The 46,352-nt window shown below is 37.4% G+C and carries 39 protein-coding genes and 1 tRNA gene (1 of these 40 only partly in view); 15 read left to right on the forward strand and 25 right to left on the reverse strand.

Features of this window, described 5'->3' with window-relative positions:
* Positions 1 to 452: the 3' portion of a GAF domain-containing protein gene (locus tag GNY06_RS07225; protein ID WP_166519446.1), read on the forward strand. 1,834 nt of this gene lie to the left of the window's left edge; 452 of the gene's 2,286 nt are visible here — the last part of the coding sequence; its start codon lies beyond the left edge, outside the window; it ends in the stop codon at positions 450 to 452.
* Between the two features lie 9 nt (positions 453 to 461).
* Here the strand turns inward: GNY06_RS07225 and GNY06_RS07230 are convergent, their stop codons facing one another.
* On the reverse strand, positions 462 to 1,637 hold the full coding sequence (locus tag GNY06_RS07230; protein WP_166519447.1) for a Pycsar system effector family protein: 1,176 nt from the start codon (positions 1,635 to 1,637) through the stop codon (positions 462 to 464).
* Positions 1,638 to 1,662: 25 nt separating this feature from the next.
* On the opposite strand from GNY06_RS07230, the gene GNY06_RS07235 reads away from it, so the two are divergent.
* The 5 genes from GNY06_RS07235 to GNY06_RS07255 all read left to right on the forward strand — a co-directional run bounded on the left by GNY06_RS07235 (position 1,663) and on the right by GNY06_RS07255 (position 7,291).
* Positions 1,663 to 5,376 (forward strand): metallophosphoesterase, encoded by a 3,714-nt coding sequence (locus GNY06_RS07235; protein WP_166519448.1) that lies wholly within the window; start codon positions 1,663 to 1,665, stop codon positions 5,374 to 5,376.
* A 143-nt stretch (positions 5,377 to 5,519) separates the two neighbouring features.
* Positions 5,520 to 6,035: a hypothetical protein gene (locus GNY06_RS07240; RefSeq protein ID WP_166519449.1), complete on the forward strand. Its 516-nt coding sequence runs from the start codon at positions 5,520 to 5,522 to the stop codon at positions 6,033 to 6,035.
* Between the two features lie 24 nt (positions 6,036 to 6,059).
* Positions 6,060 to 6,452 (forward strand): ERCC4 domain-containing protein, encoded by a 393-nt coding sequence (locus tag GNY06_RS07245; RefSeq protein ID WP_244614382.1) that lies wholly within the window; start codon positions 6,060 to 6,062, stop codon positions 6,450 to 6,452.
* A 75-nt stretch (positions 6,453 to 6,527) separates the two neighbouring features.
* A complete protein-coding gene (locus tag GNY06_RS07250) occupies positions 6,528 to 6,800 on the forward strand; it encodes a hypothetical protein (protein ID WP_166519450.1) in 273 nt (90 codons plus the stop codon).
* The gene (locus GNY06_RS07255; protein WP_166519451.1) at positions 6,797 to 7,291 is read left to right on the forward strand and encodes a SpvB/TcaC N-terminal domain-containing protein; all 495 of its coding nucleotides are present in this window, start codon (positions 6,797 to 6,799) and stop codon (positions 7,289 to 7,291) included. The genes GNY06_RS07250 and GNY06_RS07255 overlap by 4 nt, the downstream gene beginning before the upstream one ends.
* A gap of 443 nt (positions 7,292 to 7,734) precedes the next feature.
* Here GNY06_RS07255 and GNY06_RS07260 read toward each other — a convergent pair whose 3' ends face one another.
* The 8 genes from GNY06_RS07260 to ruvX all read right to left on the reverse strand — a co-directional run bounded on the left by GNY06_RS07260 (position 7,735) and on the right by ruvX (position 13,465).
* Positions 7,735 to 8,490: a hypothetical protein gene (locus GNY06_RS07260; protein WP_244614383.1), complete on the reverse strand. Its 756-nt coding sequence runs from the start codon at positions 8,488 to 8,490 to the stop codon at positions 7,735 to 7,737.
* 274 nt (positions 8,491 to 8,764) lie between these two features.
* Positions 8,765 to 9,385 (reverse strand): immunoglobulin-like domain-containing protein, encoded by a 621-nt coding sequence (locus GNY06_RS07265; protein ID WP_166519453.1) that lies wholly within the window; start codon positions 9,383 to 9,385, stop codon positions 8,765 to 8,767.
* Positions 9,386 to 9,417: 32 nt separating this feature from the next.
* On the reverse strand, positions 9,418 to 10,392 hold the full coding sequence (locus GNY06_RS07270; RefSeq protein WP_166519454.1) for a protein-glutamine glutaminase: 975 nt from the start codon (positions 10,390 to 10,392) through the stop codon (positions 9,418 to 9,420).
* 243 nt (positions 10,393 to 10,635) lie between these two features.
* On the reverse strand, positions 10,636 to 11,007 hold the full coding sequence (crcB, locus tag GNY06_RS07275) for a fluoride efflux transporter CrcB (RefSeq protein WP_166519455.1): 372 nt from the start codon (positions 11,005 to 11,007) through the stop codon (positions 10,636 to 10,638).
* A 24-nt stretch (positions 11,008 to 11,031) separates the two neighbouring features.
* Entirely contained in the window at positions 11,032 to 11,811 is a 780-nt protein-coding gene (gene mazG, locus GNY06_RS07280; RefSeq protein WP_166519456.1) for a nucleoside triphosphate pyrophosphohydrolase, read from the reverse strand.
* Positions 11,812 to 11,918: 107 nt separating this feature from the next.
* A complete protein-coding gene (locus tag GNY06_RS07285) occupies positions 11,919 to 12,446 on the reverse strand; it encodes a DUF5606 family protein (protein ID WP_166519457.1) in 528 nt (175 codons plus the stop codon).
* A 39-nt stretch (positions 12,447 to 12,485) separates the two neighbouring features.
* Entirely contained in the window at positions 12,486 to 13,058 is a 573-nt protein-coding gene (gene def / locus GNY06_RS07290) for a peptide deformylase (protein ID WP_166519458.1), read from the reverse strand.
* Entirely contained in the window at positions 13,055 to 13,465 is a 411-nt protein-coding gene (gene ruvX, locus GNY06_RS07295) for a Holliday junction resolvase RuvX (protein ID WP_166519459.1), read from the reverse strand. The genes def and ruvX overlap by 4 nt, the downstream gene beginning before the upstream one ends.
* Before the next feature lie 174 nt (positions 13,466 to 13,639).
* On the opposite strand from ruvX, the gene GNY06_RS07300 reads away from it, so the two are divergent.
* Entirely contained in the window at positions 13,640 to 14,131 is a 492-nt protein-coding gene (locus tag GNY06_RS07300) for a SixA phosphatase family protein (RefSeq protein ID WP_166519460.1), read from the forward strand.
* A 217-nt stretch (positions 14,132 to 14,348) separates the two neighbouring features.
* The gene (locus tag GNY06_RS07305; protein WP_166519461.1) at positions 14,349 to 15,710 is read left to right on the forward strand and encodes an orotate phosphoribosyltransferase; all 1,362 of its coding nucleotides are present in this window, start codon (positions 14,349 to 14,351) and stop codon (positions 15,708 to 15,710) included.
* Between the two features lie 490 nt (positions 15,711 to 16,200).
* On the opposite strand, the gene GNY06_RS07310 is transcribed toward GNY06_RS07305, so the two are convergent.
* Both GNY06_RS07310 and GNY06_RS07315 read right to left on the reverse strand, forming a co-directional pair.
* Complete coding sequence (locus GNY06_RS07310; RefSeq protein ID WP_166519462.1) at positions 16,201 to 17,127, reverse strand: malate dehydrogenase; 927 nt, start codon at positions 17,125 to 17,127, stop codon at positions 16,201 to 16,203.
* A 164-nt stretch (positions 17,128 to 17,291) separates the two neighbouring features.
* The gene (locus GNY06_RS07315) at positions 17,292 to 18,329 is read right to left on the reverse strand and encodes a nucleoid-associated protein (protein WP_166519463.1); all 1,038 of its coding nucleotides are present in this window, start codon (positions 18,327 to 18,329) and stop codon (positions 17,292 to 17,294) included.
* Positions 18,330 to 18,678: 349 nt separating this feature from the next.
* Here GNY06_RS07315 and GNY06_RS07320 point away from each other — a divergent pair, with 349 nt between their 5' ends.
* Entirely contained in the window at positions 18,679 to 19,137 is a 459-nt protein-coding gene (locus GNY06_RS07320) for an Hsp20/alpha crystallin family protein (RefSeq protein ID WP_166519464.1), read from the forward strand.
* 232 nt (positions 19,138 to 19,369) lie between these two features.
* Here the strand turns inward: GNY06_RS07320 and GNY06_RS07325 are convergent, their stop codons facing one another.
* From GNY06_RS07325 to dnaK, 6 genes are all read right to left on the reverse strand, one after another.
* Entirely contained in the window at positions 19,370 to 22,465 is a 3,096-nt protein-coding gene (locus GNY06_RS07325) for a type I restriction endonuclease subunit R (RefSeq protein ID WP_166519465.1), read from the reverse strand.
* A 79-nt stretch (positions 22,466 to 22,544) separates the two neighbouring features.
* The gene (locus tag GNY06_RS07330; RefSeq protein ID WP_176589995.1) at positions 22,545 to 22,892 is read right to left on the reverse strand and encodes a hypothetical protein; all 348 of its coding nucleotides are present in this window, start codon (positions 22,890 to 22,892) and stop codon (positions 22,545 to 22,547) included.
* Between the two features lies 1 nt (position 22,893).
* Positions 22,894 to 24,030: a restriction endonuclease subunit S gene (locus GNY06_RS07335; protein ID WP_166519466.1), complete on the reverse strand. Its 1,137-nt coding sequence runs from the start codon at positions 24,028 to 24,030 to the stop codon at positions 22,894 to 22,896.
* Positions 24,027 to 25,574: a type I restriction-modification system subunit M gene (locus GNY06_RS07340; protein ID WP_166519467.1), complete on the reverse strand. Its 1,548-nt coding sequence runs from the start codon at positions 25,572 to 25,574 to the stop codon at positions 24,027 to 24,029. Before GNY06_RS07340 ends, GNY06_RS07335 begins: the two co-directional genes overlap by 4 nt.
* Positions 25,575 to 26,070: 496 nt before the next feature.
* Positions 26,071 to 27,072, reverse strand: a complete 1,002-nt coding sequence (locus GNY06_RS07350; protein ID WP_166519469.1) for a type IV toxin-antitoxin system AbiEi family antitoxin — start codon at positions 27,070 to 27,072, stop codon at positions 26,071 to 26,073.
* A 529-nt stretch (positions 27,073 to 27,601) separates the two neighbouring features.
* Positions 27,602 to 29,488 carry a molecular chaperone DnaK gene (gene dnaK, locus GNY06_RS07355; RefSeq protein WP_166519470.1) on the reverse strand — a complete coding sequence of 629 codons (1,887 nt, stop codon included), beginning with the start codon at positions 29,486 to 29,488 and terminating at the stop codon, positions 27,602 to 27,604.
* Between the two features lie 197 nt (positions 29,489 to 29,685).
* On the opposite strand from dnaK, the gene ppk1 reads away from it, so the two are divergent.
* Positions 29,686 to 31,761 (forward strand): polyphosphate kinase 1, encoded by a 2,076-nt coding sequence (gene ppk1, locus GNY06_RS07360; RefSeq protein ID WP_166519471.1) that lies wholly within the window; start codon positions 29,686 to 29,688, stop codon positions 31,759 to 31,761.
* Positions 31,742 to 32,635, forward strand: coding sequence for a Ppx/GppA phosphatase family protein (locus GNY06_RS07365; protein ID WP_166519472.1), 894 nt, complete (start codon positions 31,742 to 31,744; stop codon positions 32,633 to 32,635). Before ppk1 ends, GNY06_RS07365 begins: the two co-directional genes overlap by 20 nt.
* A 44-nt stretch (positions 32,636 to 32,679) precedes the next feature.
* Here the strand turns inward: GNY06_RS07365 and GNY06_RS07370 are convergent, their stop codons facing one another.
* From GNY06_RS07370 to GNY06_RS07390, 5 genes are all read right to left on the reverse strand, one after another.
* Positions 32,680 to 34,908, reverse strand: a complete 2,229-nt coding sequence (locus GNY06_RS07370) for a TonB-dependent siderophore receptor (protein WP_166519473.1) — start codon at positions 34,906 to 34,908, stop codon at positions 32,680 to 32,682.
* 113 nt (positions 34,909 to 35,021) lie between these two features.
* Positions 35,022 to 35,267, reverse strand: coding sequence for a NifU family protein (locus GNY06_RS07375; protein WP_166519474.1), 246 nt, complete (start codon positions 35,265 to 35,267; stop codon positions 35,022 to 35,024).
* An 8-nt stretch (positions 35,268 to 35,275) separates the two neighbouring features.
* The gene (locus GNY06_RS07380; RefSeq protein ID WP_166519475.1) at positions 35,276 to 36,379 is read right to left on the reverse strand and encodes an Mrp/NBP35 family ATP-binding protein; all 1,104 of its coding nucleotides are present in this window, start codon (positions 36,377 to 36,379) and stop codon (positions 35,276 to 35,278) included.
* Between the two features lie 317 nt (positions 36,380 to 36,696).
* On the reverse strand, positions 36,697 to 39,213 hold the full coding sequence (locus GNY06_RS07385) for a M1 family metallopeptidase (protein ID WP_166519476.1): 2,517 nt from the start codon (positions 39,211 to 39,213) through the stop codon (positions 36,697 to 36,699).
* A 116-nt stretch (positions 39,214 to 39,329) separates the two neighbouring features.
* Positions 39,330 to 40,124 (reverse strand): thymidylate synthase, encoded by a 795-nt coding sequence (locus GNY06_RS07390; protein WP_166519477.1) that lies wholly within the window; start codon positions 40,122 to 40,124, stop codon positions 39,330 to 39,332.
* Between the two features lie 129 nt (positions 40,125 to 40,253).
* Between GNY06_RS07390 and dusB the strand changes: the two genes are divergently transcribed.
* A complete protein-coding gene (gene dusB / locus GNY06_RS07395; protein ID WP_166519478.1) occupies positions 40,254 to 41,243 on the forward strand; it encodes a tRNA dihydrouridine synthase DusB in 990 nt (329 codons plus the stop codon).
* Between the two features lie 43 nt (positions 41,244 to 41,286).
* Positions 41,287 to 42,051, forward strand: coding sequence for an exodeoxyribonuclease III (locus GNY06_RS07400; protein ID WP_166519479.1), 765 nt, complete (start codon positions 41,287 to 41,289; stop codon positions 42,049 to 42,051).
* Between the two features lie 145 nt (positions 42,052 to 42,196).
* Here GNY06_RS07400 and GNY06_RS07405 read toward each other — a convergent pair whose 3' ends face one another.
* On the reverse strand, positions 42,197 to 42,886 hold the full coding sequence (locus tag GNY06_RS07405; RefSeq protein WP_212995095.1) for an HAD family hydrolase: 690 nt from the start codon (positions 42,884 to 42,886) through the stop codon (positions 42,197 to 42,199).
* A 1,390-nt stretch (positions 42,887 to 44,276) separates the two neighbouring features.
* On the opposite strand from GNY06_RS07405, the gene GNY06_RS07410 reads away from it, so the two are divergent.
* Entirely contained in the window at positions 44,277 to 44,453 is a 177-nt protein-coding gene (locus tag GNY06_RS07410) for a hypothetical protein (protein WP_166519481.1), read from the forward strand.
* A gap of 93 nt (positions 44,454 to 44,546) precedes the next feature.
* Here GNY06_RS07410 and GNY06_RS13730 read toward each other — a convergent pair whose 3' ends face one another.
* Positions 44,547 to 44,705 carry a hypothetical protein gene (locus GNY06_RS13730; protein WP_212995096.1) on the reverse strand — a complete coding sequence of 53 codons (159 nt, stop codon included), beginning with the start codon at positions 44,703 to 44,705 and terminating at the stop codon, positions 44,547 to 44,549.
* A 669-nt stretch (positions 44,706 to 45,374) separates the two neighbouring features.
* Here GNY06_RS13730 and GNY06_RS07415 point away from each other — a divergent pair.
* Complete coding sequence (locus tag GNY06_RS07415; RefSeq protein WP_166519482.1) at positions 45,375 to 45,749, forward strand: hypothetical protein; 375 nt, start codon at positions 45,375 to 45,377, stop codon at positions 45,747 to 45,749.
* 530 nt (positions 45,750 to 46,279) lie between these two features.
* On the opposite strand, the gene GNY06_RS07420 is transcribed toward GNY06_RS07415, so the two are convergent.
* Positions 46,280 to 46,352 (reverse strand) — tRNA-Lys (locus GNY06_RS07420).

The following is a 46,352-nucleotide window of genomic DNA, read 5'->3' on the forward strand; positions in this document are numbered from 1 at the left end:
CGAAAAAATTTTCAAAAAAAAATCTAAAACACCTTAGATATTGGCAATTGGAAACCATATGTGAAATAGAACGCTCCCATCAATCTCTAAAACACAGCTTACCCTACCCTCTCAATATTCATTCCCTGGTACTGGTTTTTAATATGCCCTTATCCATACGTTTTCGCATGCACGAAAAACGCTTCGATGTAGATGGCGTTTATAATTCTCGCTATGAAGTCATAAAAAAACGCATCGATAAAGCCTATGTCAGCAATAGCACAGAAAGAATTACACAACCTGGAAAAATATGCATTGTATATTCTTCACAAGAGGATGAAAAAGAATACTATACCTACTTACAAAAACTCCAAAGAAAAGGCTATGTCGCTTCGCTGATTGAAATTTTAGAGATCGAAGAACTCCCCGGCGTAAACGGATTAAAAGCTCTAAGAGCAAGCTTTATATACTAAGGATCTTATCTAGATCGTCCAAAAAGCAATCACAAAGGCGATGACAGAAGTTATGATACCCAACATAAAAATTTTATAGGTGATGCTCAACAAACGGTATTTGCGATTAAGTACGACACCCAGGTAATATAAATCGCGGATCATAGCATCATAAAGATAATCCCGATCTTGCATCATCTCCTTTACCAAAAATTGATAATGCTCCAAAGGCATTTTATAGAAATTACCAAAGAATAATAAATTCACCTTGTGATCCTGTAGATCCTGTTGGGTAAAATCTCCGCTGGTGACCTTAGGTTTGGTAGATAATATCGCAAATACAATTGTAATGACGCTAAAAAAAAGCAAAATAAAGGTAGGCCATACCAAATGTGCATTTTTAGGGGCATCCAATTTGGGGAGTAAAGTAGATAAAGCTATCGAGATGATAATAGCGTTTACGGAAAGTAAAATATTGGCTTTACTATCTGCAATATCACTAAGTCTCGTATGATTATTAAGCGTAATGCGAAACATAGTATCTATACTACGATCGGATTTTACGCCTTTTTTCTTGAATTCTTTAGAACCTAGGTTCTTTTTTTCCTTTTCTGTTTCCTCTTGCTGTATCACGCGCTCAATTTTATAAAGGTTTTTTTCTTTTAGGGGATTCCAGTTTTTCTTAGCATAATCGGTATTAAACTGATGGCTTATAAAAAATTCCCTATTCTCCAATGCCCAATCTCTTTTACCCAAATCTTTGTTTTGGGTCATCTTCCATTCCTTTCTTAACCGCTCAGAATAAGTAAAGTAATCTTCACTGGCCAAATGACTACAATCCGCATCACAAATAATTTTCTCCAATATACCCTGTGGTGGCGTGCATAATTTTGTCACCATAATCAGCGCTTTCACCCGGGCAATAAAATCATCCTCCATACCTTCAGCGCTTAAAAAAGCCTCAGCGATCTCACAACTTTTCTCCTCATGTCTATGGGTGTCTTCCAGATAGCCACTATCGTGAAACCAACACGCCGTTAATAATATTTCAGTCTCTCTCTCATTTACATTTTCCATCTTTGCGAGCATTCGTGCGTGGTTTACAACCTCATAGGTATGCTGATAATTATGGTAAAGAAATGCAGAAGATAACTTATCTTTGAACAAGTCCAGAATAAAAGAACCTGCTTTTTGGATTAAAGTCATTTTGTTAGATTTGGTACGTAAAATTATGCATTTCAAAGTTTATATTCCAAAAAATACACACCTCTATTTTTTAAGCCTTTTCATGATGTGCATGGCCCTGCAGTCCTGTGCCTCCTATGGCATACAAAAAGGAAAAAATTTGTCCGAAACCTCTCCTATAGATTCCTCACATGTGCTCCACCAATTTTTTCTTATAGGTGGCACCGGCAATGCCGAGGAAGCTCGAAGTGAGCACAACCTAAACTTATTACAAAAGCGACTCAAGCATGCAGGTGACGCTTCCACCTTACTCTTCCTGGGAGATAATATCAACCCTCGAAGCCTTCCCTCTAAAAAGGAGATGACCTATGATGAGGCCAAAATGAAATTGGAAACCCCCTTAAAAATATCAAAAAATTTTAAGGGCAACACGATTTTCATTCCAGGAAATCATGACTGGAAATGGGGGATTAGCGGGCTACAGGCACAAGAAAAAGCCGTTAAAGACTATACCCAGGATAAAAAATCCTTCCTCCCTCGGAAAGGCTGCCCTATTGAGCAGCTCAAAATGGGAAACGACCTGGGCCTGATCGCTATCGACAGTGAATGGTATTTACAAAACTGGAATTTACACCCACACATCAATGCCGACTGCTCTGTTAAAAGCCGTGAAAATTTTTTCGAAACTTTAAAAGATATCCTCAATAAAAACCAACAAAAAACCCTTGTAGTGGCCCTGCATCATCCCCTGATCAGCAGAGGATCCCATGCGGGTTATTACGGATGGAAAAACCATCTATATCCCTTTGGCCATAAATTTCCCCTTCCACTGATGGGTTCTTTCATCAATATTTTGCGTTCTGCCTCTGGCTTCAGTGCACAGGACCTGAATAACAAAGCTTATACCGCCTTTGTAAAGCGCATTAAGAGCATGGTACAAAATAACACCAACCTCATCTTTGTCTCGGGACACGAACATAGCCTCCAATATCTGGAAGAAAAAAACATCCGACAGATTATCAGCGGCGCGGGTTCTAAAAAAGAAGCTGCCAAAGCAGCCGCTTCTAATGATTTTAGCTTTGGAGGCTATGGTTATGCCATTTTATCCCTCCATCAAAATGGCGGAGCAGATGTGGCCTACTACAGTACAGAAGGTTCTACCGAAAAACTATTGACTAGGATTAAGGTATTGGACCCGTCTAGATCTTTACTTGGGGGAAATAAAACCGAAAATTTTCCAGATAGTATTAAGACTTCCGTATATCCTGCTGCTTTAACTAAAAAATCCAAAGTCTATACCTGGCTCTGGGGAAAACATTATAGAAAATATTACAGCCTGCCTATACAAGCAAAAACTGGCCGCTTAGACAGCCTTAAAGGAGGGCTTAGCCCTGTTCGTGCAGGCGGCGGCAATCAGTCCAATTCCCTACGTTTAATCGCAGACAACCAACAGGAATATGCCATGCGGGGCATTAAGAAAAGCGCCATACGCTTTCTCAATGCTGTAGCTTTTAAAAATGAGACCTTCGGTAGTGAGTTAGAAGGTAGTTTTACCGAGAAATTTCTATTCGATTTTTATACCACGGCTCACCCCTATACTCCTTTTGGAATAGGTAATCTTTCAGAAAAAATCAATATTTATCACGCTAACCCGCTTCTATACTATATTCCAAAGCAAAAAAAACTAGAAAGCTTCAACAAAAACTATGGAGACGAATTGTATATGATGGAAGAGCGCTTCTCGGGTAGCCCCGAAGATCTGAAACTTCTCGGAGGTGCCACCCAGACACTCAATACGGAGCAAATGATGAAAAACCTGCGAAAATCCGAAAAATATAGGGTAGACATCCAAAGCTACATCCGAGCACGCCTTTTCGATATGCTTTTAGGCGACTGGGACAGACACGCCGATCAGTGGCGGTGGGCAGAGTACAAAAGAGGCGATAGCATCTCGTACAAACCCATTCCTAAAGATCGTGACCAAGCCTTCAGTAAATACGATGGTATTCTACTGAAAATCATTATGCAAATGCCCCCACTACGCCATATGCAGAGCTTTAAAGAAAAGATACGAAATATTAAATGGTTTAACAGAGAACCCTATCCTCTGGACTTGGCTTTACTAAAAACCGCTACCCAAGAAGACTGGCAAAAAGAAGCAAAATACATCCAGCAACAGCTCACCGACGAAGCCATAGAACACGCTTTTGATCATCTGCCACCAGAAGTGCAAGACGCTACCTTAAAAGACATTCAACAAAAACTAAAAATAAGAAGAAATAAAATAAACCAATATGCCAAAGCCTATCACCGGTTTTTAGAAAAAACTGTGGTACTGGCCGGAACGGACAAGGAGGACAGATTTGTAATCCGAAAAGAAAAAAATAAAATACTCCTCTCCCAATACCGCATTAAAAAAGGAGGCGATCAGTTGATCTTTCAAAGGTTATACTCCCCAGATAAAACCAAAGAAATATGGGTATATGGACTAGATGGTGATGATGTGTTTGAAGTATCGGGAAAAGGAAATACTGGGATAAAAATAAGATTGATCGGCGGACCAGACCACGACACCTACCGTATAGAAGACGGAAAAAACATCAGCCTATATGATTTTAAATCCCTGAATAATACCTATGCGATTAAAGGCTCGGTAAAGCGAAATATAAAAGACGATTACCAAGTCAATACCTACCACTATAAAAAGCCCCAATACAATTTCTGGATGGCTTATCCACAAATGGATTACAATCCAGATGATGGAATTAAAACTGGTGCTTCTACCAGCTATACTCACAATGGCTTTCACCAGAATCCGTTTACCTCGCAACAACGATTCAAAACTTATTATGCTTTTGCTACCCAGGGTATAGAACTGATGTACGAGGGGGTTTTTCCAGATGCAATCGGAGCCTGGGCCCTACATCTAAATACCCGATTTGCCACCCCCAATTTTTCACAAAATTACTTTGGCTTCGGTAACCATACCCCCAATCCAGAGAAAGAACTCGGTAAAAACTACAATCGGGTGAGGATACAACAACTCCAAATACAAACTTCGCTCTCTAAAAAAAGTTTCTCGGGCATAACCCAAGCATTGGAATTGAGTTATGAAGATTATAGGGTGCAGTATACCCCAAACCGATTTATTACCCAGTCTGCACTTATCCCTGCCAAAGTCTTTAACAGTCAGCGGTTTTGGGGAGCTCAATATCGCCTGAGCTACGATCACAGCGATCATCCCGCTTTTCCCACTATGGGATTCGGTTTTGAGGCCTCCGCCGCATGGAAAATGAACCTAGAAGACCCACATCGAAATTTTATGACTTATTCTGCACGTCTAAACCTTACCCATCGCATCGATGCTGCAGGGCGTTTCGTACTGGCCAGCAGAATACAGGTAAAATACATCAACAATTCGCATTACGATTTTTTTCAGGGAGCCGACTTAGGAGGTAATGATAACCTCAGATCCTTCAGAAACAATAGGTTTATGGGCCGTTCTTCCATCTTTCAAAGCAGTGATCTTCGCTGGAATTTTGGTCGCCTAAAAAACAGCATCATGCCGGTGAATTTCGGGATGCTACTAGGTTATGATTATGGACGGATATGGCTGGATCACGAATATTCCAGAAGGTGGCACCAGTCTGTAGGCGGCGGTATCTGGCTCAGTATCTTAGAAGCCTTTTCCGCACGGGTTACCTATTTTCAAGGTAGCGATGGAGGCCGGCTTTCTGCAGGTTTAGGATTCAGATTTTAAAATTATTATTACAAACTTATTTTTTTTAATGATATTGTTATAATAGTATTTTATTTTTCATTATATTAGCGTATACTATGTAATAAAAACCAATTGCCAACATCTTCTTTTTTCGATACCCACCCCTCTTATTAACTTTTCTCTTGCCCGAAATCTTCTTCGGACAACTAGCGCCTGGAATTAGTTTCGCAGACACCCGAGAGACCAATATCCTCCCCCTACACTACAGACGTGAAATACGGGCAGAGTTTAAGGCTAGGAATGCTGTAGGAGCTCCTGGAGAGGGCTTTTATTACGGCATGCTCACTCTCGCACCATGGATTGATAATTCGGGAGATAAAAATCACCAACTCAATTTTAACAATGGGGGTATTTTTTACAGAACAGGCTTTCATAAAGGCCCATGGGAAGCATGGAGATCTCTTGTTTTAACCAACACAAAGGGACAGGTGGGCATACAAACGACCACCCCTGCAGCTCCCTTAGATATACAGGGTAAAATTCGTTTTGATTATAAGGCTCCAGTCTATGGAGTTGCCATTTCTGCCAACCATTCGAATACAGGAGGTTGGGCCAGAGGATATTACTTCTTCGATGAAAACACTTCTGCCTCTTTGGAGGGTTTGGATCAAAAAACGTATTGGAAAGGCTTTTTATAGGTACATATACCAACCCAATGGTTGGTGTTCTATACCGATACCAAATGGGATAACTTCTACGGAAACATGTCCATTGCCAATAAACTGGAAGCCAAAGAAATTAGGGTCACCTCCTCCCCTACAGCCGATTTTGTTTTTGAAAACAACTATTTACTCCCCGACTTAGAAAAAGTGGAGAAACATATCCTGGAGCGAAAGCAACTTCCGGAAATTGCTTCCGCCAAAGAAATGCAACAAAAGGGGGTGGACGTGGGCAGTTTCCAGATTAAGCTCCTTCAAAAAATTGAAGAACTTACGCTGTATACTATTGAACAGAATAAGCAAATGAAAAAGCAGACTAAAGTTACAGCGACACTTGAGCAACATTTAGAAAAATTAGAACAGCGTATCCACAATTTAGAACATCAAAAGCCATGAAAAAACTATTGACATCCCTTCTAGTATCCTCCACAGTATATCTTGGGTATGCCCAATCGGCACTTTATTTTAGTTATGATGAAAACCCACCGGGGTACCCAGGCGCCTATGGCTTGGCACAACAGTCGAAAAAATATGCCCGACGATAAAATTCTTACTGCCGCTCATACCTGTTCTTCTTTAAGAACTTATGATCAGACACTAGAGACCACAACATTAAACTCAGTAAAAATCTTTTCACCTATGGGTAAAAAGACTGATAATGGATCTCATGAACACGCTTACCGTATTTGCCTTTGGAAAAAAGAAAAACATTCCAAATGGCTGAACAAAAGAATAAATTTATGAAAAGCTTATACACTTTTCTATTTATAACCTTACCCTTTTGGGGGACAGGACAGGCTATTCTCGATCAGGAAGAAACCTCTTCCCGAACTGTACAAGATCCCAATACTGTGATCTTGACAGACAACTTTAAAGCTTCCGCCGCTAAAGTGCAAACTTTTATCGCCAAAATAGGTCCTGCCACACAGGTATCTGGGGGCGGCCCCACCGATTCCCATGCTGGAAACAACAATCCCAGGGGTACACTCGGCAATATTCCTTTTCAAGATACCCAGGGGACTATAGAAGTCGATGTAAATGGACAACTCAACTATAGCCTTGCCATAGCACTACCTCCAGGTATAAAAAGCGTAGCTCCCCAAATTAACATGGTCTACACCAGCGGAGGCGGAAATGGTATTGCCGGATACGGATGGAATCTATCGGGGGATGGAGATGATGAAAATCCCAAGCAAAAAACACCAGGAAATAAATACGGAACCTTAGAAGAATAAAGAGACTGGAGAGATTATCCCGGATATCATGAAGGTGAAACACGACTAGACAGAATCTTCAGAATGATGAACAATGCCCATATGTACATGATAGCAGCAGATAAAGAAACTGGAGTGTTATGATATTTGGTGGTTGTGCAGAAAATAGCCATGTCAGTATCTAAATTTATATGTACTGATAGATGATATCAAGAGGGGGTCATTACAGTAAAACGTTTATAATGAGTAATATTATTGATCCTTATCAAGTATTGGACGACACATCTTTTTAGAGACTAAAAAAGAGTCCATAAACTGATATAAAAGCAACATCAAAGCTTTTTTGTGATCAGAAATATATTAAAAAGGCGTAAATTCTAAATTTTTATAGGTCTATTAATTTGTTTAGCAGGGAAAAAAAGTTCCTACGATGATTCTACTTTATTTTTGCCCTTAATAAAATTTTAGTTCAAACAAAGTTGGTACAGGAATCCTCCTATTTTGGAAGCTCTTTCATCGGCAATCAACAGCTGATGATTACCCTTAAAGCAGATGCCCTCCTTTTGAGAGGTATGTTCCAAATCGATTTTTCTGATTTTGGCATGCACAAAATCATCCCCCTGATAATCTTCCAACAAAAGAACATTTTGATGGGTGATCAGCGCCACGGTCTTACCATCGGGGCTAATATCGGCTCCGGTAATGGCAGCCTCATCAAAATTACCCCCCGGTTTCAATTTCCCCAAGAGCTCTGCCTTATAATACCCCGGTTTATTGGGTATTTTGTAGATGAGTGAAGTACTATCAAAACCTTTGCTTCTATTTTTGGTAAATAGATAAAAGAAGCCTCGATGTTCAAAAAAAGCTTCACAGTCGTAAAACAGCTCTTTCTTTCGGGGCGGGAAACCCGTTTGTTCGGGATAATAAAATGTGGTAGTCTGTAAAACAGGTGTATGATCTGCAGCGTCGATTTTAACTTTATAAATGGCGAGATTTTCCCGGAGGTTATCATTATTACCAAAATCACCAATATAGGTAAATCCCTGCTTATCCTGAGAAATATCTTCCCAATCCTTATTCACGGCTCCATCTATGCGGACCTTCCTGAGCAGCTCGCCCTTCAGATTGAATACATAGATTTCGTTTTCGTTTCCGTGATCTTCATGTGTATATAGAAAATTTCCATCCAATGACAACTGAATACCAGATATTTCTTTCATTTTTTTTGGGAAACTAAAAACAGTTTCCAGCCTTTCATTATGACTTTGCTGCGCTTTGGGAGTGCAATAAAACAAACAGCATAAAAGCGGGAAATAACGCAATGGATACAGCATCGTATTTTTTTATCAAAAATACTATTTAGTAGCTATATGCCAGCCTACTTCCCTAAATATATTTTTCCTACTTCATTTCAATAGACAATCACTTTACAGGCTTCCGGATAAAAATCTGCTGAATCGCTTTTCATCCTATTAGCTTTGGAAGATGAAGCGATTAGGATCGGCTAAATTCTGCGGTTAAAATAAAGGGGGCTTCTCCCCTCGCTAACCAACCTTTTTTCAGTATTCTATAAAGTCCGGCCTCTTTTGGATATTCCGCATCTGGATAAGGAAACCGCTGAGATCGTCCCGGCCCAAGTTTATACTTTACAGATTTTGGGGAGTTCGCATTCTTGAGGGAAATTTTGATCCACCCGGAATCTGTTCTTTTTTGAATAATAAAACCTTCTTCTAACAAGATAACCCCAGAGCTATGGTTTTCTATGGTATAAAATGCGGATGTAGCGGCTTCACTATCCGGGAGATAAATATTCATCCACGCCTGCACATCATTGATCTGCTGAATCTGATGGGTCTTATTTTCAATACCCAGGTTTAACTTTTTGCCTTCTTTAAAACTCAGGTTAAGCATCTTTAAAAGTAAAGGATAATCCACCCGTTTTTTGGATACATAAAAAACTTGTGGGCTCATGCCTATGGAAACTCTGATATTATCCGCATGATCGGGATCATTTTCACAATCCGAAATACGGATATTATGGTACCACGTCAAGTTTTCAAAATCGGTGGTACAAAAGATCATCATAAGCAGTCCTATACCTATTGCTATTTTCATAAAAATATATTGTGAACATTGCAGTTATTATTTTAATAGTCACAACGTCTTACACTAGGGGCAGGAGAAGGATAACATCCTGAAAGCCCCGAGAAAATTGTCAATACACAATTCGTATTTACGGAGTCATCATCGTACTTTTGGAATCCAGAACGACTGCGGTAATAAACATCACCTGGCGTATTCGCATAGGAAGAAACAGAGGTCCCCCCACAAGAAGAATTAGTACAGGCATCCCTCCATTCCTGATCCGTTACGGGGCGATTTGGAAATAACGAAGGATCTATAATTCTTTTTTCAATATTCCCCGAAGCGTTTCTATAGCTTACCAAAATTGCTACATGATAATTCCAGGATACACAACAAGAGCCATTGCTTGCTTTTAAGTTACCGTATACAAACTGTTTTTCACAGTCATATCCATTGCGCATCAAGATCTCTCTCATTTTATGTGCGCGGGCATAGCATCCATCCACCGGATAACCAAAGTTAATACACTCCCGAGAAGATGTAGAAGATCCACAAGACTGACTTTTAATTTGTTTAAACAAATCTATTAAAGTCGCCTGATCCGGGATAACACTCTCTAAAGTGCCCACTGCTCCCCTACTCCTTTCATTACTCCTTTTGGTTAACATGGATTTAAAAGATCTTGCCTCCGCTGGTGTTATATGCTCTATATTAGCGATTTCTGTACTATTAGGCTTTAGATAAACATGGATAGGGGTTTCCCGTTGAATAGCCTTCTCAATTAAATTAATACTTTGCTTATTTTCCGCCGTATTTTTTAGGGTGTAAAATTGTGCTGAAATCATAAAACCCACCTTGATTAAGCCATCTTCTTTAATCATACTAACAGGTATGGTTTTACCAAAATCAATATTCGCTGAATGGGTTTGAGATTCTGCCCCCACTACAGGATTAGAGCGATTCATTTCTGAATCCGAACAGGCATTAAATGACAAAGCAGTCATAAATACCACCACTGATAAAAGAATTTTTTTCATAATATATTGGAATTTAAGTGAATTAGAATTTCATATCAAATAACATTCAACTGATAAAAAAAGAAGTTTCCTCGAAAAATTAAAAATAGACTTCCTACTGATGATGTTAAAAAACAAAAATAAAACTCATTTTTCAATCATTTATTAAATCCAAATATATAAAAAATAGTATAAATTAAAGTTTATACTATTTTTTCATTTAATATAATAAAAAAACATGGGCGAGAATAAGAGATTATCCTCTTATTTTAGAATCACGCCTCCTGCCCAAACGGCTAATAAACCCATAAAAACACTGGCTGCAATATAGATGGAGGCGATGAGTAAGTTTTCTGAATGAAATAGATCCAGACTTTCCGCGGCAAAGGTTGAAAATGTGGTAAAACCTCCACAAAAACCAGTCACAAATAAATATTTAAAATCGGGGTTCAAACACTGATATCGCTCAAATAATCCCAGTAGAACACCTATCATAAAGCAACCTAACACGTTAACCATAAAAGTACCCCACGGAAAGGCTCCAAGACTACTTTTACTAAAATATAAGGATACCAGATACCGCAAGATACTTCCAATCCCTCCACCAAAGCCTACTAATAATATAGATTTTAACATGTTTTTAGTTTTTTAAAGTACACTTTACTCTGGTGTCTCCGTATCTTTTTTTACGCTGTTCCACAACTCGCCCATTTCTTCCAGTGGCATTTCGGAAAGAGAAGTTCCACTTTGCAAAGCCAACTCTTCCATCGCTTGAAAGCGTCTGATAAATTTTCGATTGGTCCTCTCCAATGCAGTATCTGCATTGATGCCCAAAATCCTGGAATAATTAACAAGAGAAAAGATAAGATCTCCCAATTCTGCTTCTATTTTATCCACCTCCTTTTCTGCTCGAAATTCGGATAACTCCTCCTCCACCTTTTTCCAGGCTTCCTCTGCAGTAGGAAAATCAAAGCCTATGCCCTTGGCCTTATCTTGAATGCGAAAAGCCTTAATCATAGGAGGAAGTCCCTTAGGCACCCCGGCTAAAACAGAAGCATTTCCCTCTTTAAGTTTAAGTCTCTCCCAATTTTGCGTTACTTCTTCTTCATCCTTCACCTTTATATCACCATAAATATGCGGATGTCGGAAAATTAATTTTTCATTAAGAGCCTGAATGACCTCGGCTATATCAAAACTTTGCTTTTCTTCCCCTATTTTAGCATAGAATACCAAATGCAACAATACATCTCCCAACTCTTTTTTTATCTCTTCCAGATCTTCGCTTAACAGCGCATCCGAGAGTTCATACACCTCTTCCAGGGTTAAGTGACGCAGCGATTGTAAGGTCTGTTTGCGATCCCATGGGCACTTTTCGCGTAACTCGTCCATAATGTCCAAAAGTTGTCCAAAAGATTCTAGTTTTTGAGCTTTGGTATTCATAGTATTTTTTATCTATATTTTTAAGGCAACCAAATTTAGCTAATTTCTTGCCCACAAAAAACTCTGCTCCCTAAAGGGGAACAGAGTCTCGTAGATTTAAAAAAATCTTATTCTTCGATTTTCTTTTTAGTGCTTTTCTTTGCAGGCTTTTCAGCTGCAGTTTTCTCTGTTTTTTTCGCTGGTGCTTTTTTTGTTTTCACCTCTTCCGCTTCAGGGGTTTCTTCATTTTCAGCGTTTAGAGCGGTAAAGTTTTCGGGCTTGATATAGCCGGCTTTTTCCAAAATATTATACCACTGGACCAATTTTTTAATATCCGATTCATACACCCTGTCCACATCATAATTAGGAAGTACTTGCGACATAAAAATTCTAAGATCTTCACCAGAAGACTTATGATTAATCGTGCTTTTAAAATCTTCTTTTTTTGCAATATGATGAAACACCTCAAATAAAGGCACTTCACTTTCAAAAGTGAACATAGAGATATTATCCAAAAGGCTTACCTGGCTGGTATTGGAAATATTGGCCTTTTTATGGGTTATAATATCTTCTATAATAAAACCTGTTCTCAGCTGAGAAACAAGCCTGAACAATCCCGGTTTTCCTGAAATCGAGATGATTTTTTCTAACTGCATCTTTATTTTTTATCTTGGTTAATATTCTGTTTATCTAGACTATTTTGGAAACCTCATTTTATAATCCACAGCGATCTCCCCGGCAGCAATTTTATTCAGTTTTCCCTTTATTATTTTTTTCTTGAGTGCGCTTAGTTTATCGGTAAATAAAATACCGTCAATATGGTCGTACTCGTGTTGAATGACGCGGGCCCGGATGTCTGAAAAAGTTTGGGTGTGTTTCACAAAATTCTCATCATAATACTCCATGGTAATGGTCTCCGGCCGACTTACATCCTCGCGGATATCGGGAATGCTAAGACAGCCTTCGTTAAATTTCCAAGGCTCTCCCTCATAATCCAATATGTGAGCGTTGATAAATACTTTTTTAAAATTCTGAAGCTCCCCTCGAACGTCCACATACTCTTCATCCTCTGCTAAAGGCCGAATGTCGATTACAAATAAACGAATATCGAGGCCTATCTGAGGTGCTGCCAGCCCTATGCCATGCGCCTGATACATGGTTTCAAACATATTATCGATTAAGGATGTTAGCCCGGGATAATCCCTGCTAATATCATGTGCTTTTTTTCTTAAAACAGGATCGCCATAAGCGCGAATTGGTAATATCATCTTTTTTCTAAAAAATTCTGCAAAATAAGGGTGGCACTTATTTTGTCTATTAAACCTTTTTGTTGTCTTTCCTTTTTACTTTTACCGCTCTGACTGATAACAAAGGAAGCCATTTTACTGGTAAACCTCTCATCAAGACGGTTAATCTTCACCTCCGGAAATGCAGTTTCAAATTGCTTTAAAAACGCTTGAATTTCCATCTCTATTGCCGAGAGATTGCCCCTGAGATCCGTAGGAAGACCCACCACAATCTCTTCTACCCTATTCGCTTGGAAATATTCCTTTAGGAAATCCAGGAGTTTGGGTGTTTCTACGGTTTGCAGTGCTGATGCAATGATCTGTAAATCATCCGTAACAGCCAAGCCGGTACGGACTTTACCATAATCAATAGCCATTATCTGTCCCATCCTGCAAATTTAATTATTTTTTTAAGTTATGAAGCCTGCGAATATTATCTTCTTAAAAAATAGAATTCTATCACTAACGAAAAGGTATGCCTCCCCCTCGATTCTTAAGAATCTCCTTATTATTTTTTTATAACTTTACTCATCTTAAAACTATTTACCATCTGCTCAAAGAATATGAAAAAATTAATTTTAGTACGTCATGCAAAAAGTGATTGGCCGGAGGGGGTGGAAGATTTCAACCGCCCCCTCACGGAACACGGAAAAAGTAATGCAAGCGCAATGGCGGCACATCTTAAAGAAAAAGGCATTGCAATTCAAGCACTTATATCTAGCCCCGCTAACAGAGCTTATCATACCTGCCTGCTCTTTCATGAAGTCTATAAAAAAGCACAGATAAGCACCTATCCTCCGCTTTATAATGCTCACGAAAGCGATTTTATGGAAACCATCCACAGGATTGATGATGACTATACCAACGTCGCTTTATTTTCTCATAACAATGGTATCTCCAACTTTACAAATCTCTTCTCGGGGAAGGATATCATTAGTTTTCCTACCTGCGGTGTGGGTGGATTTGAAATTGATATTGATTGTTGGAAGGATTTTAACGGGGATCAATGTGTATTAAAATACTTCTACAGCCCAAAAGATTTACACACTCCCTAAATCAGCTTAGCAAAGAATATACTCGTTAAAATTTATATCTCGTAAACTGGTTTGTATGAGACTATCAACCTTATATTTATCGCTTGGCGCTTTCTTATCTCCCATAAAAATAAGCTAAGGCATAGAGACTACAGTCCTATTGATAGGCAACATCACCTCACATACAAATCCATAACTGCCAAGTAAATTCCTATCTTTGTCGAAATCTAAAATGTAAATGAAAACGAAAAGAGCATTTTTCCTTGAAGCCTATAAATTGGGCATAATTAAATTCGGAAAATTTACCCTTAAAAGTGGAATTGAAAGTCCTTTTTATGTAGACCTACGCCCTTTAGCCTCAGATCCTAAAATTCTTAAGCAACTCTCTAATTATCTTTTAGAAATTCTTCCTTTGGATAATTTCGATCTGATTTGTGGAGTTCCATATGCCGCACTCCCTATGGCTACAGCCATGTCGCTAGAGAGCTATATCCCCCTTATCCTCAAAAGAAAAGAAGCCAAAACCTACGGTACCAAAAAACTCATAGAGGGTCTTTTTCACAAAGGTCAAAATTGCTTATTGGTAGAAGATGTTATTACTTCTGGAAAATCTCTTTTAGAAACCATTTATGAAGTGGAAAATGAAGGACTAAAAGTGTCTGATATTATCGTAGTACTCGATAGACAGCAAGGAGGACGGGAAAAGCTTCAGGAAAAAGGTTATCAGGTTCATACTTTATTTACCATATCGGAAATTGTAAAAATTTTGCAGGAAGAACAACAGCTTACAGAAGATGAAGTAGAAAGAATTCATGATTTTCTGGGAGGTCATAGCATTACTTTTGAAGAAAAGAAAAAAACGCGTTATGAAGAAAAGCTAAAAAATATCGATCACCCAGTGGCCACCAGATTACTAGAAATCGCCTTGCAAAAAAAGAGTAATCTCATTGCTTCTGCAGACGTTACTACTACACAAGAACTATTAAACTTGGCAGAAACGCTAGGCCCTCATATCGCGGGACTTAAAACCCATATCGATATTATTAGGGATTTCGATTATCAGCAAACCATTCTTCGCTTAAAAGATATTGCCGAAAAACATGATTTTTTACTGATGGAAGACCGAAAATTCGGTGATATTGGCAATACTCAAGAATTACAATTTTCACAAGGCATGTATAAAATTTCCAATTGGGCAGATATGGTAACGGCTCATGCCATTGGCGGTACCCAAGCTTTACAGAGTTTTGCTCAGACAGGTATTATCGCCATTTTAGGAATGTCTTCAAAATCTAACCTTACCGATGCTCATTATCGTGAAGAAGCGATGAAAATTATTACAAACAACCCCAATGTAATAGGCTGTGTAGCTCAAAATCAAATTCAGGATGATCTGTTGCTATTCACTCCAGGTGTTCACCTTACTACAGCTGATGATGATAAGGGACAACAATACCGCACTCCAGAATATGTTTTTAAAAAATTGCACACCGATTTTATTATTGTCGGGAGGGGTATCTATAAAGCCGAGAACATTGAACAAGCTGCATTAACCTATAAAATAAAAGGCTGGGAAGCCTATGAAAATGCAATATCTTAAACTTGAGATCTCAATATGATAGTATGCATATTGCCAAAATAAATGATGTAATATAGGGATAATTAACTTATTTTGGGGTTTGAGGGCTGCTTCCTAAAAATTTTTAAGCTCTATTCTATTGCATTATGCTAAAAAAACTGTTAAGTTTTCATAACACAAAATAAATATTACTTAAAATTAGTTAATCCCTTATTTTCTGGCATCCTATTTGAAAGCTATATGACACTTCATATTAACAGATTTTTTTTAACTAACGAAAAAGCAGTTCCTAATTCTTAGGAACTGCTTTTGTATTCTGTGTTTATCACCCTATCTGATTTGTTTTTAATCCCCGGAGAGACGCAGCATTTTTATCGAGACCATTAAACTCAAGCACGTTCTATATTATGCTCACTAATAATTTTAACATAGATTTTCTGGTTTCATTTTACCAGAATGTCCCATAAAAAAAGGCCTTTTCGAAGTCTCTTTTTTATTTTTTATTGAGGTTTTAAAATTTTAAATCCTTATTCACTTCTCTTACCGCATCAGCCGCCGACTGGAATTTTTCTTTTTCCATTTTATTTAAATCTAATAGGCTAATATGCTCCACTCCATTTTTACCGATAATACAAGGCACGCCTAAACAGATATCTTGTTGGCTATACTCGCCTTCCAGGAGAGTAGAACAGGGGATTAATTTTTTCTGATCGTTGACGATAGACTGTACCATGACAGAAACCGCAGCTCCTGGCGCATACCATGCCGAAGTTCCCAGAAGCTTGGTGAGGGTTGCTCCTCCCACCTTGGTTGCTTCGGTAATATTTTTTAGTTGCTCTTCATCTAAAAAAGTACTTACAGGCACACCTTTTCTGGTCGCAAATCGAGTTAAAGGCAACATCCCTGTATCGCTATGGGCAGCGATCACCATGCCGTCTACATCAGATACCGGACTTTGTAGGGCCTCTGCCAGTCTATATTTAAAACGTGCACTATCTAAGGCTCCACCCATACCTATCACTCTATTTTTAGGCAATCCTGTAACTTTATTGATCAAATAGGCCATGGTGTCCATGGGATTACTCACCACGATGAGAATAGCTTCTGGTGAATGCTTCAATATATTTTGGGCGACTTCTTTTACAATTCCAGCGTTAATGCCTATCAGTTCTTCACGAGTCATCCCTGGCTTACGCGGAATGCCAGAAGTGATCACGGCTACTTGAGAGCCGGCTGTTTTGGTATAATCGTTTGTTATCCCTGTAATCTTAGTATCAAAACCATTAAGGGAAGCTGTCTGCATAAGGTCCATGGCCTTGCCTTCTGCGAATCCTTCTTTAATATCCACCAAGACTACTTCCGTAGCAAAATTCTTCATGGCGATATACTCTGCACAACTCGCTCCTACAGCACCAGCTCCTACTACACTTACTTTCATATTTTATATTTTATAGATTACCAAATATAATAAATTATTTACTCAATAAAAAGCGTTTATTATCCTTTAAACGAGAAAAATATATGATTTAATAAGTTTTTTTAAGCCTTTTTTATAGGACGATCATCTGTTTTTTCATGCTGCTATACCCCAAAAAATTTCTCCTACTTTTCCTCCTCAAAATAGAGACGATAAAACTTCCCTTTCTCATCCTCTCCGGTTTCTATTTTTTTGCGGTCTCCATGTACATAAATATGAAAATTTTTATCCAATTTAATCACGCTTTTAAAATGTCTTTGTTGTTTCTTCACCGCGCTTGGAACTATGGCAAAGTTCTCTTCCAACTGGATATCCCTTTCCTCCTCGTATTGCTTTTTGTACTCATCAAAGCTGTCTATCACTTCGGGATGTACCAACACCTGCTTCTTGAACTCCTCTAACTCGAAATTCTCTTTATCTTTAAAAAAATGAATAGATTTATTGAGAAAATCGGCCTGATCGGCTTTGCTGATTTCATATTCCTGTGGCAACTGCTCAGTAACGTAATTTTTATACATAGACAAGGTATATTCGGTATTAAAATATTCGTCTTTACGCTGCTGAAGCTGTAAGAAATCATCTACCCAATAGCGAGCTTCTACACCTGTTTTAGTCGTGTCGATTACAGATACCCAATATCCTTCTTCCTGGTGAGTATTAAAAATAAGACACCCCTTATCCAGCTTCCTGAGATGAATACCCTGATCTTTATGGATCTGAAAACTATCTTCCTGAGGCATAACCTTTAAAAAGGTTTCTTTATTCTCGGTTTTAAAGAGACCTACAGCATCTACTATTTTTCCTTCTAATACGTAATCCTCAAAGTAAACGATATAAAACTCTCCATCTTTAATGTTGTTATGCAAGGTCTTATGATAAAGGTGCTGAGCTAGGTTTTTAGATTCTTCGTGGAAAAATTCAGGTTTTTCAAAAATTTTTGCTACGAGAGAAAAGACCACATTGTTCTCGAGGGCCTCTTCATCATAAAACTGATAATATACGCCCGACTTGAAAGGGGTTAGGAAAAAATCTTTGAGTAACAGCCTGATATCAGGATCCAATTCCAGCTCGCTTTCTGATAGCAGCATGCCCTCCCCATTCATTTTATTACGAACATAATGTACTGATATATGTTCCAGTCTGCGGATATTATCTTCATTCATTTTTTTATATTTTTTGAAAGTTACAAAGATAGGGCTTGGATTTGTCAATTACATTCCTTGGACCCAAAAAATGATTTGCTATAAAAATTTGTAATCACGTGGCCATTATAAACTTATTTATACAGCATTTTAAATTAAAAGAAGTAGAGATGAAAAATTAAGCGGGTCCTATATTATGAAGTCTTGCAATAAGACAGTATGTCGGCTTTAATACAGAGAATCAAGCCTTTGTCAGTGACAATTTTTCAGTTGGGGTAACAAATTTTCCTATTCTACACCCTGGCACACACTTTGAAGTTATCTTGGTGTATTCTTTAATTATTGTTTAACTTTTAAAAATTCGTTTGTTATGTCAATCTTAAAGAAAAACAATGATAGCCTGCTCCCTATCAATCCACGTGCACTGTTCGATGATTTTTTCAGCCGCGAACTTTTTAACTGGGGCAATCATAATTTTTCTTCTACCTTAAGCACTGTTCCTTCGGCAAATATTAAGGAAAATCCGGAAAATTTCGAAGTGGAAGTGGCAGCACCGGGCATGGAAAAAAAAGATTTTCAGATTACCCTGGAAGGCAACCTTCTTACCATTACATCGTCACGAAAAAACGAAACGGAAGAAAATAAAGACAATTATACCCGAAGGGAATTCAGCTATCAGTCTTTCCAACGTAGCTTTGAGCTTGCCAAAGACGTGGTGGATGAAGAGCACATCCAAGCAAAATATGATCAGGGTGTCCTAAAGATCAGTATTCCTAAAACGGAAAAAGCAAAACAACAGTCATCTCCGCGGATGATTGAAATTCAGTAAAAATAAGTCAACCACTAAAAAAGGTTTTCCTAAGGAAAACCTTTTTTCTTTTCAAAAATATGCTACTGTGAATTCGTCAATACTTAATCTATTTTAAAGTTATTCAATTTGATGATAACTGTCAGATTAAATATTAACCGATTCAGATAAAGTCTTGATTCCTTTCTCTTTTTCCTGTTAACTGTTGTATCTCCATTGTTTCCTGTTAGAATATAAGAGTTTATGTCCTGATTTAAAGTGGTCCTCCCACTCCCTTAAACTTCTCTACAAAGGCACTGATTTTTTGAAAAACGCTTCGTTTCTTGATTAAATATTGTGGATTTAACGGACTTATTTTAGGTAAAATAGCATTCAGCTCCGTACCATTTTCACTGGCAAATTCTCGTTTCAATGAGGCAGATATGTATCTCTTTGTCGCCTCCTCATTTAGATTTTCATCTGTAATTAATGCTGAGGCCTCTATTTTTTGTTTTGCCTGTGCATATTCAAAAAAGGTATCGATTATCCCCGCTTTATCCTGAATCATATCAAGATTGGTTTCGTTAATAAAATCAACAACTAAGGACTCTTTTGCTCTGTTGCCTATACTGGCACGCACAACTCTGCGAATCTCTTCTACTAGAGCAACTTTATCTTTGGTCTTTTTGTTGTTTTCAAAAATTAATTCAAGAATGTAATCCAGATTGATTTCTTGTGATTTCAACAAGTCTATTTCAAAAACAACATCATCCCAATCGATTGTAGATTCCGCTGCTTCTTTTCCCTTTTTTTCTCGTCTTATCCAATCGCGTATATCATTATAAGTAGAACGATAATCTTGGACTGTTCTTTCCGGCAACAGAGCAATTGTTTGCATGCCATCAATTTCCTCATCTGTTACGAAATAAGTTTCTTTGAAAGCTTGCACAGTCTCATTATCATTCAAATCGATTTCCTGTAAAGCTCTTAGATGCGTAAATTCATCGTAGTTCTGCAATATATTTTCCACACGTAAATACTCTCCAAAAAGCTTTGCAAATTCTTTTTTATCTTTTTCTGTAAAAATTTTATCAGGGTTGGGAAACCTTTCATTCAACTCATTTACCACCTCAATATAACCTCTGCGGGCTTCGCCTGTGACGATATCTGTAAACCCCTCCAGATACTCTTTATAGCTTTTTTCAAGCACCACATTTTTGGTGTTCTTATCCCCAAATAAAGTAATGGCATTAATGGTGGCTTTTTCTAAATCTCGAAATGTAACGATATTACCAAAAGTTTTCGTTGCATCATAAATACGATTGGTACGCGAAAAGGCCTGCATTAAGCCATGGTAACGCAAGTTCTTATCTACAAAAAGCGTATTCAGCCTAGGTGCATCAAATCCGGTAAGGAACATACCTACTACTATAATGAGGTCTACCTCTTTACTTTTTACACGTTTTGCTAAGTCACGATAGTAGTTTTGAAATTCTTTGCTCCCAACCCCATAACTGGTTTTGAACATGGTATTATAATCATGGATGGCTTTGGTTAAAAACTCTTTAGCACTACTATGCATGGCAGAAGGCTCAAAAGTTTCATCAGGAATTTCACCAGCTGCATTTTGTTCTTCGTTGGCCGCAAAGGAAAAAATGCTTGCAATTTTAAGTGGTTTTTCGCTTTCTTTTTGCAACCTATTCAGTTCTTCGTAATAGAGTTTAGCGGCATCTACACTGCTTACCGCAAACATGGCATTAAATCCGTTGTTGCTAACTTGGTTTCTGTGGGTTTTGATTCTGAAATTTCGCAAAATGTATTGCGAAATTTCTTTGATACGAGCCGGATGAAGTAGTGCTTTTGTATTTTCTGCAGCACTTAGTTTTTTCTCATCTTGTTCTTGCTCTATACACTTAAATTGAGGCCTTACATCGTTATAATCTACCTTAAACTTTAATACTTTTTCATCCCGAATGGCATCAGTAATCACGTAAGAATGCAACTGACATCCAAAAACACTTGCTGTAGTCTCGGAACCCAAAGCATTGTCGGGGAAAATAGGCGTTCCTGTAAACCCAAATTGATAGAACTTTTTAAACTTATCTTTCAGGTTATTTTGGGCTTCACCAAATTGAGAGCGATGAGCTTCATCAAAAATGAAAACTACTTGCTTTTGATAAATTTCTAAATCTCCCTCACTTTTCATCAAATTATTGAGTTTCTGAATCGTGGTTACAATGATTTTATTATCCGCTTTTTCAATATTGCGTTTTAAACCTGCAGTACTGTCTGATCCGTTTACGCTATCGGGAGAAAAACGTTGATATTCTTTTATGGTCTGGAAGTCCAAATCTTTACGATCCACTACAAAGAATACTTTCTCTATAAACTCAAACTCTGTGGCGAGTCTTGCTGCTTTAAAACTGGTTAAGGTTTTTCCCGAACCGGTGGTATGCCATATAAATCCACCACCTTCTGTGGAAGACCATTTTTGGGATCGATACGAACTTCCTATTTTCCTCAACATCCTCTCTGTCGCCGCTATCTGATAGGGACGCATGATGAGCAATGTATCGCTTGCATCAAAAACCGAATAGGTAAGGATCACCTTTAATAAAGTATGTTTCTGAAAAAAAGTGGCTGTAAAATCTTTCAGATCCCTGATCAAAGAATTATCTGCTTTTGCCCAGTTCATGGTAAAATCGAAACTGTTTTTATCTCGTTTTACGGTATTAGCAAAATAACGGCTATCGGTACCGTTTGATATAACAAATAACTGCAAATATTTAAATAGAGAGTTTTCGCTATTAAAGCTTTCTTTACTGTAACGATGTACTTGATTAAATGCCTCACGGATAGCCACTCCACGCTTTTTAATTTCTACCTGTACTAAAGGCAAACCATTCACCAATATCGTTACATCGTATCGATTGGCATGTGTTCCTTTTTGTTCGAATTGCGAAATTACTTGGACTTTGTTCCGAACAATATTCTTTTTATCGACTAAATAAATGTTTTGAATGCGCCCATCATCAAATACAAAATCGTAAATATAGTTATCATGTAACTTTCTTGTTTTATCTATGATGCCATCCCCGGGTTTATCCAGATACTCGGCTACAAAACGACCCCATTCGGCATCTGTAAACACCGCATCATTAAGTGTCTCCAATTGCACCCTTACATTAGCCAACATGGCTTGCTGGGTAGTAAGGTCTTTCGGATTTTCATAGCCCTGACTCATTAAGTCTTGGATGAATTCTTTCTCGAGTGCATGCTCCATTTGATAACTTACAAGAGCTTCTTTAGGTATAGAATGCCTAGTGTAATTATCTAAAACAATAAAATCTATGGTGTGAGGCTCTGCCATCTTATTCTTCTACAATTGGGCCGTTATTAGATTTAAAACAATAGTTTGTTTTAATTTGATTAACTAAATATACTAAAACTTATTTATCGTTATGATGGATTATAGAAATTTTTTCGCCCGAAAATTTGCTGTGACTCCATAGGTTGATGATTCGGTTGTAATATACATTGGCTTGGATTTTCAATTTTCTATCTACATCGCTGTGCAAATCATTATCCCAATAGAACAAATCTTCGGTAAATGCATTGTAGTACATCATCTTCATTTTTGTTTCCCCTTCCCCGGTCTCTGGATTTTTGGGAGCTATCAATTCTTTAAACTCAGGCGACAAAAGTGTTTTACCCGTACCGTTAAATGTATAAATTAGTTGCACTTTTTTATGAGCATCCTTTAAAGACTGCGCTATTTCAGTTAATGATGTTGCCATATTATACTTTTAAGTTATCTTTTGGAAATGTCAATAACAGATCTCTATAATACTCATATTGTTTTTGTCTTAATTCTATTTCTTTAGGCAAACCTTCGCTGATGGACGTAGTAAGCGTATCGAATTTGTCTAAGATGGACACTATACGTTCTTGTTCTTCAGGAGAAGGTATTGGAATTGGGAATTTTAGAAACATCGGTTTTCTTAAAGATGTAACAGAGGAATGAACTGAAGTTTTCTTAACGTATATATAAAAATTGGCCACCATATAATGGTAAATGTATCGGGAGACAACGTCAGCATTAGGAACAACCCTGTAAGCTCTTTGGTGTAGGGCATATTTACCGACTGCCCAATGAAAAACCTTACCTACTCCAACACCATCACCCGCTGTAATAATTGCCGTTTCGTCAAAATCATAAGAGTTAAGCTGCAATGGTGCCATACCTCTTGCGTAAAACGTATAACTTCCGTCATCAATCGCGTCTTTGGTATCATGACTGCCTGTGCCTATTATAGCGATCTCTCCAAGCGTCTTCCATTCTACTTGCTTTTCGTCAAAACGCAGGAGCTTATCCCTATAGCAATGATACTGCTGTTTACGAGCGGTAAGCTCGGCGGTAAGCTCGGCGGTAAGCTCTGAAAAAGTATCGAGAATGCCAACTATTTTTTGCTGAATTTCGAGTGACTTTTCTGGATTATCGGGGCATGGGATTGGGATTAGTTTTTTGGAATAATTACTAATCCACTGTCTCTTGTGGTCTCCATCGATTAATCCACTGGGCAGGGTATCCAGCCAATAATAAATATACTTTAATGAAATTTTGGATTCGTCTTTAGGCGTAATCATCTTCATTGCTGATGATTTAGCCTTAAAATCAAAATTAACCCATTTTTTAGCAGCTGTAAAATCATCGAAAATAATAACAGGTATTTCCGAAGCTTTATAAATACCAGCAGTTTCATCAGTGTATCCGAGAATAAAAGTTTTTCCAGCAGTTAAAACGGGAGTTTGAAAATTATCATTATAATTATTTGAATTCACTAAATATTTGGTAGGTTGTTCATAATCGGTAACCTCCCCCAACGCTTTCCACTTAACCTCAACACCCTCTAATAATTCATCTAAATAACTCATGCTTCAATCTCTTTTACAATTTTATCAATATCGACACGCAAAGCATTAATTTTTTCCACTGTTTTTGCTATTTTAGTATTCAACTCCGCAATATCAATCTTTTCACGATTATCTTTCGCTTCTACATACGAGCTTACCGATAGGTTGTAATCGTTTTCTGCAATTTGAGCATTATCTATAGATACGGCTATATGCACTTCATCGGTTTTGCGGTCAAAAAGGTCCATTATCTTTTCAATATGCCTGTCTTCCAACACATTGTTATTGGTTACCTTTCTAAAGAAACCTTCTCTGGTAGCATCTATAAACTGGGTTTTGTTTTCGCTCTTGTGTTTAGAAAGCACCAAGATATTTACCGAAATAGAGGTGCCATAAAACAAATTGGGAGGTAAGGCGATAATGGTTTCTACAAAATTGTTGTCCACCAAATATTTTCTAATCTTTTGTTCGGCACCACCTCTATAAAATATCCCCGGAAAACATACGATAGCTGCTCTTCCTTTACCAGAGAGATAACTGAGTGCGTGCAATACAAAGGCAAAATCGGCTTTGGACTTGGGCGCCAATACACCAGCAGGAGCAAAACGATCGTCATTAATCAAGGTGGGATCTTCGGAACCTATCCAATTAACGGAATACGGTGGATTGGATACAATGGCATCAAATGGTTTCTCATCGCCAAAGTGTGGATCAATCAGTGTATTGCCCAATGCGATATCAAATTTATCGTAATTGATGTTGTGTAAAAACATGTTCATACGAGCCAGATTGTAGGTGGTATGGTTAATCTCTTGCCCAAAGAAACCCTCTTCGATAATATGGTTGTCAAAGTGTTTTTTGGCCTGAAGCAACAAAGAACCCGAACCCGCTGCCGGATCGTATATTTTGTTTACCGTAGCTTGCTTGTGCATCGCCAACTGTGCGATGAGCTTGGATACATTTTGAGGTGTAAAGAATTCGCCACCGGACTTTCCTGCATTGGCAGCATAGTTGTTAATTAAAAATTCGTACGCATCGCCAAAAAGGTCGATTTGGTTGTCCTCAAAACTCCCGAAATTCAACTCTTCCACACCTTTTAAAATAGCAGCCAACCGGCTGTTTTTGTTTTCTACGGTATTTCCTAAACGTGTACTGGTCGTATCGAAATCAGCAAACAATCCCTTAATATCGTATTCAGAAGGATAGCCGTTTGCAGAACTCTCGATAGCATCAAAAATAGCTTTTAAGTCGGTATTAAGGTTTTCGTTAGTGTTGGCTTTTTTAGCAATATTCACAAACAATTGGCTAGGATATATAAAATAGCCTTTTGTTCTTACCGCATCGGCTTTAATTTCAGACGTTATAACAGCATCCGGCAACTTTGCATAATCAACACCAGCATCCCCCCCTTCCATATAATTGGCAAAGTGTTCACTGATGTACCGATAAAAGAGTGTTCCCAATACAAAATGTTTAAAATCCCATCCATCAACAGAGCCACGTACCTCGTTGGCTATTTTCCATATTTTATTTTGCAATATTTCTCTTTGAACTGTGCTTGTCATTTTTTATCTTTTAATAAATATTTTGACTTATATTATTGGTTTCTATTACTTTATTTTTTGGTTGAGACGCTGAAAACAATCCAGTATATCATCTATCTTGACCCTAAGCAAATGCTTTTCCGCTTCTTCAGACCCCAATACGCTCATTGCAAAAGACGGGTGAGGCGGCCAGAAGATTTTACCTTCAGCCGTTGTAATTCCACCATACGAAACTATATCTAATTGAAAATCATTTAGGTCCAACAATCGCTGCTGTTGTTTTGGATCTTTTACAAAATCAAGCAGTTGTATTATTTCGTTTTCAATGGTTTTTAAATTCCTTCCCTTTATCCACCGCTATTGCAATATGTATATCTTGAGTGCGTCTACCGGATTTTTCTCCGTGAAGTTGCATAATTATATCTCGGGCTGTTGCTCCTCTGACGAAAAATTTGATTTCCAATTTTTGAAATACTGGAATCAGCTCATCCAATAGTTTTTTTTAATAATGTACGCTCTAGTTTTTCACTTGATATATTATTCCATTCTCTAAAATAATTTTAGCTGTTTCTATATTTCTATTGTTCCCGGTACCTAATAAATCTGCATATACGACCAAAGGAGGAGCGGTATATTCATTTTTTAAATGAAGACGATCGGTCCAGAATCTACTATACAATTCAATATTTCCGGCTTCGTCAGGGACCAGTTTCAGTTCTTTTGCAACTTTGCTGGTCGCTTCGTCCGTATATATGATATAATCTTTAGGTTTTAGATGTCCGGTTAAAAGCTCTCCTCCGGGCTCTCCTCCGAAATAGAGTTTTATATTGGTATTATTTATGATGCTATTGACATTAAATTCATTTCCTAGAGCCCTCATCTTCTTTCTTAAAGAGCGGGGTTTTAATAGTTCATTGTAGGCAATTACCCAACGTTCAATGATTTCATCTTGATTTTTTAGAAGCCTTTTGTTTCTTGTTTTTAATAAATAATGGCTTTCTTCCAGTTCTTTAAAGATATTACTTACAGATCCTAAAGCAATTCCTGTTTTTTCTGCCAATTCTCTATAAGAAAATTGTAAGGTTTCGGGATTAGAGACCAGTAATAAGAGTAATTTCAATCCTGCTTCCTGAAATGCCCGGGTTTGGTTTGTTTTTTTATTGATTTTTACTTTTCTGCCTTCTATATATACAAAAAAATTATTGGTCTTGATAAAAGCATTTCCGGATGCATCAAGATAATTTATGCTATTTTGTTTAAGCTCTTCTGCTGTTTTTTTAGTTAAATAATCAGCAATGACAAGGTTATTTTTTGAATTACTCATGTCCTTTAAAGTAGACATCATGATGCCATAATTTGCATTTTTTGCATTCTTTTTAGCCCTGCAATAAAAGGTCTCATTGTTAATTTTAAGTACCACATCATAGGTTTCCCTCACACTTTCAATAACGATAGGAATCCCTGTTGTGTCTTCTAGTGAAGCAATGGCTTCATAAACAAAATCATTATCTCTATACATTTTTTTGTTCAATAAAATTAAACGTTCAGCAGGAATGAACACCCAAAAATAGTGAACAGGAATAGATTGAGCAAACTTTTAGACAAAAAATTATGTTGTTTAATCTGTAGTAGCCGCTATTTGATCTGACGGTTAGGGTTTAAAATATTTGTCAGTGATACAATATTGTCCTCACTTCCAAAAGCAAGGATTTTTTGTGCTTGTTTTAAGGTTTCTCATCATGTTTCTTTTTCCATGGTTTTACTGTCTAAAAACGTCTGCATCGGCGTTTTACCTTAAGAATGTGGTCCTGTATATGCACTGATCGGGCTTATGCACCTCTCTTCAGTGGAATGTCCAGTGATGCATTGGGATGTAGGTATTGCGAGAACTTTTCTTATTTGATATCTAAGATCGTGTGATATAAAGATTCACAAAAACCTGAGCATATTATTAACACCGCACCGCAGTTCCACTTGAATAAAAAAACAGCTGTAGGCTAAAACCTACAGCTGTTTTATATGATATTTATAAATAATTTAATTATTATTTACTTCACCTCTTCAAAGTCGGCATCTTGTACATCGTCAGAACCTGCGTTTGCATTTTGCTGCGCTCCGGCTTGAGGGTCCGGCTGCGCTTGTGCATACATTTCCTGAGATGCAGCCATCCATGCAGCATCTAGGGCTTCTGTTTTGGTTTTCACTGTTTCTAAATCTTTAGCTTCAAAAGCTGTTTTCAACTCTGCAGCAGCGGCCTCAATAGCAGATTTTTTATCTGCGGAAAGCTTCTCTCCAAATTCCTTTAATTGTTTTTCGGTTTGGAAAATCAAACCATCGGCTTTATTAAAAACTTCAACCTCCTCTTTTTTCTTAGCATCAGCAGAAGCATTTTCCTGAGCCTCTTTTTTCATTCTTTCGATTTCCTCATCTGAAAGACCGGAAGAAGCCTGAATTTTGATAGATTGTTCTTTGCCTGTCCCTTTATCTTTAGCCGATACGCTAAGAATACCATTGGCATCAATATCAAAAGTTACTTCAATCTGCGGTACTCCTCTTGGAGCTGGTGGAATATCAGAGAGTTCAAATCGACCGATTTCTTTATTATCATTAAACATAGGTCTTTCACCTTGTCCTACTCTAATCGTTACAGCTGGTTGGTTGTCGGCTGCCGTAGAGAATACTTCAGATTTTTTGGTCGGGATGGTCGTATTGGCTTCAATTAATTTGGTAAACACAGATCCCATGGTTTCAATACCTAAAGAAAGTGGTGTTACATCTAAAAGCAATACGTCTTTAACATCTCCTGTTAAAACCCCTCCTTGAATCGCTGCCCCCACAGCCACTACTTCATCTGGATTTACTCCTTTAGAAGGTTTTTTACCGAAGAATTCTTCTACTTCTTTCTGAATAATTGGAATACGTGTAGAACCTCCTACCAAGATAACCTCATCAATATCAGAAGTGGATAGTCCCGCATCCTGAAGAGCCTTCTTACAAGGGTCCATAGAGCGCTTCACCAAGTCAGCAGCTAGTTGTTCAAATTTAGATTTGGTTAAAGTTTTCACCAAGTGCTTAGGACCAGTGGCTGTAGCAGTAATATAAGGAAGGTTAATTTCAGTCTGCGCAGAAGATGATAATTCGATCTTTGCTTTTTCAGCTGCTTCTTTTAGTCGCTGAAGTGCAATAGCATCAGATTTAAGGTCTACACCTTCTTCTGCTTTAAATTCATCAGCTAGCCAGTTGATGATTACATCATCAAAGTCATCACCCCCCAGGTGGGTATCTCCATTCGTGGATAATACCTCGAATACTCCATCTCCTAAATCCAGAATAGAAATATCAAAAGTACCTCCTCCTAAGTCGTAAACGGCAATTTTTTTATCTCCATTTCCTTTATCAAGACCATAGGCTAAAGCTGCTGCCGTAGGTTCATTTATAATTCTTTCCACTTTAAGACCCGCAATTTCTCCGGCTTCTTTAGTGGCTTGTCTTTGGGCATCGTTAAAATAAGCAGGCACTGTAATCACAGCTCTTGTTACTTCTTGCCCAAGGTAATCTTCAGCTGTCTTCTTCATTTTCTGAAGCGTCATGGCGGAGATTTCCTGTGGAGTATATTCTCTATCGTTAATTTTTACTTTTACGGTATCGTTGGGTCCACTCACCACCTGGTAAGGTACTCTAGCGACTTCAGAACCATCATCTTTAAAATGAGTTCCGATAAATCGCTTAATAGAATATACGGTATTTGTAGGGTTGGTTACCGCTTGTCTTTTAGCCGGATCACCTACCTTTCTCTCCCCATCCTCAGTAAAAGCTACAATAGAGGGCGTGGTTCTCTTTCCTTCTGCATTGGGAATAACAACAGGATCCTTTCCCTCCATTACTGCCACACAAGAGTTTGTTGTTCCTAAATCAATTCCGATTATTTTGCTCATAATTAGTATTTTTATCTTGAATTTTACATTGATCTCTACCCTTATTTGTCAATTTCCATACCAGTAGTTTTTTTATGACAAATTGACAGAATATATTCTTGAATCGTGTAAAACATCAAGAAAGAATCACCCTATTATTTCTTAAAAATAAGAGTAAAATAACTTATATTTAGCTACTTTTAAATTAGAAAAATATTATGCCAGAGTTTACCGCAAGAGACATATCATGGTTGTCATTTAATGCCAGAGTTTTACAGGAGGCTGCAGATCCAAATGTTCCGCTCCCCCTCAGGATAAGGTTTTTGGGAATTTTTTCGAATAATTTAGATGAGTTTTTCCGCGTGCGCGTTGCCGGCTTAAAACGCGCTATGGAAATGAAGGCTAAAATAACCGCAGAATCTTTCTTTGAAGAACCCCAAAAAATATTAAATACTATCAATAAATTGGTTATCCAACAACAAGAGGATTTCAATAATATTTGGCGGAATATTCAAAAGGAAATGGTGGATGAAAATATCTTTATCTGTACCCCTGCCGATCTGAGCTTCCAACAACGCTCTTTTATACGTAAATACTTTGATGAAAAAGTAGAATCCAACATTATTCCTATTCTGTTAGAAGAAGACAGAAGCATGCCTTTTCTGCGGGATAAAAGCTTATATATCGGCATTGCCATGTGGAATAAAAATAGTAAAAAAAACAAAAGGTTTGCTATTATAGAAGTACCTTCGGTCGAGCTTGGACGTTTTGTACTTCTCCCCTCCACTCATGGAGAAACAAATGTAATCCTTTTAGAAGATGTTATTATTGAAAACCTTCCGCATATTTTTTCTTATTTCGGCTATGAGGAATTTAGTGCTCATTGCTTTAAAGTAACCAAAGATGCAGAATTCGATTTAGATAACGATGTAAAAACAAGCTTCGTAGAAAAAATAGAAAAAGGATTAAAAAACAGAAGAAAGGGAAAACCGACTCGTTTTGTTTTTGATCGCCATATCGACAAAAGTCTTTTGGATTTTCTGATTAAGAAACTTAATCTCAACAAAAGGGACAGCATGATCCCAGGAGACAAAATTCATAATTTTAAAAATTTCATGGATTTCCCAGATGTCTTCGAAAATCCTAGCCCGCGAGAGCGAACTTCTTTTAACCACCCCGATTTTAATCAGCATACACGGGTAACGGACGTCATCCTAAAAAAAGATGTTCTACTCAGCTTTCCTTATCATTCTTTTACCGCAGTAATCGATCTGCTAAGAGAAGCTGCCATGGATCCCGATGTCACTACCATCCATATTACAGCCTACCGACTGGCCTCTCATTCCAAAATCGCCAATGCCCTCATCAATGCTGTTCGGAATGGTAAGCAGGTTACCGTTATGCTAGAACTTCGTGCTCGCTTTGATGAGGAAGCCAATATTTACTGGAAAGAAAAGCTGGAGGAAGAAGGGGTGAGAATTTTGGTGGGTATACCTGACAAAAAAGTGCATGCGAAGCTCTGCGTGATCAAAAAACGCGTGCACAATAAAATGACACAATATGGTTTTGTCAGTACGGGAAATTTTAATGAAAAAACAGCCAAAATCTATGGTGATCATATGCTGATGACCAGTGATAAATCCATTATGGCGGATATCAATAGAATTTTTAGTTTACTTAAAAAACCCAAACAAGATCCTCTTTCCGCTTTAGCAAAATGTAAAACTTTACTGGTTTGCCCTCAGCATATGCGAGATAAAATCATGAGCTATATCGACAAAGAGATCGAAGAAGCTAAGGCCGGTCATAAAGCCGAAATCATTGTAAAAGTAAACTCACTCAGCGATAAAGATTTAATCAAAAAGCTATATGAGGCGGCCAAAGCAGGAGTTAGCATTAAAATGATTGTTCGTGGCATCTATTGTGCAGTTAATCAAAAAACATTTAAAAAGAAAATACATACTGTTAGCATTGTGGATGAATATTTGGAGCATTCAAGAATTATGTATTTTTATCAGGGTGGAAAAGAATTAATGTATCTTTCTTCTGCTGATTGGATGACACGTAACCTGGATTATCGGATCGAGGCTGCTGTAAAAATTAATAATAAAATTTTAAGAAAAGAATTAAAAGATATTTTAGACATTCAGTTACGCGATAATGTAAAGGCCCGAAACTTAGGCACCCATCTTAAAAACGAATATTATACAGATGATAAAAAACCCTTTCGCTCTCAAATAGAGACTTACAACTATTTAAAACAAAAAGTAAAAAATGAGATTAGCAGCTATTGATATAGGAAGTAATGCCGCAAGGCTTTTGATTAGTGAGGTCATAGAAAACGCCAATGCACAACCCGAGTTTACCAAACTAAACCTTATTCGAATACCCCTAAGATTGGGAATGGACGTTTTTCAAAAAGGAGAGATAGGACCTGCCAGAGAAAAGATGGTCGTACATTCTATGAAAATCTTTCATGATCTTATGAAAGTTTATCAGGTGAGCCATTATAGAGCCTGTGCTACTAGTGCCATGAGAGATGCTAAAAATAAACAGACCGTGATTGAAAAGGTCAAGAAAGAAGCCCATATCGACATCGAAATTATTTCTGGAGACGAAGAGGCTACTTTAATCTATGAAAATCACATTGCAGAAACTATGGATAATCACTTCAGTTATTTGTATATAGATGTAGGAGGCGGCAGCACCGAAATAAGCTTTTACGAAAACAAAAATCTGGTCTACAAAAGGTCTTTTAATATCGGTACGATAAGACTACTCCAGGGTCTGGTACAAGAAAAAACATGGCGAGAGATGAAAGCGGAAATAAAGACTCAACTATCAGACAAACTACTCATTCTGGCAATTGGGTCTGGAGGGAATATTAATAAAATATCTTCTATGGCAAAAATAAAAGAAGGTAAAGCTATGCCTATCTCCCTATTGAAAACATATTACAAAGAGGCCGCGCCACTTAGCATACAAGAGAGGATGCTTAAATATAACATTCGTGAGGATCGCGCAGATGTGATGGTTCCCGCACTGGAAATTTTTATTAACATTATGACTTGGGCCCATATAAAACAAATTTATGTTCCTAAGATTTCACTTGCTGACGGACTGATCTACTCACTCTATCATAAAATACAACCCGTGGATAATCAATAAATTATCCACGGGTTATTCTTCAACAAGTATTTTCTCCTCTATACTTAGAATTTATACTGAAGTTGTAATCCATAATTTCTAGGTTGAATCTGATCGATAAAACCGCCTCTGAAATAGGAGTTATAGGCAATAACATTCAAAATATTATTCAAAAATATACGTGCTCCGATATTTTTGTACACATAGCCGATCTGGGCATCTAGGGTGGTATAAGAAGGCATATCAAAAGGCTTCTTACCAGGAGTTACACTATTGATATGTGCCGAGGTAAAAGATTTTTGCGTCCATTCATCCACAGGACGAGCTCCCACATAATAAATACCAGCCCCTACATCAAAACCTTCTAAACAACCATGATCAAATTTATAATTCAACCAGGCATTGGCTGTATGCTTTGGAGCATTCATAGGTCTTGAACCATTTACATAAGAAGGGCTATTCTGATATTGCGCATCTAAATAAGCCCACCCCGACATGATTTGCAAATTGGGTAAAATGCTACCGATCAATTCCACTTCTAGTCCTTTTCTACTAAGATTTCCGGCCAATCCATAGAGTGGATTGTTATTTTTATCTCTCACAGGTTCATACTTTTCGTTGAGAACAGAGTAAGACAAACGCTTGGCATTAATATCAAAATAGGTTACATTAAACCTCAATTTTTCATGAAACCAATCGGATTTAATTCCGGCTTCCCATTGATGGGTATTTGAAGCACCCACGCGACCACCTCCTTGTAAGAGGAGATTTGCAGACCGTAGAGAAGTGCTCGAAGTATAAGACCCAAAAATATTAATATTCTCAACAGGGGTAAACATTAAGCCAACGGAAGGGTTCCATATAGCAACATCTTTCTGAGTAGATCCGTTTAATCGACTGTAACGAATACCTAAATGCGCTTTTATATATTTTCCTACTGACATCGCATCCTGGAACATAAGGCCCATGCTAGGAGTTACCGTAGTGCTTTTCCCTTTATTTTGATACAGTATATTGACTGATAAGTTATTGGGAATATCTTTTAAAACATCTATGATATCTAATGGTTGATCTCTAAACTGTGGATTTCGCTGGATACCGATAAGATTATCCGGATGAATAGCATTTTTATAAACATCAAAAGAATAACTTTTTAAATCGGCTTCTTTCCAATCAAAACCGAGCTGAAAAGTATGCTTAATAAAGTCTGTTTGGATGTCCTGTCCTATGAAATCAAACTGAAAGACTCTGTTACTCTCCTGGCTCTTATTTTTACCATAATAACGTTTGCGCAGGTTCCATTTTTCTCCATTAGGTGCAATAGACATTCCTTCAAAGGAATAGTCGCTAGAAGAACTCATATAGGCAGTTCTTATTTTCAGGTGATCGGTAATCTTTCGCTCTAAAAGGCTTGTAAAATTAAAAATCTTATATTTTGAGAAGTCTTCAGAAAAACCTAAAAATTTCCCTTTTGGCATTTTATACAGGGCCTGACGATCTCCTGCGGCTAAATTCACCGTTCCTCTATCAGGTGTTACCATATCATAGGTGTAATCCATGGAGAGATAAATATTCGTTTTTTTATCCGGACGGAAGGTAATGGAAGGGTTTACATACACCCGCTCACCTTCCACATGGGCTCTAAAACTATTATTGTTTTGATAAGCAGCATTCAATCTTATGCCTACTTTTCCCTCGGCATCTAAAACCTTCTGAACATCTACAGTAGAGCGGTAAAAATCCCAACTCCCGTAACGAAACCCCACTTGATTATGGTCTATAAATTGTGGTTTTTTCGTCACGATATTAATCACTCCGCCTGCAGATCCTAAGCCATTGCCTACCCCCTGGGTAAGAGCCGCTGCCCCCTTTATAATTTGAATATTCTCTACGCCCTGCATATCGGTAAGCATACTGCCCGTACGAAAATCAGAATCAAAAAGCACCCCATCTTTTAATACAGGTACACCTCTATAGCCCCTTATGGACATACTTTCGCTATTTCTTCCATATTTAGCAAATAAAGTAACTCCCGGCACATTTTTCACCACATCGGTAAGGCTTAAGCCACCTAAACTCTCTATGGCTTTATAAGAAATAACAGAAATGCTCTGGATCTGATTTCGAGTCGGTAAAGGCAATCTCGTCAAGGTTTGCAGACCTTCTGTTTTTTTTTGTCCTCCGAAAAGTTCTACCCCTTCAATATTCTTATAAGCTAAGCTATCGGCTTGCTTCACTTGTCCATCGACAAAAAAAGCGCCTAAAACACAGGTAATAAAAATAGATTTATTCATAATAACAATTTACGGCAAATTTATTTTTATTTGTTATAAATAAAAATATGAAAAGAATCACAAAAAAAAACTTCCTTTTAAGAAGTTTTTTTTATAATAACATAACAGAACTTTTAGTCTATATTAATGACTTTCCGAATTTCAGGAACGTGTTGCTTAATGGTATTCTCGACACCCAACTTAAGGGTGGAGGTATTGATATGACAGGCTGAACAGTTTCCTAGTAAGCGTACAATGACGGTGGTATCTTTTACTTCAATTAATTCAATATCTCCTCCGTCTTGATTAAGAAATGGGCGGATTTCTTCCAAAGCTTGCATGACTTTTGTTACTGTATCCTTATATTTTGCTTCGCTCATAGTCTGAATTATTTTTTGGGCGAGCATCCCGCCATTGTTGTTATTTTCACAGCTTCCGTAGGAGGAAGATTCTCATTTCTCTGAATCAGACTTTCTATCATCTTCTGAACCGTTTCTCTATAAATATCCGAGATAAGTGTATTTTCCTGAAGCGCTGCAGGTCGTCCTACATCTCCAGCCTCCCGGATACTCTGAATAAGCGGAATTTCTCCTAATACAGGAATTCCAAGATCTTCTGCTAAATGCTTAGCACCTTCTTTACCAAAAATATAATATTTATTCTCGGGCAATTCTGCCGGAGTAAAGTACGCCATATTTTCGATTAATCCAAGTACTGGAATACTAATACTTTCCATTTGGAACATACCAATCCCCTTTCTTACATCAGCAAGCGCCACATGCTGAGGCGTACTTACAATAACGGCTCCGGTAACTGGTACTTCCTGAATAATGGAGAGGTGTATATCTCCCGTGCCGGGAGGAAGGTCTAATAATAGAAAATCTAAATCCCCCCATGCTGCATCACGCAACATCTGATTCAAAGCCTTAGAGGCCATAGGCCCTCTCCATACTACTGCCTGGTTGGCACCTGAAAAATATCCTATAGAGAGTAACTTTACGCCGTAGCTTTCAATAGGTTTCATCAAATTTCTCCCCTGCTCTTCAACCGAAACAGGCTTCGACCCCAAGGTATCAAACATGGTAGGGACAGATGGCCCATAAATATCCGCATCCAACAAACCGACGCTAAAGCCCATTTTAGCTAAGGTTACCGCTATATTGGCTGCGATAGTAGATTTACCCACGCCTCCTTTACCAGAAGCTATGGCTATAATATTTTTAATTCCAGGAATTTGCTTGCCTTTTATTCTATTTTGCTGCACTTCGCTAGGTTCGGGGGAATCTACTTTTAACTTTAAAGTAGCCTCTTCTCCAAAATGACTTGAAAAGGCCTGCTTCATAGCAACTTCTAACTTCTTTTTTTCATGCATAGCCGGAGAATGTGCTACCATATCAATAAAAACATTATCCCCTACTATTTGGAAGTTTCTTACCAGATCATCTACCTCAACTTCTTTCAAGAATTGCTCAACAGCTTCTTTTTTAATCATGATTAGTCTAAATAAAGTACAAATTTACGGATTTATTTATAGACTTAAAGATGATAGAGATCATCCATTTTTTCATCCCCGAAAAGATTTCTAATTATACTGGCACTTGAAAAACATAAAGTTTTCTCAACTTTTATGGCGCTCATTACTCGTGGTTATTAACGGAATAAAAAATTTATTCATCATGGAAAATAAACACCACCAAAAACCAATCTAAGTCAATAGAATACATATTTATAAAAAAGAAAAGTCGCTATGTTTAACTCATAAAAAAAGCTGCGGATATTCTGCAGCTTTTTAAAATCAATCAGCAATCATTATTTACTATAAGAATCTATGGTATGATTAATCCATTCCACCTGCTGGTGAAGATTGGATTTATGAGGGTTCGATTTAAGGACTTTCATCTTCATATTAAGTCCTGATTTAAGCATATCCAAAACAAGCATTTTTGCGCGGGGATTATCACCGATATCTGTTTTAATCTGGTTTAAAATTTTTATGAGGCGCTTCACTGCTGCTGAACTATCGGTCTGCATAATCCAGGTGTAAGCTTCTTCGGCTACCTTACCCTCTTCAGGGGATTGCAAATTTATAAAAGGATAAAAAGCTGCTATATTTGAAGTGAGCGATTGCAACTTCAGTATTTTATTTTTAACGATAAGCGGAGCTAATATGCTCTCCAAATCAGCGCTTACATCATCAGGATTAAGCTGATCCATATATGAAATCACTTTTTCAGGAGCTATCGTCATTAAAGCCCCTAATGATTTTCCTACCACCGCATTGGAAACTGCTTTTATCCCCTTTTCATATAAGTTTTCATATTTTTTATCCTTGGTTTTTGCCAAGGCCCCTATTGCTTCTGCCCGAACTAAAGTTTTAGGCTCATCGGTCACTAATTTTAACACTTGTGCCAAAGCTAGTTTTGCCTGATGAGGCTGGGATAAATCTAGCCCTTTTAGCGCTAACATCCTTATTCTGAAAAAAGGATCCTTTAATCCGGCTAAAAGCGTCTTTAAATCAGCTTCATTTTTATCCACATTTCGGTAAGCATGCTCAACCGCCTTGTAGCGACTTAAAAATTCTTTAGAATTCTGATATTGTAATAGATACTGATCGGATGTTTTATCTTCTTTAATTTCGGCTAATAAAACTCCGTCAGCGTTTATATTGACAAGTTCGGGTTTCTTTTTTAAAGAAGTAAAGACAAAAGTATTATCCGTTTTAGCATCAGCCCAAACCTTTTGACGCACAGGCTTTCCATCCTGATAAACGTCCACAACTAATGGAAATTGAAATAAGGGAGCCTGGGACTGATGAATAGTCAATACTACCTGTTTTTTAACAGGCTCATAATTGTAAGTATAAGATAATTTGGGATGTCCATTGGAAAAGTACCACTGATTAAAAAACCAGTTCAGATCTTTACCGCTCACCTTTTCTAATGCTAACCGAATTTGGTGTGCCTCCCCTGTGCTATACTCATTCTCCTTTAGATAAACGTTCAGTCCAGCTCTAAAAGCGGCATCGCCAAGATAATTACGAAGCATATGTAAAATAGCAGCTCCCTTTTGATAAGTCACCAGATCAAAAACGTCTTCTCGACTGGCATAATTAAAGCGTACCAAATCTTTATCGTAATCGGAAGGATCGTATAGGTACCTTTCTCTATCTTTCATCAAATGGTAATCCGCCATGTCTTTACCATATTTATGCTCAAACCAAAGGTATTCTGAGTAATTGGCAAAAGATTCATTTACCGTCAGATTACTCCAGCTTTCTGCCGTTACCAAATCGCCAAACCAATGGTGAAATAACTCGTGCGCAATCACCGACTCCCAAATATTCTCGTCTGCCAACTGCCCTGGTTTTTGCAATACAGATTCCCCATGTAGCGTCGCTGTGGTATTCTCCATCGCTCCACTAACATAGTCGCGTGCAGACATCTGTGCATACTTTGGCCATGGATAATCATAGTTCAGATATTTTGAATAAAACTCCATCATTTCCGGGGTGTGACCATAAATCTGCTTAGCATAAGGCTCATATTCTTTTTCGATATAATAATCTACCGGGATATTGCGCCATTTGTCTCTTACAATAGCATAGTCTCCTACTCCCATGAAAAATAAATAGGGCGAATGTTTTTTTTCCATCACCCAATGATCGGTACGCATCGCATGGCCTTCTTTTTTAGAGTCTTTAAGTATGCCATTGGATAAAGTGACATATTGATCAGGCACCGTCATATAAATTTCCTGTGTCATCTTCTGATTGGACTTATCTATGGTTGGAAACCAAACCGACGATGATTCGGTTTCTCCTTGTGTCCATATCTGGGTAGGTTTGTCTAATTCTTTTCCCTGGGCATTAATAAAATACAGTCCTTTAGCTCCATTGATAGCAGCACTTCCCTCTTGGGTTACCTCATTAGGTCTGGCCGTGTATTTAATATAAACCGTATAGTCCTGATTGCGCTCATACTCTTTATTCAAAGCGATGTTTAGTATATTATTCTTATAATCAAATTTCAAAGGAGTTTTGGCCTTGCCTGTATCTAAAGCAACTTCATGAATAAGCATAGCTTTGGCATTTAATACTAAAGAATCGCTAGGATAAAAGTAGGGCGATGCTGTGATCCAAGCTTCTCCGTTCATTTGTTCTTTCTGATAATCAAAATTGACTTTCAGCTTGGTATGTTTTAATTCTGTCGTTTTAGTATGAGTAGCCCTATAAAGACCCTCTCTTCCAGAATTTTCGGTTTGAGACCATACTTTATAAGGACTTAGAAGGGTACCTAAGAATAAGGCTGCGACAAATATTTTTTTCATTTTATTATTTTTACTTTTAATCTTTAAAAGAACATGATTTTTCAGACGTATAGGTACCTAAAATACACACAAACGTTACAAAATAAGCGAAATATTTCCCGCTTTTTCTATAATTCTCAAATGGCAACCGGCGCTTTAATGCCTGGGTAGGGATCGTAATTCAGCAGTTCAAAATCTTCATATTTAAAGTCGAATAAATCTTTTATTGCTGGATTAAGCTTCATGGCAGGCAATTCTTTAGGGATGCGCAAGAGCTGTGTTTTCACTTGTTCAAAATGATTGTTATAAATATGGACATCTCCGAAACTATGAACATAATCTCCTACTTGAAGACCTGTCACTTGGGCTACCATCATCAGCAGTAAAGCATAGCTCGCAATATTAAAAGGAACCCCTAAGAAAACATCCGCACTTCTTTGATAGAGTTGTAAAGAAAGTTTTCCCTGCGCAACATAAAATTGAAACATTGCGTGGCACGGAGCCAAAGCCATTTTGGGGATTTCAGCCACATTCCAAGCCGAAATAATAAGCCTGCGCGAATCTGGATTTTTCTTAATCTGATCTATCACTTCGGATAACTGATCTATCACTTTATGTTCGGCACCTCTCCAACTACGCCATTGTGCACCATATACTGGACCTAGATCGCCATTTTCGTCTGCCCATTCATCCCAGATAGAAACTCCATTATCCTTTAAATATTTAATATTGGTATCGCCCCTCAGAAACCACAATAATTCATAGATAATAGATTTAAGATGAACTTTCTTGGTGGTTACCAAGGGAAAACCCTGGGATAAATCATAGCGCAGTTGGTAGCCGAACAAGCTTCTGGTACCAGTACCTGTTCTATCGGTTTTATCCGATCCATGATCTAATATATCCTGAAGTAAATTGAGATAATTTTGCATTTTATAGAACCTAAAGATTACTTTCAACAAATATAAAAATAACCCCCAAGACCACAAAACGCATTTTTAAAGCCTGGCTATATAAGCTCCTTATTCAATTCATCTAAAAATCGTAATTTTGCAAAAGGTATGGTAAAAATTGGTAATATAGAACTCCCTGAGTTTCCGCTGCTTTTAGCACCCATGGAGGATGTCTCGGACCCTCCTTTTCGAAAGCTCTGCAAAATGCATGGCGCAGATCTTATGTATTCTGAATTTATTTCTTCAGAAGGACTGATCCGCGATGCTATAAAAAGTAGAAAAAAGCTAGATATATTCGACTATGAGAGACCTATTGGCATTCAGATTTTTGGAGGAGACGAAGAAGCCATGTCAATGTCGGCACGGATTGTGGAAACCGTACAGCCCGATCTAGTAGACATCAATTTTGGTTGTCCCGTAAAAAAGGTGGTATGCAAAGGTGCCGGAGCAGGCGTTTTAAAAGATATAGATCTTATGGTACGCCTCACAAAAGCGGTAGTCTCATCCACTCATTTACCGGTTACAGTAAAAACTCGCTTGGGATGGGATACAGAATCTATCAATATCGACGAAGTTGCGGAAAGATTACAGGAAACCGGAATTAAAGCTTTAACCATTCATGCCAGAACACGCTCCCAGATGTATAAAGGGGAAGCGGATTGGCAACATATTTCCCGAATTAAAAACAACCCGAATATAGAAATTCCCATCTTTGGAAATGGAGATGTCGCTTCTGTGGAAAAAGCATGGATGTATAAACAAAAATATAATTGCGATGGTATCATGATTGGGAGAGGTGCCATTGGCTACCCTTGGATCTTCAACGAAATAAAACATTTTCTGAAAACAGGCGAAAAGCTTGCCCAGCCCAGCCTGGAAGATCGGCTACTCGCTGTAAGACAACATGCAGAATGGTCTGTGGAATGGAAAGGCGAAAGACCTGGATTGGTAGAAATGCGCCAACATTACAACAACTATTTTAAAGGCATTTCTCATTTCAAAGCACTCAAATCGAGATTTCTTCAGGCCCTGACATTAAGCGAGCTATATGAACTTATTAAAGAAGCAAAAGATCAACTGACTGAACTCGAAGTATAAACCCTAAAAACCCAACATTTAAATTATTATCTCCTCTACCCATATGAAGATTATCAGCTATAATGTGAATGGAATTCGTGCCGCCCTTTCTAAAAACCTTACTACATGGCTTGCTTCTGCGAATCCGGATATTATTTGCTTTCAGGAAAGCAAGGCTCAGTTAGAGCAAATCAATACCCAAGTTTTTGAAGATCTAAATTATCACAACTTCTGGCACTCGGCACAGAAGAAAGGTTATAGTGGAGTAGGCATCGCCACAAAACACCCTCCTAAAAATATTGAATATGGAACAGGTATAGATTATATAGATTTTGAAGGTCGCGTAATCCGACTAGATTTTGATCAGTTTTCGGTGATATCGGTCTATGTTCCCTCAGCCACCAATATTCTGCGTTTGGATCTTAAAATGCAATTTTGCTTCGATTTTTTAAATTACCTTAAAGAACTGCGTAAAACCATCCCCAATCTTATTGTTTGTGGAGATTTTAATATCTGTCATGAAGCGATCGATATCCACGATCCGGTGCGATTGTCTAATGTTTCGGGATTCCTACCTATGGAACGAGCCTATCTGTCTCAATTCTTGAAAGAGGGCGCTTTTACAGATGCTTTCCGCTACCTTCACCCCACTACCCAGCAGTACAGCTGGTGGAGCTACCGCTCCAATGCGAGAGCCAATAATAAAGGATGGCGCCTGGACTACAATATGGTTAGTAATAGTCTAAGGGATAAAATAAAGAGGGCTGTGATTTTATCTGAAGTCGCACATTCGGATCACTGCCCGGTAATGGTGGAAATGGATTTATAAATTTACAGTCTAAAATGTATTGCTTATTCACTTAGCAAATTTTTGGATCATCTCCCTATTATAATGAGGGAGCAGCCAAAATGATAATAATGTTATTTTTGCTGTCCCCTTATGAGTTTTTATTTTATTCTCATTCTTTAGGGGACTAAGGCTGATGCATATCAAGGCCTAAACCCCGAACGATATCCACTACACTAAGTTTGGCCGTCACCACATCGGCGATTCCAAAGCTAACATCGTCCATATCTTTAACCCAGGCCAAGGTATATAAGCCTGCAGCCTTAGCCGATCTGATACCAGTAATACTATCCTCTATAGCTATACAAGAGGCAGGCGAGGAATTCAATTTACTCATCGCCAAAAGGTAAGGCTCAGGATCGGGTTTCGGATGGCGAACATCCTCCATACAAGTTAAAGATACACACATATCGTATAAACCTGCATTTCTCAGATACTGTATAGCGATCTCTTGATGGTTACTGGTTACTACCGCCTGCTGGATACCCAGTTTATGACATTGCTGCCACAATTCCACCGCGTTAGATCGGGGTTTTACACTCAATATATTTTCACTCACAGCTGAAAGAACATGACCCTTCCAGAGATCAAAAGCACTCCTTACAGGGCTATCGTCAGACACATGATTAGATTGTAATAACAATGCAAAAATTTCTTTAACTGTATTTCCAGCATAAGCGTTTTCCTGAAGGTTAAAATCCAGACCTAACTGTTCACAAGCAGAGGAAAAAATAAGTTTTTTAAAGATCAAATCCTCACTGTTGACAATAGTACCATCCAGATCCCATAGGATATATTTATTTATTATCACACACACTGAGTTTAAGGTTTAATTTATATAGGTCGCGAACACAGTTTAGATCAGCAATAAAAAAGAATAGCCGCTGCTTTCCAAAATGGGTATCGCTCTCCCAAAAGTAGTTGAATTTTATATTTTTACAAAATAAAAATTTGAGAAACGATGTCAAAAAATCCTCCTATATAAAAAGGTAAATCAATAGCTTTTGTGAATTAAGATAAAGGAAAACCTCCTTTTACCTTCTAAATTTGCGAATTAGAAACCCTCTTACAGCTACTCTATTCATCAGAATTCCAAAGGATACAAAAAGAATATTTCATCTATAAGAAACAGATTTAAAGATTTGATTTCAAGCTTATTATGCATTATTTTTATATCTAAAAGACCATGTGCTCATTTTTTTATATTTTAGTGAAAATAAAAAATGTAGCGTTGATATCTCTTTATCAAAAAAACATTCTATTTTTTTAATATCCTTGTACACATTAAAATACGCAGCTAAAGTCACAATAGATTTAGCTCCTTCTAAAAAACACATAATGAATAATAGAAGAATTTATACAACTTCGATTTTAAAAATAAAATCTGGTACTAAGAAAGAATCTATTTTTCTGTAGAAAAAATAGACCTTAAAGTTGATGACACCCGTTTATTAACAACCCAAAGTATAATACATTGAAGAAATTTTTACTAAGCTCATTTCCTGATTTTAGCCCATTCACAGCTATCTATGGGAGGAGCTCATCATTTTTCATATGGTTTATAGCTTGATTTATATCCCTGAGAGAAGACTATAGTTATAAAAAAACTAACACATTAATAATGTGTGTTTTAAATAAAAATATAATCAACACAAAATATGATGAATAAAAATACCTTTTTTATCTTTTTTCTAATATGCCTCACCGCCTTATCTATTTTAGTCTATAAGTGGGTCTTCAGTGAAAAAAACATGACAAGTAATTGGAGTGATATTTTACAATGCTTCGTATGGCTACTTCTGTCTATACAATGGTATAAAAAATGGAAACATTCAAAAAAATAGGCATTAAGCTTAAAATAATAAACTTTTAAAATTAAGGTCTATTTTTATGATGGAATTTTGAGCCACAGGTATACGCAAGTGCCTTATTATCGAATATGCTTTTATAGAAAAAATCAATTTTAAAAAGCCTTTCAATATCATACTCCTGCTTTCCGAGGATAAAATATAATTTAAAAGAAAGGCTTTTAATTTATGCCCGGCAAGCTTTGAGCAAAATATAACAGTTTTTTATGAAAAAAAATACCTCTCCTGTTTCTTCCTCTTATTACGTATGCGCAGATTGATGTAAAGCAGAAATCTAAAAGGGATCCTCTAAAAAAAACGGATTTAAAAGAAATCATTATTCCATCAAAGAAAAAGCCAGTGGAACACTTGCCAGATAGGCTTATTTATGATTTTTCACAACAACCCTTGCTTAATTCGGGCAATATGCCCGAAGGTCTAAAAAAACACCTGGAATTATCACCTCTGAATCAGTGGATGTTATGTATCAACGAAAGTCATTGGATGTTTCTATGGACGGAAGACCCTAAGAATTAATGGAAATAACTTAATTGCTTAGAAGGATTACCCGCTCGTTCAGTAGATAAAATTGAAATCATACTCCATCCTGGGGCATTATATTCTGGTACTTCAGACAATGCTATCATATCTTCTAGAAAAGCGGCTAATTTTACCAGCCTGACCTATGCAGGTCATTATTCCTTTTCTCATGATGACAAGTTGAGAAATAAAACCCGCAATAGTATTATACTGGTTTCCAAATTCAGCAATATAAACTGGATAGGGCAAAGTTACAAACAAAATATGCTAACCAAAGAAATCGTTGATATTGCAAAACTTTTCCAAGATCGAGACATCAGCTAGTATTACTTAAGCCCCAGCCTTACCTTAAACTTCAAAAACGCTAGGCTTTCTTTTGATTATGATCTTAGCCAGAATCAATCTACCAGCAGCAAGCCACACATGATCAAACAAAGAACATCATAACTCATAATAATCTAGCCCTGACATTTGAAAAGCTGTATGACCAATATAAAAAAAATTTGAGGTTCAGACTATCTATGGTACCTCAAACAGTAATTTTTCTCAACATTCAGTTTCAATAGATCATCTTTCTAAGGAATATATTTATTCCCTTCGTGTTGATTACAGTATCCCCATCAAAGTACTGCAAAAATCCAAATTAAACCTCGGTACTAAATATGATAGGGAAAATTTAGCTGTTTTTAGAGGCTAACTTCAATCTCTAGATTTTGAACGAAATACTTATTCTGAAATCCAATCTAATGTTAATAAATTTGATTTTATCATTGGCTTAAGAGGGGGAAATATGATAATAAAGGGACTTTCACGAGCGATAAAATCGTATAAACTTTTCCCGAATGCAAGTATTCAGTACAGCCTTATGAAAGCTGTTTTCCTTAAAGTAAACCATAATAAAAAACTAAATTACCCAGCATGAATAGCTTGAATCCTAATACTGTGATTTTTGAAAATAATAAGCTATCCTGTGTGGGTAATCCATATTTACAATCAAGCCTTTATGATAATATCAGTGTTAAATTAAGGGCATTTGACTATGCAAATATCTCATATGATATCAATTTTTGTAAAACTGATATCATGTTTTTTGTAGAAAATGAAGCGGGAAAGGTAAATTACCCGTACCAAAACATACCCGATTTAACAGTCCAGACATTCAGCTTTGCTCTTCCTGTTCCACGGATGATTTACTCCAAAGGATTGAATGAACTTTTAAAATTCAATTTTGACATCAACAAGATGAATTTCCTCTATTTTATATGGATGATCAAAAATACAAAATCCCGATAACCGGGAAGCAACCTGAAATATGGTCTTTTTTTGTCGGGTCAATTGATTCTTCCAAAGGGCATAAACCTACCATGAATCTATAAGCTATCAGGTAAAGGAAACTACAGGTATTTCTTAATTGATAAATCCTTTCAAAATAGTTTTGATTTCAATATTTCCAAAAGACTCCTGAATAAGCCAATATCCCTATCCCTCTTTGGAAATGATATCTTTAATATGAATAGAAGTATCGCAAGAACATTGCCTCTATTAAAGGGTATGTCTATCAAGGAAAACTGGATACCAGAACATTTGGAGTTTCCTTAGTTTATAAAATTCTCAGTCCGAAAAAAGGAGAGAAAAATGCAGAATATAAGGAGGAGGGATTCTCAAAGGCTAAAGATCTGATTATAACAAAATAAAACGGACTGACCCCTAGTCTCTTTAAAGGATAAAATCGACTAAAAAATTAAAAGCCCTTCAGTAAACTGAAAGGCTTTTAAAACACCAAATCACAAAATATTAATATGAAAAAAATTCAAATTAAATTGTGACCTGGCTGGGATTCGAACCCAGGACCCATACATTAAAAGTGTATTGCTCTACCAGCTGAGCTACCAGGTC

The organism is Elizabethkingia argenteiflava, assembly GCF_009904105.1.
GTDB lineage: Bacteria > Bacteroidota > Bacteroidia > Flavobacteriales > Weeksellaceae > Elizabethkingia > Elizabethkingia argenteiflava.

Coding starts and splice junctions, on each gene's coding strand:
- GNY06_RS07230 (WP_166519447.1), bottom strand. CDS start 1,637: ATGACTTTAATCCAAAAAGCAGGTTCTTTTATTCTGGACTTGTTCAAA.
- GNY06_RS07235 (WP_166519448.1), top strand. CDS start 1,663: ATGCATTTCAAAGTTTATATTCCAAAAAATACACACCTCTATTTTTTA.
- GNY06_RS07250 (WP_166519450.1), top strand. CDS start 6,528: ATGATGAAAACCCACCGGGGTACCCAGGCGCCTATGGCTTGGCACAAC.
- GNY06_RS07255 (WP_166519451.1), top strand. CDS start 6,797: ATGAAAAGCTTATACACTTTTCTATTTATAACCTTACCCTTTTGGGGG.
- GNY06_RS07260 (WP_244614383.1), bottom strand. CDS start 8,490: ATGAAAGAAATATCTGGTATTCAGTTGTCATTGGATGGAAATTTTCTA.
- GNY06_RS07265 (WP_166519453.1), bottom strand. CDS start 9,385: ATGAAAATAGCAATAGGTATAGGACTGCTTATGATGATCTTTTGTACC.
- GNY06_RS07270 (WP_166519454.1), bottom strand. CDS start 10,392: ATGAAAAAAATTCTTTTATCAGTGGTGGTATTTATGACTGCTTTGTCA.
- crcB (WP_166519455.1), bottom strand. CDS start 11,007: ATGTTAAAATCTATATTATTAGTAGGCTTTGGTGGAGGGATTGGAAGT.
- mazG (WP_166519456.1), bottom strand. CDS start 11,811: ATGAATACCAAAGCTCAAAAACTAGAATCTTTTGGACAACTTTTGGAC.
- GNY06_RS07285 (WP_166519457.1), bottom strand. CDS start 12,446: ATGCAGTTAGAAAAAATCATCTCGATTTCAGGAAAACCGGGATTGTTC.
- def (WP_166519458.1), bottom strand. CDS start 13,058: ATGATATTACCAATTCGCGCTTATGGCGATCCTGTTTTAAGAAAAAAA.
- ruvX (WP_166519459.1), bottom strand. CDS start 13,465: ATGGGACAGATAATGGCTATTGATTATGGTAAAGTCCGTACCGGCTTG.
- GNY06_RS07300 (WP_166519460.1), top strand. CDS start 13,640: ATGAAAAAATTAATTTTAGTACGTCATGCAAAAAGTGATTGGCCGGAG.
- GNY06_RS07305 (WP_166519461.1), top strand. CDS start 14,349: ATGAAAACGAAAAGAGCATTTTTCCTTGAAGCCTATAAATTGGGCATA.
- GNY06_RS07310 (WP_166519462.1), bottom strand. CDS start 17,127: ATGAAAGTAAGTGTAGTAGGAGCTGGTGCTGTAGGAGCGAGTTGTGCA.
- GNY06_RS07315 (WP_166519463.1), bottom strand. CDS start 18,329: ATGAATGAAGATAATATCCGCAGACTGGAACATATATCAGTACATTAT.
- GNY06_RS07320 (WP_166519464.1), top strand. CDS start 18,679: ATGTCAATCTTAAAGAAAAACAATGATAGCCTGCTCCCTATCAATCCA.
- GNY06_RS07325 (WP_166519465.1), bottom strand. CDS start 22,465: ATGGCAGAGCCTCACACCATAGATTTTATTGTTTTAGATAATTACACT.
- GNY06_RS07330 (WP_176589995.1), bottom strand. CDS start 22,892: ATGGCAACATCATTAACTGAAATAGCGCAGTCTTTAAAGGATGCTCAT.
- GNY06_RS07335 (WP_166519466.1), bottom strand. CDS start 24,030: ATGAGTTATTTAGATGAATTATTAGAGGGTGTTGAGGTTAAGTGGAAA.
- GNY06_RS07340 (WP_166519467.1), bottom strand. CDS start 25,574: ATGACAAGCACAGTTCAAAGAGAAATATTGCAAAATAAAATATGGAAA.
- GNY06_RS07350 (WP_166519469.1), bottom strand. CDS start 27,072: ATGTATAGAGATAATGATTTTGTTTATGAAGCCATTGCTTCACTAGAA.
- dnaK (WP_166519470.1), bottom strand. CDS start 29,488: ATGAGCAAAATAATCGGAATTGATTTAGGAACAACAAACTCTTGTGTG.
- ppk1 (WP_166519471.1), top strand. CDS start 29,686: ATGCCAGAGTTTACCGCAAGAGACATATCATGGTTGTCATTTAATGCC.
- GNY06_RS07365 (WP_166519472.1), top strand. CDS start 31,742: ATGAGATTAGCAGCTATTGATATAGGAAGTAATGCCGCAAGGCTTTTG.
- GNY06_RS07370 (WP_166519473.1), bottom strand. CDS start 34,908: ATGAATAAATCTATTTTTATTACCTGTGTTTTAGGCGCTTTTTTTGTC.
- GNY06_RS07375 (WP_166519474.1), bottom strand. CDS start 35,267: ATGAGCGAAGCAAAATATAAGGATACAGTAACAAAAGTCATGCAAGCT.
- GNY06_RS07380 (WP_166519475.1), bottom strand. CDS start 36,379: ATGATTAAAAAAGAAGCTGTTGAGCAATTCTTGAAAGAAGTTGAGGTA.
- GNY06_RS07385 (WP_166519476.1), bottom strand. CDS start 39,213: ATGAAAAAAATATTTGTCGCAGCCTTATTCTTAGGTACCCTTCTAAGT.
- GNY06_RS07390 (WP_166519477.1), bottom strand. CDS start 40,124: ATGCAAAATTATCTCAATTTACTTCAGGATATATTAGATCATGGATCG.
- dusB (WP_166519478.1), top strand. CDS start 40,254: ATGGTAAAAATTGGTAATATAGAACTCCCTGAGTTTCCGCTGCTTTTA.
- GNY06_RS07400 (WP_166519479.1), top strand. CDS start 41,287: ATGAAGATTATCAGCTATAATGTGAATGGAATTCGTGCCGCCCTTTCT.
- GNY06_RS07415 (WP_166519482.1), top strand. CDS start 45,375: ATGAATAGCTTGAATCCTAATACTGTGATTTTTGAAAATAATAAGCTA.